The organism is Streptomyces sp. NPDC048604, assembly GCF_043199435.1.
In the GTDB taxonomy this organism is placed as follows: Bacteria; Actinomycetota; Actinomycetes; order Streptomycetales; family Streptomycetaceae; genus Streptomyces.
This window is the reverse complement of sequence record NZ_JBICVX010000002.1, coordinates 230,459-285,845: the sequence shown is the minus strand read 5'-3', so window position 1 is coordinate 285,845 and position 55,387 is coordinate 230,459. Positions and strand designations below refer to the sequence as shown.

Sequence of the window (55,387 nt, the reverse complement as noted above, 5' to 3'; positions counted from 1 at the left end):
CCGCCAGCGCCTTGCCCACTTCCGTCCCGTACGCCGCGGGGTTCTCGTGCAGGAAGAAGTGGCCTCCGTCGACGAGCTCCAGGGTGAACGGGCCGGTCGTCTCGTGCCGCCAGGCCGCCGCGTCGGACTCGGTGACGTGGCGGTCCTTCGCGCCCGTCAGGGCGGTGACGGGACAGGCGAGGCGCGGGGCGGGGCGGTGGACGTAGGTCCGGACGGCGTTGAAGTCGGCGCGCAGCGACGGCAGGGCCAGCCGGAGGACCTCGGGGTGGTCCAGGGCGCTCGTGCCGGGGCCGTCCAGGCGGCGGACCAGGGCGAGGATCGCGTCGTCGTCCAGCGGCTCGTCGCGAGACGGCCGCGGGACCGAGGGGCCCTGGCGGCCGGAGACGATCAGGCCGGCCGGCGCGAGGCGGCGGGCCGCCTCGTACGCGACCAGGGCGCCCATGCTGTGGCCGAGGAGCACCAGGGGCGTCTCGGGGGCCTCGTACGCGGCCAGCTCCTGTACGACGGCGTCCGCGAGCGCCTCGATCGTCGGCAGCGGGGGTTCGCGGTGCCGGTCCTGGCGGCCGGGGTACTGGACGGCCAGCACCTCCACGTCCGCCGCCTCCGGCGGAAGCTCCCTGGTCATGAGCCGGAACGCGGCCGCCGAGCCGCCCGCGTAGGGGAAGCAGACCAGCCGCACGCCCGGGGCCTGTGCCGCGGGGGCGTGGAAGACGCGTAACCAGTCCGTGCTCATGTTCACTCGACGCTCCTCACTCGGCTCGCTCCCGGCTGCGATCACCCTAGGTGGAGCGTCATGCGCTTCGCTTGCGCGGAGTCGTCTTCTTCGCCGTGGTCTGCTTTGCAGTGGTCTTCTTTGCCGTCGTCTTCTTCGCCGACGTCGTCTTCTTCGCTGTCGCCTTCTTCGCCGACGTCGTCTTCCTCGCCGACGTCGACTTCTTCGACTCGGCCGCCTTCTTCGCGCCCGCTGTCGCCGTGGACTTCTTCGCGCCCGTCTCCTTCGGCGTGCTCCGCGACGACGACGCCGTGCGCTTGCGGGCCGACAGGTCCGTGACCGACGCCGGCGCCTCGCCCCGGGCCTCCTTCGCCGCGCGGACGCTGCTCTCCAGCGCCGCCATCAGGTCGATGACCCGGCCGCCGCCCTCCTCCTCCGGCGCCGACGGCGCCACCGCCTCGCCGCCCGCCGCCTTCGTGGCGATCATCTCCTCGACCGCCTCGCGGTAGTCGTCGTGCAGCGAGGTGATGTCGACCTCGCCCAGCGTCGCCATCAGCGCGTCCGCCAGGTCGAGTTCGGCCTCCCGCACCGTCACCTGGGTCTCCGGCGCCACGCCCTCCGGTTCGCGGATCTCGTCCGGCCAGAGCAGGCCGTGCATGGCGATCACGTCGTCGACGACCCGCAGCATGCCCAGCCGCTCCCGCCCCCGCAGCGCGTACTTCGCCACGGCGACCTTCTCGCTGCGCTTCAGCGCCTCGCGCAGCAGCGTGTACGGCTTCGCGGCCGGCACCCCGTTGGCGGACAGGTAGTACGCCGCGTCCATCTGGAGCGGGTCGATCTCGCCGGCCGGCACGAACGCCACGATCTCGATCGTCTTCGCGGTGGGCAGCGGCAGCGAGGCCAGGTCCTCGTCCGTGATCGGGATCATGGAGCCGTCGGCGTCCTCGTACGCCTTGCCGATGTCCGCCGTCGCGATCTCCTCGCCGTCCAGCTCGCAGACCTTCCGGTAGCGGATCCGGCCGCCGTCCTCCGTGTGGATCTGCCGGAACGAGACGGACCGGCTCTCGGTCGCGTTCACGAGCTTGATCGGGATGCTGACCAGCCCGAACGAGATGGCACCGTTCCAAATGGATCGCACGTTCATCCCTTTCGACGGCATAGGTCCGGTCTACTGACAGATTCGTGGGATTCTCATCGTATGTCGCCTCTCACAGAGGTGGAGGGGCGCCGACTGGCCCTGAGCAATCTGGACAAGGTCCTCCACCCCGCCACCGGCACCACCAAGGGCGAGCTGCTGCACTACTACGCCGTCACGGCCGCCGCGATGCTCCCCCATCTGCGGGACCGTCCGGTCTCCTTCCTGCGCTATCCCGACGGTCCCGAGGGCCAGCAGTTCTTCACCAAGAACCCGCCGCCCGGCACGCCCGCATGGGTGACGACCGCGCCCGTGCCCCGCTCCGAGGACCCCCGGGCGCGGCAGCCGGTGATCCAGGACCTGCCGTCGCTCGTCTGGGCGGCGAACCTCGTCGTGGAGTTCCACACCCATCAGTGGCGGATGGAGACCCCGGCCGTCGCCGACCGGCTCGTCTTCGACCTCGACCCCGGGCCGCCCGCCACCGTCGTGCAGTGCTGCGCCGTCGCGCTGCGGCTGCGGGAGCGGCTGGCGGCGGACGGCCTGGAGGCGTTCGCCAAGACCTCCGGCGCGAAGGGGCTGCATCTGCTGGTGCCGCTCGTCCCGACGCCGTCGCAGCAGGTCTCGGCGTACGCGCGACAGCTCGCCGTCGAGGCGGAGGCGGAGGCTCCGAAGCAGGTCGTGCACCGGATGGCGAAGGCGCTGCGACCCGGCAAGGTCTTCGTCGACCACAGCCAGAACGCCGCCGCGAAGACCACTGCCACGCCGTACACCCTGCGCGCCCGGACCCTGCCGACCGTCTCCGCGCCGGTCACCTGGGACGAGGTGGAGGGCTGCCGGGATCCGGAGCGGCTGGTGTTCCTGATGGACGACATCGCGCCACGTCTGGAGCGGTACGGGGAGCTGCTCGCGCCGCTGAACGAGGCGGGGCGGGGCGGGAGGCTGCCGTGACGGCGGACGAGGCGGGCGGCGCTGCCGACGTTCCCGACGGTCTCGCCCCGCCCGTCCGGGTCGCGCTCGCGCGCTCCGTGGACCGGATGCCGCGCGGCTCCGGGCTCGCGTACGAGCCGAAGTTCGACGGGCACCGGCTGGTGATCCTGCGGTACCCCGGCGAGAAGGTGCTGCTCCAGGCCCGTTCCGGGCGGATCGTCACCGCCGCGTTCCCCGACCTCGCCGAGGCGGCGCGGCGCCTGCCGGCCGGGACGGTGCTCGACGGCGAGGTCGTCGTGTGGCACGAGGGCCGGACCGACTTCGCCGCCGTCCAGACGCGCGCGATGGCCACGCCCGCGCGGGCCCCCGCCCTCGCGCGCCGGCTCCCCGCCTCGTACGCCGCCTTCGACCTGCTCGCGGAGGGCGGCGCGGACCTGCGCGGGAAGCGGTACGCGGTACGGCGCGAACGGCTCGTCGCGGTCCTCGGGCCGCTGGGGCCGCCGCTCCAGCCGGTGCCGATGACGACCGACCCGGAGGAGGCGGCGACCTGGTACGAGACCCTGCCCGCGGCCGGGGTCGAGGGGCTGGTCGTGAAGCGGCTCGACCACACGTACCGGGGCGGGGCCCGGCAGTGGGAGAAGCTGCGGCACACCGACACCCGGGACGCGGTCGTCGTCGGGTTCACCGGGCCGCCCCAACGGCCGTCCGCGCTGGTCGTCGTGGTGCCGGACGACGACACGCCCGTCCTGTCCAACCCGCTCTCGCCGGCGCTGCGGGTGACGGCGGGGCGGGCGATCGGCGACGTCACGGCCGGGGACGCCGGGGAAGAGGGGGTGGTCGCCGCCGTGGGAGTGGGCGACGTCCGCTATACGCGCCTGCCGCCGGAACTGTCGGCGGCGCTGGCCGCCGAGGTGTCCCGCGGCACCACCCGGCTCCATCACCTCATCACCGTCCTGCGGCTGCGCGTCGCCGAGTGACCGACGGGGCGGCGCCCGTCGGCGCGCGGTCCGTCCGACCCCGACCCGAACGCCCCCCTGCGACACACCGTCACGCGCCCCCCGCGCGCTCCCCGTGTGGCGCAAAGCGAGCGGCCCGCGGGCCCGCCGGGAACCGCGGCCTGTCGTCGGGTCCTCCTTGCCGTTCGGGTGGTGCACACTTGCCCCCTAGCACAGCGCGCTCATGGGGAGGTGGGGGCATGTTGGCCGGGATCGATGAGGTCGACTGGGCCTCGTTGGGACATGCGTACGGCCCTGCCGACGACGTGCCGGCGCTGCTGCGCGGACTCACCTCGGCCGACTCCGAGGTGCGCGAGACCGCGCTCGACGGCCTCTACGGAGCGGTGCACCACCAGGGGGACGTGTACGACTCCACGCTCGCCTGCATCCCCTTCCTGCTGGAACTGGTCGCGGACCCGGCGGTCCAGGACCGCGGCGGCATCGTCGAGTTACTCACCAGCATCGGCGGGATCGACCTCGACGGCGACGACGAACTGGACGAACTCGGCCTGGACGCCGAGGAGTTCGAGGACGCGGCGAACTACGCGATGGCGGCCGCGGGAGTCGCCGCCGGCGCGGAGGTGTTCTTCGGCCTGGTCTTCGATCCCGACCCGGAGGTGCGGCTCGCAGCGCCGTGCGCCCTCGCCTCGCTGCACCCCGAGCCGGCCCGGGTGCTGACGCTGCTGCGGGAACGGCTCACCGTGGAGACGGACACGCAGGTGCGGCTCGCGCTGGTGGAGGCGGTCGGGCGCATCGCGCTGAGACACGAATCGCTGCACGAGGAGACGGTGGACTGGCTGGCCCTCGTCGCGCAGGCGGCCCGCGCGCCCGGGCTGCGGCTCGCCGCGCTGGCGCAGCTCGCCCGCTGCGCGCCGGACCGGCTGCCGCCGGACGTGGTGGTGACGGTGACCGGACTCCTGGAGGAGGTCCGGCAGGAGGGACGCGCCGAGGCGGCGCGGGCGACGCGAAGCGATGAGGGTCCCCCCGGACGAAGTCCGGGGGAGGATAGGGCGCGGTTCGGGGCGTACGGGGAGCTGCCGGAGACGTACGTCGGGTACGACGGTCGCGAGGGGTACGACGGGTACGACGGTCGCGAGGGGTACGACGGGTACGACGGTCGCGAGGGGTACGACGGGTACGACGGTCGCGACAGGCACGCCGACGGGTACGGCAGCGACTTCGACGACCTGGCCGAGCTGCCCGACGCCGACACCGGCGTCCAGATCGACGTCGACGTCGACGCAGACCTGGACGCGGACCTCGACGCCGACCTGGGCGTCCTGGACGTCGACGCCGCCGGGCACCCCGCTCTCCTCGGCTACCTGCGCGCCCTCGACGGCGAGCGGCGCGACGGCCACGTCACCCCCTGGACCGACGAGCTGCTCCGCACCCTGCACACCGCCCTGGACGACCGGGTCGACGACCGCATCGCGCTGGTCGTCGCCCAACTGCGCAGCCCCGACTGGGGGCAGCGGGCCGACGCGATCTGGATGTGCGGCGGGCTGATACGGGTGTGGCGCGGGCGGTACGAGGAGGTGGTCCGGCTCGTCGGCGAGCAGTTGGGCGACCCGGAGCCGCGCGTGCGGGAGGCCGCGGCGCAGTGGCTGGAGGAGCTGTTCGAGCTGGCCTGTCCGGCGGGCGACGCGCTGGCGGCGCGGGTCGCGGCGGAGGACCGGCCGTGGGTGCGGGAGCGGCCGGGCGGGCGGATCGGGCTGGGCAGCGCGCTGCTGGCGCTGGCCCGGTCGGGCGACGCGCGGGCCGTGCCGGCGGTCGCCCGGGCGCTGGAGCGGCCGGACGTACGCGACCAGCTCCTCTACACGGTGCCGCTGCTCGGCCCGGCCGCCGCGCCGCTCGCGCCGCTGCTGCGGCGCCGGCTGGGCGAGGTGGTGCTTGACGACGCGCTGTACGACCACGCGGCGCCCTTGCTGTACGCGCTGACCGCGCTGCGGGCCGGGCAGGCCGCGCCGGAGGTGCTGCGGGTGCTGCGGGGCGCGCCGGCGTACCGGCGGGACTGGGTGCAGGAGTCGGCGCTGCGGGCGCTGGCAGCGTTCGGACCGGCGGCCCGGGAGGCGGTGCCGGACCTGCGGCGGCTGCTGGAGAGCCGTACGGCTCCGGTGGCGACCGAGGCGGCGCGGGCGCTGTGGTCGGTGACGGGTGAGGCGGCGGCGGTGCTGCCGGTCCTGGTGGGGTGGCTGGCGCCGGACCGCGACTGTGCGGACCGGCGGGCGGCGGCCGCGGTGCTGGGAGCCGTGGGCCCGGCGGCGGCCGGGGCCGCGGCGGCGCTGCGCAGGTGTCTGACGGCGCGGGACCTGTGGCTGCGGGTGGACGGCGCGGCGGCGCTGTGGCGCGTCGCGGGCGATGCGCAGGCCGCACTCCCTGTGCTGCTCGCGGCCTGGGAGCAGAACCGTCACACCCGCGTGACGGTGGCCGAATGCCTGGCGGAGATGGGCCCGGCGGCGGCCGCGGCGGCGCCCACAATCCGGGCCGAACTGGCCCGCCGGCGCCGGCACAACGTGGTGGCGGGCGGCACGGGCAGCCACGACGTCCACGAGGACGAGAAGCTCCTCACCTTCTGCCGGGCCGCCCTCGCCCGCATGGAGCGCGCGGCGGGGGGATGAGGCCGGGGACAAGGCCCGCGGCCAGGTCCGGGGCGGGCGCCTGACGGCACACCGTCACGCAAAAGGGACATAACGCCTACCGGTTGCTACGTTGCCGACCATGACCGCAACGACGTCGCCGCCCCGGACCCCGCCCGGCGTGCACGTCCCGAAGCGGCGCGGCGTGGAACTCTCGCTCCTGATCGGGGCGGTGCTCCTGTCCGTCTTCGGCTATCTGGAGGTCGGCCTGGCGCACGACGGCACCGTGCCGCCCGACGCCGCACGGTACGGCGCAGGGCTCGGGCTGCTCGCGCTGCTCGCGCACCTCGCCGTACGGTTCCGCGCGCCCTTCGCCGATCCGCTGCTGCTGCCGATCGCGGTCCTGCTCAACGGCCTCGGCCTGGTGCTCATCTACCGGCTCGACCTGGAGACGCCACGCGACCAGGCCGCGCCGACCCAGCTGGTCTGGTCGACGCTCGGCGTCGGCCTGTTCATCGTGGTCGTCGTGCTGCTGCGGGACCACCGGACGCTGCAACGGTACGCGTACCTCTCCGTCGCCGCCGCGCTCGCGCTCATGATCGTGCCGATCTTCTTCCCCGCGGTGAACGGGGCGAAGATCTGGATCCGGCTCGGCGGACTCTCCTTCCAGCCGGGCGAGTTCGCGAAGATCCTGCTGGCGGTCTTCTTCGCCGCATACCTCGCGGCGAACCGCAACGCGCTGGCGTACACCGGCCGCCGCATCTGGCGGCGGCTGCAGTGGCTGCAGCTGCCGCCGGGGCGGGTGCTCGGGCCGATCGTGGCGATCTGGCTGCTGAGCGTCGGGGTGCTGATCCTGGAACGCGACCTCGGGACGTCCCTGCTCTTCTTCGGGCTCTTCGTGGTCATGCTGTACGTCGCGACGGGGCGGACCGGCTGGATCGCGGTGGGCATGCTGCTCGCCGGACTCGGGGCGTTCGCGGTCGGCTCGCTCGAACCGCACGTCCACACCCGGGTGGAGGACTGGCTCAACCCCTTCGCCTCCATCGAGGCCGGCGACGGGCCGGGGCAGCTCGCCCAGTCGCTGTTCGCGTTCGCCGCGGGCGGGATGCTCGGCACCGGCCTCGGGCTCGGGAACTCGGTGCTCATCGGCTTCGCCGCCAAGTCGGACTTCGTCCTCGCGACGGCCGGCGAGGAGCTGGGCCTGGTGGGGCTGACCGCACTGTTCCTGCTGTACGCGCTGCTCGTCGCGCGCGGCTACCGGGCCGGGCTCGCGCTGCGGGACCCGTTCGGCCGGCTGCTCGCGATCGGGCTCGCGTCGATCCTGGCGCTCCAGGTGTTCGTGATCGCGGGCGGGGTGACCGGGCTGATCCCGCTGACCGGCATGGCGATGCCGTTCCTGGCGCAGGGCGGTTCGTCGGTGGTGACCAACTGGGTGATCGTGGCGCTGCTGATCCGGCTCAGCGACTCGGCCCGCATGCCGCGCCCGGAGACCGCCGAACCGGGCGTCGTCGCGCCGGTGGACGGGGGCGTGCGATGAGCGGGGAGAAGGAGGGGGTACGCGGGCGGGCGCGCGACCCCCGCGGCGGGCGCTCCATGGTGGCGTACATCCGCCGCGCCGCCGCCCTGCTCCTCGTCCTGCTCGCCGCGCTGCTGGTCAACGCGGCGCGCGTGCAGGTCCTGGACGCCGGCGCGCTGGACGACAACCCGGGCAACAAGCGCGCGGCGATCAGCCGGTACGCCCAGCCGCGCGGGGACATCCTGGTGGACGGCCGGCCCGTGACCGGCTCGCGGGACAGCGGCGAGCAGCTGCGCTACGAGCGCACGTACCCGAAGGGCCCCGTGTACGCGCCGGTGACCGGCTACTCGTCCCAGACGTACGGCACCACGTTCCTGGAGAACGCGGCAGACCCCGTCCTCGACGGCACCGACCCGATGCTCGCGCCGCTGCCGTTCTGGAACGACCTCAGCCGGGACCGCGAGCCGGGCGGCGACGCGGTGACCACGATCCGCGCGGCCGTGCAGGAGGCCGCGTACCGGGGGCTCGGCGGCAAGCGGGGCGCGGTCGCGGCGGTCGAGCCGTCGAGCGGGCGGATCCTCGCCCTTGTGAGCAGTCCGTCGTACGACCCGGGCGTGCTGTCGGGAACGGGGCAGCCGGTACGGGACGCGTGGGCGCGGCTGAACCGCTCGCCGAACCAGCCGATGCTGAACCGGGCGATCCGTCAGACGTACCCGCCCGGCTCGACGTTCAAGATCGTGACCGCCGCGGCGGCGCTGGACGCGGGGGTGGTGACGGACGTCGACGCGCCGACGGACACCCCGGAGCCGTACGTCCTTCCCGGGACCCGGACCGTGCTGCCGAACGCGGCGCGCGGCTGCGAGGACGCCTCGCTCGCGGACGCGATCCGCTGGTCGTGCAACACGGTCATGGCACAACTCGGCGTGGACGTCGGCCTGGACGGGATGGTGGAGGCGACCGAACGGTTCGGCTTCCGTGACCCGGGGCTGCGGATCCCCTCCGGGGTGGCCGCGTCCAACTTCGACCGGGACATGAGCGTCGACCAGCTCGCGCTGTCGTCGATCGGGCAGTTCGACACCCGGGCCACGCCGTTGCAGATGGCGATGGTGGCGGCGGCGGTCGCGAACAACGGCGAGATCGCGTACCCGTACCTGCTGGACCGCGAGACGACCGCGGGCGGCCGGACGGTGGACCGGACCGGCCGGCGCAGCTACCGGCAGGCGATGCGCGCCGGGACGGCGCTGCGGCTGCAGCAGCTGATGGAGGACGTGGTGACGCGGGGCACCGGCACGAACGCGGCGATCCCCGGCGCGCGGGTCGGCGGCAAGACGGGCACGGCCCAGCACGGCGTGGGCAACGCGGGCACGCCGTACGCCTGGTTCATCGCCTTCGCCCAGGCGGACGGCGCGCCACAGCCGGGCGTCGCGGTCGCCGTGGTCGTGGAGGACGCGGAGGCCCGCCGCACGGAGATCAGCGGCAACGGCATCGCGGCGCCGATCGCGAAGGCGGTCATGGAGGAGGCCCTGCGCGCGGAACCACGAGGTCCGTGAGGGGGGGGCGGGCGGGGCCCGGCGCGGGCCGGACGCCCGGTCGGGCAGGCGCCCGCCGCCCGGCCCGGCGACCGCCCGGCCTGCGTCACCCCTGCCCGCGCCGGCTCTGCCCGCGTCAGCGGATCAGCTCGTGTCAGCCGATCGGCTTGCGCATCTCCGCGCGGACCTTCGCCGTGGTCTCGGCGACCGAGGCGAGGTCGACCTTCTTCGGGTCCATCACGGCTGTCTCGGCCGTCACGACGGCGACGAACGAGGCGGTGTTGCCGTCGCCCCAGGCGCACATCGGCAGCGTGGAGGTGACTCCGCCATCCTTGGAGCGCGCGACCTGGCAGCTGATGGTCACGTCGTGACCGGCCGGACGGAAGTCCTTCGGCGGCACGACGAGCGTCGTGTTCGGGTCCTCGACGGCGCCCTCGAGGATCAGGTCGCGGGTGCCGTCCGGGTCGCTGAGGCGGCCGTGGAAGCCGGAGACGACGAGCACGGACGCGTTCTCGCCCTCGTACTGGGCGATCGCGGCCTTGGCGTCCCTGACGGTGGGGTCGATCGTCTCCTCGACCTCCTTGCCCTCGGTGGCGGAGGAGTCGGTGACCAGGTTGTAGTCGCCGAGGAGCGTCTTCGGGACGGTCAGCTTGTACTTGGCCTCGGGGAAGGACGACTCGACGCCGTCGTACAGGGACTTGCTCAGGAACGCGAGGCCTCCGACGATCAGCACGACGACGAGCACGACGCCGCCGACGATGCCGAGGATCAGACCGGTCCGGTTCTTCCTCGGCGGCGGCACCGGCTGCCCGAAGGGCGCCTGTGGCTGTCCCCAGCCGCCCTGCGCGGGGCCCTGCCCCGGGTACTGCGGCGGGACGCCCTGCGGGGCGGCCGCGTGGGGCGGGCCGTACGGGCCCGGCTGCGGGGGCATGGGGCCGCTCGCGTACGGGTTGCCCGGCTGGGGCTGCGGCGGCTGCGGTGGCGTGCTCATGCGGGGAACCGTACGACACCCCACCGACAACGGAACCGGGGGCCCCGGCCCCCGGTCCGGCCCCGTCCGGCGTTCAGGCGCGGCGGCGGTTGACCGACGTGAGGTCGATGTCGATGGGGAACGGGACGGTCAACTTGAGCCGGTCGTGGAAGATGCCGGTGGGGACGTACGACTTGGTCACGGGTTCCAGCTCGAAGACGTAGACGACCGGCAGGCCGTCGTTCTCCTCCACCCGCCAGAAGTGCCGGAAACCCGCCTCGGCGTACTTGCGCGGCTTGACGTCACGGTCTCGCTGCACGGATTCCTCGGAGACGACTTCAACGGCGAGAAGGACGTCCTCGGGCCGCAGGCAGGTGCGCCAGGGCCCGGTGTCGGCTCCCTCATTCACCACGAGCAGGTCCGGTTCGGGCCGGTTTCGCTCGTCGAGCTTGATCGTCATCTCCCGGATGGCCTCCAGGTGCTCTGGGGCATGAGCCCACAACTCGTTCTCCAGGAGACGCAACGTGCGTGAACGGACTCGAGTCTGCGGACTCACGAACACCAGGCTCCCGTCGATCAGCTCCGTATGTGGAGGCAGGTTCGGAAGCCGGTCCAGATCGTCCGCCGTCCAGCCGCCGGCCGGGGGACGAGGCCACTCGTAGTCGTCGTCCAGCCCGTACTCGCGTGCGGGGCCCATGGTTGCTCCCATGGAGCGGAGTCTGCCTGACACAGCCAGGCTACCCAGGGTGAACGCCGAACCGCCCCTCTGACGGGCGAAGAGCCGGTCTCGACATTGACGCAGGAATATGCCCCCTACTCCCCCGCCCCCTCCGCGATCGCCTCCGTCACCTCCGCCACCCGCTCACGCTCCTCCGTCGCGAAGCGTTCGCGGTCCAGGGCTTCGGCTATCTCCTCGTCCTGGGTCATCAGGAGGTCCAGGTTGGAGTCGCCGAGGTCGAAGACGCCCATGTCGAGGTATGCCTTCTGGAGCCGTTCGCCCCACAGGCCGATGTCCTTCACGCAGGGCACGATCCGGCTGAACAGCAGCTTGCGGAACAGGTGCAGGAACTCGTTGTTCTCCGAGTACTCCTCCGCCTCCTTGCGCGGGATGCCGAAGTTCTCCAGCACCTCGATCCCGCGCAGCCGGTCGCGCATCAGGTAGCAGCCCTCGATCACGAACTCCTCGCGTTCGCGCAGTTCGGCGTCCGTGAGCTGCCGGTAGTAGTCCCGCAGCGCCATCCGGCCGAAGGCCACGTGCCGGGCCTCGTCCTGCATCACGTACGCCAGGATCTGTTTCGGCAGCGGCTTGTCGGTGGTGTCGCGGATCATGCCGAAGGCGGCGAGGGCGAGGCCCTCGATGAGCACCTGCATGCCGAGGTACGGCATGTCCCAGCGGGAGTCGCGGAGCGTGTCGCCGAGCAGGGCCTGGAGGTTGTCGTTGATCGGGTAGAGCATGCCGATCTTCTCGTGCAGGAACCGGCCGTAGATCTCGGCGTGCCGGGCCTCGTCCATGGTCTGCGTCGCGGAGTAGAACTTGGCGTCGAGGTCGGGCACCGACTCCACGATGCGGGCGGCGCAGATCATCGCGCCCTGCTCGCCGTGCAGGAACTGGCTGAACTGCCAGGAGGCGTAGTGCCGGCGCAGTTCGCCCTTGTCCTTCTCGGTCATCCTGGCCCAGTGGCGGGTGCCGTGCAGGGTCAGCACGTCGTCGGGGGTGCCGAGCGGGTCGTACGGGTCGACCTCAAGCTCCCAGTCGATGCGCTTCGCGCCGTCCCACTGCTTGTCCTTGCCCTTCTGGTACAGGGCCAACAGCCGCTCGCGGCCGTCTTCGTACTCCCAGGTGAAACGGGCCGAGCCGCCGGCCGGAACCTGCCAGACCTGGTCTCCCGGGGCGTTCGCGTACAGGTCGTGCGTCGACACCGACGCCTCCTCACACCGTTGTACGGGGCGGTCGGGGAGCAGGCTCACACGCGGTAGACGGCGAGTCAACAAGTCGCGCACGGGGGATTGACGCCCGACTTGCTGACGAGCAGTCTCATAAGCGCGGGGCCCGTCCCGGCCCCAACTCCACGGCAAGCACAGCGAGGTGCGCACGGCCATGACGACATCCACGGAACCGGACTTCACGCTGTTGCGCGACGCGCTCGGCCCGCTGCGCGACCGCGAGCAGCTCGCCGAGCGGCTGCTCGAATCGTCGCTCAAGCACTCGTTCGACCCGGAGAAGGAGCTGGACTGGGACGCACCGTTCGAGGACGGCAAGTGGTTCTGGCCGCCGGAGCTGGTCTCCCTCTACGACACTCCGCTGTGGCGGCGGATGGGCGAGGAGCAGCGGCACGACCTGGCCCGCCACGAGGCCGCCTCACTGGCTTCGCTGGGCATCTGGTTCGAGATCATCCTGATGCAGCTGCTCGTCCGGCACATCTACGACAAGTCTCTGACCAGCCATCATGTCCGCTACGCGCTCACCGAGATAGCGGACGAGTGCCGGCACTCGATGATGTTCGCCAAGCTGATCCGCCAGGGCGGCACCCCGGACTACCCGGTGCCGCGGATCTACCACAACCTCGCCCGCGTCCTGAAGACCGTCTCCACCACGCCCGGCTCGTTCGCCTCGACCCTGCTCGGCGAGGAGATCCTCGACTGGATGCAGCGGCTGACCTTCCCGGACGAGCGGGTGCAGACCCTGGTCCGGGGGGTCACCCGCATCCACGTGGTCGAGGAGGCCCGGCACGTCCGGTACGCCCGCGAGGAACTGCGCCGCCAGATGGTGACCGCGCCCCGCTGGGAGCAGGAGTTCACCCGGCTCAGCTGCGGCGAGGCGGCGCGGGTCTTCTCGGTCTGCTTCGTCAACCCGCGGGTCTACGAGAACGTGGGCCTCGACCGCCGCGAGGCCGTCGCCCAGGTGAAGGCGAGCGGGCACCGCCGCGAGGTCATGCAGACCGGCGCGAAGCGCCTGACCGACTTCCTCGACGACATCGGCCTCCTGCGCGGCCCGGGCCGCGCGCTGTGGCGGTCGTCGGGGCTGCTGGCGTAGGGGGAAGCCTCTGCCGCGGAACATCGCCCCGTGACATGGCCTCGTGTTCATACCGGCGGGTTACGCTGCGTGGCATGACCAGTGCCGCCTCGCCCGCGTACCGCAGGCTCAGCGTCGAGGAGCGCCGTACCCAGCTGCTCGGCGCGGCCCTCACGCTCTTCGCGCACCGCAGCCCGGACGAGGTCTCGCTCGACGACGTCGCCGAGACGGCAGGGGTCTCGCGGCCGCTCGTGTACCGGTACTTCCCGGGCGGCAAGCAGCAGCTGTACGAGGCCGCGCTGCGCTCCGCCGCCGACGAGCTGGAGGACTGCTTCGGCGAGCCGACCGACGGGCCGCCGACCGAGCGGCTCGCCCGGGTCCTCGACCGGTACCTCGCCTTCGTCGACCAGCACGACGCCGGTTTCAGCGCGCTGCTGCGCGGCGGCAGCGTCGTCGAGACCTCCCGCACCTCCGCCATCGTCGACGAGGTGCGCCGGTCCGCCGCCGAGCAGATCCAGCGGCATCTGGGCATGAGCCGGCCCGGGCCCCGGCTGCGCATGATGATCCGGACCTGGATCGCCGCCGTCGAGGCCGCCTCGCTCATCTGGCTCGACCAGGACAAGCAGCCGCCCGTCGGGGAGCTGCGCGACTGGCTCGTCGACCACCTCGTCGCCCTCCTCACCGCGACCGCCGCCACCGACCCCGAGACCGCCGGGGCCGTCGAGGCCCTGCTCGCCCAGGAGACCGCCTCCGGCGCGGTCGGGACCCTCGCCCGCCGGGTGATGCCGCTCGTCGGGCACGCCGCCCACCTGCTCTCCGACGACGCCGGGTGACACTGGAACCGTGCGAAGCGAGAACACCCCCTTTCACGGCGGCCCCCTGGACGGCGAGGTCCTGCCGATCCTCCTCGGCCCCACCGGCCACCCGCCGAAGTGGTACGAGGTCCCGGTACCGGACGACGCCGGCGGCCCGCCGACGCTCTTCGCGTACCGCCGCGAGCCGGCCGGGCACACCAAGCGGCTCGGCATCCAGCGCGGCTGGAAGTACGTGTACGCCCCCGAGGGCCGCGAACGCCCCAGGTGGCCCTGGTCGAGGCCGCCGCGGCCGATCGACTGACGGGACTGGATGGAGTGAGGGCGTTGGGCCGTTCCGCCCACCCGTGAGGTGACCCCACCGCCTCCCCCGCATCATCGCGGTGGAGGTGATGACGTGTCAGGAAAGCTGCTGCGCACGGTCTGCACGGGGATGCTCGCCGCGGCCACCGCCCTGGCCCCGACCCCGGCCGCGACCGCCGACGACCCGGCCGACCCGGCGCCGGCGGGTGTGACGGGGACCTCCGCCACCGGCGAGGACGACGAGGACGGCACGGAGACGCCGGTCCTGCCCGGGGACGTACCGGAGGAGGCGTCGGAGGGAGCATCGGAGGAGACGCCGGACGACGGCGTCGACCCTGCCGAGGACGAGTCCGCCGGGACCGACCCGGCCGGTGACCCGAACCTGGACGAGCCGTCCGACGCGCTCGACGACCTCGGTCTTCCCGGCACCGGCGACGCCTCCGAGCTGCCCGACCCCCTCGACCCGTCCCTCTCCCCCGGCGCGCCGTCCTCCCTCTCCCAGCTGCTCACCAGGCTCCGGACGCTCTACCAGGAGGCCGGCGCGGCCACCGAGACCTTCAACGCCACCGCCGAGGAGCTGAAGGTCAGGACCGCCGAGACCAAGGCCGTCACCGCCCGTCTCACCGCCGCCCGGACCGCGCTGGCGCGCAGCCGGGACGACGCGGGGCGGCTGGCACGGGAGCAGTACCAGGGCAGCAGCGAGTTCTCGTCGTATCTGCGGGTACTGCTCGCCCGCAACCCGCAGCAGGCCCTGGACCAGGGGCATCTGATGGAGCGTGCCGCGCGCGGCCGGGCCGCGACGATCGCCCGGCTGGCGGGCGGCGAGAAGCAGGCGGACGCGCTGGCGACCGCCTCCCGCAAGGCGCTGGACCGGCAGCAGGTGCTGACGGCGCGGCAGAAGAAGGCGCGGGACACGGTGGAGACGAAGCTGAAGGAGGTCCAGCGGCTGCTGGCCGGGCTCTCCCCCCAGGAGCTGACCGCGCTGTCCGAGCTGGAGCGCCGGGGCACGGCGGGCGCGCAGCGCGAACTGCTGGGCTCCGGGGTGCTGGACGGTCCGCGCACCCCGTCCCGGGAGGGCGGCGAGGCGCTGCGCTTCGCGGTGGCGCAGATCGGCAAGCCGTACGTGTGGGGCGCGGAGGGGCCGGAGTCGTACGACTGCTCCGGGCTGACCCAGCAGGCGTGGGCGAGCGCCGGGCGGGAGGTCCCGCGCACCAGCCAGGAGCAGTGGCGCACGCTGCCCAAGGTGCCGCTGCGCGAGCTGCGCCCGGGCGACCTGGTGGTCTACTTCCCGGGGGCCATGCATGTGGCGATCTACCTGGGCGAGGGCCTGGTGGTGCAGGCCCCGCGCCCGGGCGGCAAGGTCAAGGTCTCGCCGATCGCGGCGAACCCGCTCCTCGGCGCGGTCCGCCCGGACCCGTCCGGCGCCGCGCTCGCCTCGTACACGCCGCCCGAACTCCCGGAGGGGGCGACGGACGGCGCGGACGAGGGGTTCGACCGGGAGTGACGGGGAGACGCCGTCCTAGGCCGACCGCGGGACACGTGCGGCGTCGGCGGTCGCCGCGTCGCGCCCCAGCGGGAACAGGGCCACGCAGAAGAACAGCGCGCCGAGCGGCAGCAGGTCCAGACCGGCCGCCATCGTCGCCGTACCGAGCAGTACCAGGACGGGACGCCAGACGCTGATGCGGCGCTGGACGGCGAGCTGGGTCACCAGCCACAGCAGGCCGACGTAGAACAGGATCGGGACGACCGTGTACACCGCGGGCTGCACGCCCGGGTGGCTCTGGATCTCTTCGAAGAGCCGGTTCATCCCGGCCCGGTCGTCGGCCTGGAGGCCGACGACGACGTCGATGACGCCCTGGGCGGTGACCGCCGCTGTCCCGAGCAGTCCGAACAGCGTGGCCGCGCGGGCGCTCAGCCGCGCCGCACCGGCCGTCGGCTCCGACATGCGCAGCAGCCCCAGGAAGACCGGCGCGAAGAGCAGCACTCCGGCGATCATGGCGATATGGCTGATCGTCCAGGCCGGCCCGGGGCCATGCTCCGGGTCGGAGAGGCGGATCGCCCCGTAGGCGAGCATGCACAGCGGTGCGGCGATGAAGGCGGTCCGCGTCAGTGCGGTCCGGCTGGTACCCCGAGGTCGCGTCGTCATGCGTCGATCTTGTCGGCGGCGCCGGACCCGGAGATCAGGCATGCCCCTGCACACACCCTGACTCGGCCCTGACAAGTCCTCAGGGTACGGCCCGGGCCCCTGGCATCAGAGGTCCGGGCCGCCCTGGTCCGCGGGACGTCAGGCCTTGGCGACGGACTCCAGGTACGCGCCGGTCTTGTCCGGCTCGTAGAAGAAGTTCTCGAAGTCGGCCGGGTTGTCGAAGCCGTTCGCGAAGCGGTCGGCGACGGGCTGGAGTTGGCCCGCCGCGCCGATCAGGTTCAGGACGTGCTCCGGCGGGACGCCTAGCATCGCGTTCGTCCACTTGGTGACGTGCTGCGCGGTGTCCCAGTACCGGTCGAACGTCGACTGCATCCACTCCTCGTCGAACGGCTTCTCGCCCTGCTCGACGATGGAGGCGAGGTACGAGGCGGCGCACTTGGACGCCGAGTTGGAGCCCTGGCCGGTGATCGGGTCGTTGGCCACGACCACGTCGGCGACGCCGAGGACCAGACCGCCGCCGGGCAGCCGGCCGATCGGGTTGCGGACGGTGGGGGCGTAGCGGCCGGCCAGCGTGCCGTTCGCGTCGGTCAGCTCGACCTTCGTGGCGCGCGCGTACTCCCAGGGCGTGAACTTCTCCATCAGCTCCAGCGTGAGCGACAGGTGCTCCGCCGGGTCCTTGACGCCCTTGAACGCGTCGAGGGGGCCGCCGGGTATGCCCTCCCAGAAGAGTATGTCGGCGCGGCCGGACGTGGTGAGCGTCGGCATGACGAACAGCTCGCCGACGCCGGGCACCAGGTTGCAGCGGACCGCGTCGAACTCGGGGTGCTCGGGGCGCGGGCCGAGGCCGTGCACGTACGCGACGGCCAGCGCGCGCTGCGGCTCGGTGAACGGGGAGCGGTCGGCGTCCCGGCCGAACATGGAGACCAGCTCGCCCTTGCCGGCGGAGACGAGCACCAGGTCGTAGGTGCGGGAGAAGTAGTCCAGGTCGGACACGGCCGCGCCGTGTATGACGAGCTGGCCGCCGCGCTGGGCGAAGGTCTCCATCAAGCCGGCCATCTTCACGCGCTGGTCGACGGACTGGGCGTAGCCGTCGAGCTTCCCGACCCAGTCGATCACGCGCTGGGATTCCGGGCCGGCGACGGAGACGCCGAGGCCCTCGATCCGCGGGGCCTGGGACTCCCAGAAGTTGATGCCGAGGTCGCGCTCGTGCTGGAGCGCGGTGTCGAACATGCACTGCGTGGACATGACCCGGCCGGACCGGATCTCGTCCGCCGTGCGGTTGGACATGAGGGTGACCTCGTACCCCTGCGACTGGAGGCCGAGGGCGAGCTGGAGACCGGACTGGCCGGCTCCGACGATGAGTATCTTCCGCATGGCGGAGCCTCCTAGGCGATGCGTGCGTGGTGTGACGGGGGGCGGCGACGTACTACGGCTGCGACTACGGCTGCAGCTGCGACTACGGCTGTTCGGGGGTGGCTTGCAGCGCCTGCCCGACCATGGCGAGCAGGGTCTCGACGACGCTGTACCGCTTGCGCGCGTCCATGATCACCACAGGCACGTGCGGCGGGACCGTCAGGGCCTCCCTGACGTCCTCGGCCTCGAACACCTCGGTCCCCTCGAAGTGGTTGACCGCGACGATGTACGGCAGTCCGCAGCTCTCGAAGTAGTCGAGCGCCGGGAAGCAGTCCGTGAGCCGGCGGGTGTCGGCGAGCACGACCGCGCCGATCGCGCCGCGCACCAGGTCGTCCCACATGAACCAGAACCGCTGCTGGCCGGGCGTGCCGAACAGGTACAGGACGAGGTCCTCGTCCAGCGTGATGCGGCCGAAGTCCATCGCCACGGTCGTGGTGAGCTTGCCGGGCGTGGCGGAGAGGTCGTCGGTCTCCTCGCTCGCCTGCGTCATCAGCGCCTCGGTCTGCAGCGGAGTGATCTCCGAGACGGACCGGACGAAGGTCGTCTTGCCGACGCCGAAGCCGCCGGCGACGACTATCTTCGTCGCGATCGGCGCGCGGGTGTGATCCAGCTGCCAGTCCCGGGCGCCGTCCTCCGGCTCCGGGAGCGGATCGGAGGACGCTTCGTACGGCGCTTCGGGCTGCGCGGGGATTCCGGCCGCGAGGACCGGTTCGGTGGTGACGTCAGAGACGACGGAGTCCACTCAGCACCCTTTCGAGGAGCGCGCGGTCGGGCTGGCCGGTGCCGTGACCGGTCCCGTACACACGGATCTTTCCCTGGTCGGCCAGGTCGCTGAGCAGCACCCGGACGACACCCAACGGCATCTTGAGGAGGGCCGAGATCTCCGCGACGGTACGCATCCGGCGGCAGAGCTCGACGATGGCGCGCAGTTCCGGCATGAGCCGGGCGCCGATCCCGCCGTTGGTCAGTTGCCTGCGCGGCTCGGGGGCTTCGAGCGCGGCGACGAAGGTCTCCACCAGCAGGACGTGACCGAAGCGGGTGCGGCCGCCGGTCAGCGAGTACGGGCGGACCCGCGCGGGGCGGCGCCCGTCCCCTCGTACCGGCAGCCTGCGGGGGTGCGGGAGGGACGCGGAGGTCACTGGACGCTCTCCATCGATTTGCGCAGCTCGCTGCGGAGTTCGGGGGTGAGGACGTGTCCGGCGCGGCCGACGAAGAGCGCCATGTGGTACGCGACGACGCTCATGTCGCAGTCGGGCTCGGCGTGCACGCCGAGCAGGGAGCCGTCGCTGATGGACATGACGAAGACGCTGCCCTCGTCCATGTTCACCATGGTCTGCTTCACGCCGCCGCCGTCCATCAGCTGCGCGGCGCCGATGGTGAGGCTGCCGATGCCGGAGACGATGGTCGCGAGGTCGGCGCTGGAGCCGCGCGGGCCGCCCCGGTGGGCGGGACCGGCGGGGGCGGCGGCGTTCAGGGCCGGGTCGGAGGAGAGCAGGAGCAGTCCGTCGGACGAGACGACGGCGACGGAACGGAGCCCTGGCACCTCCTCGACGAGGTTGCCCAGGAGCCACTGCAGATTGCGGGCCTCCGTGCTCAGTCCGAATGTTCCGGTCGCAGTCAACTGCGTGCCTCCTCGACTGTCTCCCCCGTCGACTCCTCGGTGGTGCTGCGTGCGTGGTGCGCCTCGGCGTGAGCCTCGGCGGACGCGTGACCGTGCCCGCCGATCTCCGCCGCGACGTCGCGGCGGCCGTCCTTGGCGCCCTGGTGGAAGCCGCCGAGCCGGGCGCGCAGCGCCTCGGCGTCGACACCTCCGGCGGGGCGCGGGGCGGGCACGTCGGCCGGCTTGGTGATCCGGGGGGTGCGCTTGGGCAGCCCCTTGTCCGTCAGCCGGGGCTCGTCCGCCCGCTCGTGGGCGTCCGGACCGATGGCGTAGGGGTTGGGGGCGGGGACGGGAGTTTCGGGGGTGGGGGGGTCCGCGGACTCCGCGGGATGCGCAGCCTCGCGTACGGCCTCGGGCTGGGGCCGGGGCTCGGGGACGGGGATGGTCTGGGGGGCGGCCGCGGCGGGGGCCGAATCCGGGGCGTCGTCGGCGGGTGCGTCGTCGGCCTGGACGTCCTCCGCCGGCTCCTCGACGATCGGGAACCGCACCTGGAGCGTGGTCTCGGCGGGGGACTCCGCGGGGACGACGGGGTGGTCGGGCTCGGCGAGGTCCACCGGTACGGCGTCGGTGTCGGTGTCGGCATCGCGTACGGGCTCGGCGGCGGCGTCCGGCAGGACGTCATCGGCCTCGGCCTCGGGCTCGGCCACAACCTCGGCGTCCGTCAGGGCGCCGGCCGTCTCCGCCTCCGACTCCGCGATGGCCTGCTCCGCCAGCACGATGAGCGGGTCGCGTGGGCGTTCCGGGAGGGTGTTGGAGTTCGCCTCGGCCACCGAGCCGGGGAGGCTCAGGGTGGGCGCCGCGCCTCCGGCGACCGGGACCTTCGGCGGGACGGCGGTCGGCGGGGCGTCCGGGAGCAGGGGCAGCGGCAGGACGACGACCGCCGCCACACCGCCCTGCTTCTGCTCCCGCAGCGTCACACGGACGCCGAGCCGCGCCGCGAGCAGCGCGGTGACGCGGATGCCCAGGCCCTCGCCGTCCAGGTCGGTGCCGCCGTCCTGCTCGGGCTCGGCGAGCCGGGTGTTGAGCTCGGCGAGCCGGCCCTCGGTCATGCCGATGCCCTCGTCCTGGACGGAGAGCATGACCTCGCCGGTCTCCAGGAGCCAGCCGGAGAGCTGGACCTGCGCGTCCGGCGGCGAGAACGAGGCCGCGTTCTCCAGGAGTTCGGCGACCAGGTGGCTGAGGTCGTCGGCCGCGAAGCCGGCGATCTGGGCGTGCGGCGGCAGGGACTGGATGGTGACCCGCTCGTACCGCTCGATCTCGCTGACCGCGGCGCGCAGCACGTCGACCAGCGGCACCGGGCCGGGGTGGCCGTGGATGTGCTCGTGGCCGGCGAGGACGAGGAGGTTCTCGCTGTGCCGCCGCATGACCGTGGCCATGTGGTCGAGCTTGAAGAGCGTGGCGAGCCGGTCCGGGTCCTGCTCGCGCTCCTCCAGCTTCTCGATGACGCCGAGCTGGCGCTCGACGAGCCCGAGGGTGCGCAGCGAGAGGTTGACGAAGGTGTGCCGGACGGTGTGCCGGAGCTGTTCCAGTTCGGCGGTGAGCCGGGCGGTCTGTTCCCGGAGTTCGGCCCGCTGCGCGGTGAACTCCGCGGCGAGCGCCTCCCGGGCGCCGGCGAGGTCGGCACGGTCCTCGTCGAGCGCGGCGACCTGCCCGGCGAGGCCGGCCAGCCGGTGCTGCAGCGTGTTGAGGGACCGTACGACCTGGGCGAACTCGTCGTTACGGCCGGTGAAGCGCACCGGCTCCTCGGTCTGCGGCTGGTCCGCGCCGGCGAGCCGGGCGGCGCCGATGCGCAGTACGGCGAGCGGGCGGGTCAGGGTGCGGGCGACGGCGGCGGAGACGCCGACGGTGAGCAGAAGGCAGCCGCCGAGGTAGCCGATGGCGAGTTCGAGGTCGGTGAACGCGTCGTCCCGGGCGGTCTCGAGGCGTTCGACCTGCGCCGTGGCGAGCGCGGACTCGACGCCGCGCATCTGTTCGATGCGGGCGGAGAGCGCGGCGTCGAGCCGGGCGGGGTCGGTGCGCCGCTCGGCGCGGCTGAGCTCGGGCTCGTCGGTGAGCTTGGCGAGGAGCCCTTCGGCCTGCTTGACCTCGGGGCCGGTGACGGTGGAGGCGAGGGAGTCGCGGGCGTCCGCGGTGGCGGCCTGGTCGAAGTCGGCGAGTGCGGCGAGTTCGCGGACCCGGGCCTGCTGGGCGGCCGCGCTCAGGGCGGTACGGCCGCGCTCGGCGTCGGCGGCCTCCTCGTTCTCGTCGGGGACCATCGTGCCGGTGATGGGGTCGAAGTGGCTGCCGCCGTCCTTCGGCTCGGGCACGGCGAGCGCGCCGAGCAGCAGCGCGCGGGTGGCGGAGGCCTGTTCGACGGCGCGGCCGAGGGCGGCGGGCGCGCGAGAGGCCTCGGCGAGGTCCGGCGGGGTGCGCTCGGCGAGCCGGTCGGCGAGGGCCTGGAGCTGGGTGATGACGTCCGTGTACGCCTTGAAGGTCTCCAGGGCGGTGCCCTCGCCGGTGAGGGCGGCACGGCGCACGGAGGGGACGGTGGCGAGGTCACGGCGGAGCTGGGCGGGGGCGTCGGCGCGGATCTCGTCGATCTGCCGGTCGACGCGGGCGGCCCGGGCCGGGGTGATCTTCCGCTTCTTCTTCGCGGGGCCGCCCTGGTCGTCGCGGCCGGCGGCGACGTAGGCGACGACCTCGTCGCGCTCGTCGGCGAGGGAGTGGGCGAGGGTGACGGCCTGCCGGTCGAGCGCGGCGAGGTCGACGAGCGACTGGGCGTCCTTGAGTTCGGCGGAGGCGCCGAGCACGGCGGGGGCGCCGGCCGCGAGGACGGTCAGCGAGACGAGGGCGACGCCGCCGACGAGGCGGGTGCGTACGCGAACGGGACGCTTCGCCGGCACGGCGTCCGGGGCCGGCGTGGCGCCCGGGTTCTGCGGATCACCGGGGGTCTCCACGCGCGTACCGTTCTTGCTCCCAGGCCGCTTCTTCTGCACCGGTGCTCGCATTCTCGACTCGTCCGCCCATGAAGCAGAGGTGACGACCGGTCACACCGCAGAACGCCCCCACCCCTGGTACGGCTTCCGACCATTCCAGTGCCTATGGGAAGGGAACGCGCATCGGCCACTCCGCCACCCGAACGAGTGAACAACACTCCCAAGCGGCCGAACAACTCCCCGCGTTACGGATCGGAGTCCGTTCCGGAGCGTCGGTTGGATCTTCCGGGCGGCCTTTGGCAAGATGCCCGCCCGCAGCTTCCCAGGCGTTCCGCTTTTGTCCTTCCACCGCTTCTCCGCCATCTGGTTCAGGCCAATTTCGGCTTTCGGGAGACGGTGTGAAGGTGTCATGCAGGCGGAGATGCAGACTGGCGGCATGCGCACCGAACTCGTCTCCGTTCCCGGCAGCCCCGAACGCCCCAATGAGGACTGGGCAGCGGCGGTTGTCCCGGCAGCGGGGGCAGGCGGGGCGGTGGTGGTCCTGGACGGGGTGACTCCGCCGGCCGGTGATGACGGTTGTGTGCACACCGTGCCCTGGTTCACCGCACGACTGGGTGGCGCGCTGACCGAACTGTCCGGTTCGCGGCGGGACATGCCCCTGGCCGACATCCTGTTCTCTGCCATCGAGCGCACCGCAAACGCCCACCGCGACACGTGTGACCTTTCTCACGTCCGTACGCCGCAGGCCACGGTGGCCCTCGCGCGGTGGGACGAGGAGACGGTGGAGCATCTGGTGCTGTCGGACTCGGTACTGCTCCTGGAGTCCCCCGCGGGTGCGGTGACGGCGGTGCGCGACGACCGGCTGGACCGGATCCCCCGCGAGGTCCTGCGCTCCCACGAGGCGACGGACCGACTGCGCAACCGCGAGGGCGGGTTCTTCACCGCCGCGGCGGACCCGGCGGTGGCCGCGCGCGCGGTCGCCGGGACGACGCCACGGGCGGAGGTCCGGGCGCTGGCGGCGCTCACGGACGGGGCGGCCCGCTGGGTGGAGCTGTTCGGGGCCGGCGACTGGGCGGACTGCTGCGCGCTGCTCGCGAAGGAGGGGCCGCGGGGCCTGGTGGAACGGGTGCGGGCGCACGAGTCAGCGGACGCGGCGGCCGGGGGCGTACGGCGCTGGAAGCTGCACGACGACGCGACGGCGGTGTGGGCGGAGCTGTAGGCGCACCCGGCGCGTGGGGCGGGGCGGGTCAGGCCCGCCCTGCGCCGGTTCCGGGTCAGTCGCTCTCCGCGCGGGCGTTGAGCTGGTGCAGCAGCCGGGCCAGTTCGGCGACCTCGCCGCGGTCCCAGTCGGCGAGCTTGCGCACGTACCGCTCGCGCCGGGCGTCGCGGACGCTGCGAAAGCGGCCGCGGCCCTCGTCGGTGATCCGGACGAGCCAGGCGCGGCCGTCGGCCGGGTCGGGGTCGCGGGCGATCAGGCCGAGGTCGTCCAGGGCGCGCAGCTGGCGGCTCATGGTCGCCTTGCCGACGCCGATGTACGCGGCGAGTTCGGTGGCGCGCTGCGGGCCGGCCTCGTCGAGCCGGACGAGCAGTCCGTAGGCGGCGGGCTCCAGTTCGGGGTGGACCTCGCGGGCCATCTCGCCGGAGGAGGCGCGGGCGCGGCGCAGGAAGACGGACAATTCCCGTTCGAGAGCGAGGAATTCCCGGTCCACACCATTCCCGGGCGTGGGGTCGACTTCACTCCCCGTACCGCTTCCGTGCACGTCAGCACCCCTCGCGCGCTTTCCGATCGCTGAAAGTTTCCTTCGGCGGCCGACAACGCCGCAGCTCCTCCAGTATTTCGCAGGCGTAGACCATCGGCAGCACCCGGACCCCCTTCCGTCGGCGGGGTCTACGTGCGTAGCGTCATTTCTGGCATGTCCACACCATGACATGTCGCAGGTCCCCCCACCGAGCCTTTCGGAGGCACGCAATGCCCGTGCACAGATCCGGAATGACCCGAACCCGAACCCGATCCAGAGCCCTCGCCGACCGCCCCACCGTGATCGCCGCCTTATGTGCGGCGCTGGCTCTCCTCCTGTCCCTGCCCGGCGCGGCGAGCGCCGCCCAGGTGCCCGAGCGCGGCACCGCGTACATGGGCATGGGCGTCGTCAAGCACGACGGCCGCGACGGCAAGCCCGGCGGCATCGTGGCCCAGGCGGTCCAGACCGAGGGCGTGGACGTCTCCAGCCACCAGGGGAACGTGGCCTGGCAGACCCTGTGGAACAGCGGCGTCCGCTGGGCGTACGTCAAGGCGACCGAAGGCACGTACTACAAGAACACGTACTTCACGCAGCAGTACAACGGCTCCTACAACGTCGGGATGATCCGCGGCACGTACCACTTCGCGACCCCCGACACGACGTCGGGCGCGGCGCAGGCGGACTACTTCGTGAACAACGGCGGCGGCTGGTCCGCGGACGGCAGGACGCTCCCCGGCGCCCTCGACATCGAGTGGAACCCGTACGGCGCGACCTGCTACGGCAAGACGCAGTCCGGGATGGTCGCGTGGATCCGCGACTTCGTGAACCGGTACAAGGCGCGGACCGGCCGCGACCCGGTGATCTACACGGCGACGAGCTGGTGGAAGCAGTGCACCGGCAACTACGGCGGCTTCGCGTCGACGAACCCGCTGTGGATCGCGCGGTACGCGTCCACGGTCGGCGAACTCCCGGCCGGCTGGCCGTACTACACGATGTGGCAGTACACCTCGACCGGCCCGACGGTCGGCGACCACAACCACTTCAACGGTGACATCACGCGCGTGCGGGCGCTGGCCAACGGCTGATCCCGAACACGGCGGCACATGACGGACGACGGCCCCCCGGGCGTGCGGCGGCACGCCCGGGGGGTTGCCCATTGGTATGGACCAATGCGAAGCTCTGCGGCGGTGTCCCGCAGGAAGCCGCAACTCCTGTGTGGCGCCTGCTCGTTGCTGCTCGTCCGTCCTCCCCCATGTACGAGAGAGAGCCCCGCATGCCGTCCCACACCCCTCTCCCCCACACCCCCCGCCGCCGCGCCTCTCGCGCCCGCACCGCCGCCCTGGCCGGAGCCGCCGCCCTGTCCGCCGCCGTCCTCGTCCCGCTGCTCCCCACCGCGGCGAGCGCGCACGGCGCGGTGTTCAACCCCGTGAGCCGGGTCGCCGCCTGTTACGCGGAGGGCCCGGAGACTCCCAGGTCCCAGGTCTGCAAGGACCTGGTGAACGACTCCGGGACCCAGCCGCTGTACGACTGGAACGAGGTGAACCTCGCGAACGCCGACGGCCGGCACCAGGAGGTGATCCCGGACGGCAAGCTCTGCTCGGCGGGCCGCGACAAGTACCGCGCCCTGGACTGGGCCCGCACCGACTGGCCCTCGACGGCGGTCGCGGCGGGCTCCTTCGACTTCAGGATCCGCGTGACGGCCCCGCACTCGGGCACGATGACGATGTACATCACCAAGCAGGGCTTCGACCCGACGCAGCCCCTGAAGTGGTCCGACCTGGACGCCACTCCGGTCGCCACGTACGCCACCACCCGCACCTCGACGGATGGGTACTACGCCTTCACCGGCAACCTCCCGGCCCGTACCGGCCGGCACATCGTGTACCAGGTCTGGCAGCGCAACGACTCCCCCGAGGCGTTCTACAGCTGCTCGGACGTCACCTTCGGCGGCGCGACCTCGGCGACGGCCCCGACGGAGGCGAAGCTCGCGGCGGGCGCGGACCGCTCCACCGTCAGCCACGCCGGCCACGGCGGCGACGAGCAGCCCCCCGCCCTCTCCGCCGACACGACCGCCGCCGCTGACTCCCCCCTGGTCCCGGCCCTGGCGGCGGCCGGCGCGCTGACCGTCTTCGCCACCGGCAGCCTCCTGCTCGGCCGGCGCCGCAGGACGGCCTGACGGCACGGACAGCGACCGACAGCGGCGGCGGGACGGCTCGGCCTACGGGCGGGCCGTCCCGCCGCCGTCGTCGGTGACGAGCCTGGTCCCCTGTGCCGTACGCCGGTACAGGACGCGCCGTCCGTCACGGATGGGGGTGACGAGGCCCGAGCGGCGCAGGATGCCCAGGTGGTACGAGACGGTCGCCGGACTGAGGAAGCCGCGTACCGCCAGCTCTGAGGTGGTGGCGGGCCGGTCCAGCGCCGTGAGCAGGGCGGCCCGGGTCGAGCCGACGAGGCGGGCGAGTGCGGGGGACGCGGCGTGCTCGCCCGACGACGGAGGCGACAGGGGGTAGACGAGGAGCGGGGGCCAGTCGTCGAGCGGTCCCAGCGGATCGACGGCCACCACGGGGAACTGCACGACCAGTGAGGGCACCAGGACCACCCGGGGCACCTGGAAGCAGCCGGAGAAGCTGCTCTCGACGCGGAGCGCGTCGTCGTCCCAGGTGATACCGGAATGGATCGAGTTGAAGAGGTCGCCCGCGCCGTAGCGGGCGATCATGCCCGCGCACCGGTCCACCTCGGCGTCGAGCAGCGACCTGGCGGTCCTCCAGTGCGGCGCGAAGGCCAGGTGCCAGTAGCGGCGCAACTCGGTGGCGGCCTGCCTCGCGGCATGACGCCCGCCGCGGGCCATGGCCCGGCGCAAGGTCTCCGACGGCTCGCCGCCCTGACCTTCGTACGAGGGCCAGCCACGGCCGGCGCACTCCAGCTCGCTCATGACCCGCTCGGGCTCGGTGGCCGCCACGCGCTCCAGTTCGTCCTTGACGGTCGGCGCGGGGCAGGCCGGATAGGGGCTGAGGAAGTCGGGGAGGTAGCCGGTGCCCTCGAGCGCCAGGGCGGACAGCAGAGGCAGCCCCGCCCGGCGCAACGACCGGCGGGCCTGGGCGAGCCAGGGTCCGACGTCTCCCCGTGGGCTGAGCCCCCACGGCATGAGGGTGCCGGTGACCTGCTGCAGCGGCGAGACGGCGAATCGGGAGCGCGCCAACCCGGCCGCGTCCACGCTGAGTTGCATCATGACCGGTCCCCCTGCCGTGCCATGGATTCGAACCTCCTCGAATCGTCGCATGGAACCTCGGCCTCCGGGCGGCGGCCGAACCACTCTGGTCTCCGCAGGAAACAAACGAAACGACCGAGGGGGATCATGAGAATGCGTCGATTCAAGACGAAGGTGCTCGTCGCCCTGACGGCGAGCCTGGCCGGGCTGACGTTTTCGATGCCGCAGGCCGCCCAGGCACAGCCCCAGGCACAGCCGCTGGGCACCTGCGTCGACGGGCAGAGTCCCGCCGGCCTGTCCGGCACGACGGTGAGGGAGCTCCGGTTCCCCAGCGGGTCCGTCTACCAACTGCGCTACAACGCGGGCACGACCTGCGCCTGGGGCCGGATCGTCATGGGCCGCGTCGGGGACACCCTCTGGGTGGACCGAGCCTGGACGTGGGCGGACACGCAGAACGGCAACTGGCAGCCCTGGCTGGGCTACACCTCGATCAGGTCCGGCGGCAGCGTGTACACCACGGCCTGGGACGACGACCGCCACTACATGCGGGCCTGCGGGGAGTCCCAGGGGCATCTCGCCTGCACCGGCTGGTACTGAGCGAGGGGCGAGGCACCGACAACGGCGGCGGGGCGCCCTCCTGCGGGAGGGCGCCCCGTCCTCGTCGGGCAGGCGTCACGCCGCGACGCCGACGGCCACCTCCGCCGGGGAGAGGGCCAGTTCGAGGACCTGGCGGACGTCCGTCACCGGGTGGACGTCCAGCTTCTCCAGGATCTCCGCCGGGACGTCGTCCAGGTCGGCCTCGTTCCGCTTGGGGATCACGACCGTCGTGATGCCCGCGCGGTGGGCGGCCAGCAGCTTCTGCTTCAGACCGCCGATCGGCAGCACCCGGCCGGTGAGCGAGACCTCGCCGGTCATCGCCACGTCCGTGCGGACCTGGCGGCCGGAGAGCAGCGAGGCCAGCGCCGTCGTCATCGTGATGCCGGCGCTCGGACCGTCCTTCGGCACCGCGCCCGCCGGGAAGTGGATGTGCACGCCCCGGTCCTTAAGACCGGTGACGGGCAGCTCCAGCTCCGCGCCGTGGCTCCTCAGGAAGCTGAGCGCGATCTGCGCGGACTCCTTCATCACGTCGCCCAGCTGACCGGTCAGCGTCAGACCCGCCGCGCCCGTCTCCGGGTCGGCCAGCGACGCCTCGACGAACAGCACGTCGCCGCCCGCGCCGGTCACCGCGAGACCGGTCGCCACGCCGGGCACCGCCGTACGGCGCTCCGCCGGGTCCTGGGCGGACTCGGGCACGTGGTGCGGCCGGCCGATCAGGGCCCGCAGGTCGTCCGGGCCGACCGTGAACGGCAGCTCGCGGTCGCCGAGTTCGTGCTGGGCCGTGACCTTGCGCAGCAGCCGGGCGATCGAGCGCTCCAGGGTGCGGACGCCCGCCTCCCGGGTGTACTCGCCGGCCAGCCTGCGCAGCGCGGCCTCGTCGATGGTGACCTCGCCGGACTGCAGGCCCGCCCGCTCCAGCTGCCTCGGCAGCAGGTGGTCCCGGGCGATGACCACCTTCTCGTCCTCGGTGTAGCCGTCGAGACGCACCAGCTCCATGCGGTCGAGCAGGGCCTCCGGGATGGCCTCCAGGACGTTCGCCGTCGCGAGGAACACGACGTCGCTCAGGTCGAGCTCGACCTCCAGGTAGTGGTCGCGGAAGGTGTGGTTCTGCGCCGGGTCCAGGACTTCGAGCAGCGCCGCCGCCGGGTCGCCGCGGTAGTCGGAGCCGACCTTGTCGATCTCGTCGAGCAGGACCACCGGGTTCATGGACCCGGCCTCCTTGATCGCCCGCACGATCCGGCCGGGCAGCGCGCCGACGTAGGTGCGCCGGTGGCCGCGGATCTCCGCCTCGTCGCGTACGCCGCCGAGCGCGACGCGGACGAACTTGCGTCCCATCGCGTGCGCGACGGACTCGCCGAGCGAGGTCTTGCCGACGCCGGGCGGGCCGACGAGGGCAAGGACCGCGCCGCCGCGGCGCCCGCCGACCACGCCGAGTCCGCGCTCGGCGCGGCGCTTGCGCACGGCCAGGTACTCGGTGATGCGCTCCTTCACGTCCTCCAGGCCCGCGTGCTCGGCGTCGAGGACGGCCTGGGCGCCCGGGATGTCGTAGCGGTCCTCGGTGCGCTCGTTCCAGGGGAGTTCCAGGACGGTGTCGAGCCAGGTGCGGATCCAGGAGCCCTCCGGGGACTGGTCGCTGGACCGCTCCAGCTTCTCGACCTCCTTGAGCGCGGCCTCCCGCACCTTCTCGGGCAGGTCGGCCGCCTCCACGCGGGTGCGGTAGTCGTCGGACTCGTCGGCCTCGGACTCGCCGTTGAGCTCGCGCAGCTCCTTGCGGACCGCCTCCAGCTGACGGCGGAGCAGGAACTCGCGCTGCTGCTTGTCGACGCCCTCCTGGACGTCCTTGGCGATGGTCTCGGCCACGTCCTGCTCGGCCAAGTGCTCGCGCAGCTGCGCGGTGGCAAGCTTCAGCCGGGCGACCGGGTCGGCGGTCTCCAGGAGCTCGACCTTCTGCTCCAGGGTGAGGAACGGGGAGTAGCCGGAGTTGTCGGCGAGCGCGGAGACCCCGTCGATCTGCTGGACGCGGTCCACGACCTGCCAGGCGCCGCGCTTCTTCAGCCAGCTGGTGGCGAGGGCCTTGTACTCCTTGACCAGCTCGGCGACGGAGCCGGGCAGCGGGTCGGGGACCGTTTCCTCGACCATGGCGCCCTCGACCCAGAGCGCGCCCCCGGGACCGGTCGTCCCCGCGCCGATGCGGACGCGGCCGCCGCCGCGGATCAGCGCGCCGGGGTCGCCGTCGGACAGCCGCCCCACCTGCTCGACCGTGCCGAGGACGCCGGTCGCGGCGTACGCGCCGTCGATCCGCGGCACGAGCAGCACCTGCGGCTTGCGGCCCGCCGCTCGGGCAGCGACCTGGGCGGCCTCCACCGCCGCGCGCACGTCCGGGTCGGACAGGTCGAGGGGCACCACCATTCCGGGCAGCACGACCTCGTCGTCGAGCGGCAGCACAGGCAGAGTGAGCGGCACGGACGCCGTGGACTCAGCAGCCATGATCTTCCCTCCGGCATTCAAGTTGAGTTATGCCGACTCAATGCATGTGAGCGGGGGATTGTTCCCCGGTTGCCGTTCGCTGTGAGCGATCGCCCGCGGGGAGCGTCCGGCCGGCGTTCGAACGGATCGGCTGCGCGAAGGAGGAGGGACCGGGCATGCTCGGCGCATGAGACGGCGACGTGGCGTGACGGGTGTCGGCGTGGCGGCGATCGCGGCGGCGGTCGCCCTGACGGCCTGTGGGGAGCAGCCGCCCCTCCCGCCGGACGCGGCCGCCACGCCCACGACGTCCGCCACGCCCAGCACGTCCGCCCCGCCGAAGGCCGAACCGCGCGCCGACGAGGTACTCGTCGAGGTGAACGTGAGCGGCGGTCTCGCCGGCGTCGCGAACCAGCTCCTGGTGTACGGCGACGGCCGCTACACGCTCCGCCAGGGCCTCACCTCTCCGCGGCGGCGCGAGGGCCGCATGAAGCCGGCCGAACTGGCCCAGCTGCGCAAGGCGTTGGAGTCTCCGCAGTACGCGGCGGTGCCCGCACGGGTGGACGGCGGCGTGGTCCACGACGGGTTCCAGTACGTCGTCTCGTACGACCACCGGGTCGTCGTCGCCGGTGACGGCGCCCGACCGAAGGCCCTGGACCGGGTGTTCGCCGCGCTGCCCGAGGGCGGCCCGCCGACGGGTACGTAGATATTCCGGTTCGGCCCCGCCGCCCGGTCCGGCAGGATGGCGGGGCAGCCCGTACCCGAGACACCGTCACGGAGGGACCATGTCCAGCCCCGTCACCCTCGACCGGCGCGAGGGACCGTACGGAGAGGTCGTGCTGCGCCGGCGCGACGAGCACTTCGAGATCATCGCCAACGGCACGTTCCTGATGGACACGTCCGACGGCCGCTCGGAGCGGCTGCTCGTGGACGCGGCGCGCGACGCGCTGCCCGCCGACCGCCCCGCCCCCTCCGTCCTCATCGGCGGCCTCGGCGTCGGCTTCTCCCTCGCCCACGCCGCCGCAGACCCCCGCTGGGGCCGGATCACGGTCGTCGAGCGCGAGGCGGCGATCATCGACTGGCACCGCACCGGCCCGCTCGTCCCGCTCTCCGCCGCCTCGCTGGCCGATCCGCGAAGCGCCGTGCTGCACACCGATCTGGTCGCCCACCTGCACACGAGCGCCGAGACGTACGACGCGCTCTGCCTCGACATCGACAACGGACCGGACTGGACCGTCACCGAGGACAACCTGGGTCTTTACTCTCCGGCCGGTCTTGCCGCCTGCAAGGACCGGTTGAACCCCGGCGGCGTGCTCGCCGTGTGGTCCGCGCAGCCGTCCTCCACTTTCGAGAACTCGTTGCGGAATGCCGGATTCAACGGGGTAAGAACCGAAGAGATCCGCGTTGCCCGAGGCGTTCCCGACGTGGTGCACCTCGGCGTACGACCTGCGTAGCCGGGACGAGGTAACTGCCTTTACGCTGCTGAGCGACAACGTACGGATCACTGCCGCAAACGGACCGGCAGCACGAACCACAGCACACGCGGCAACGCGACAGGGGCGGGCGATGGAGCAGACACACACCACTCACAACGGTGCGGCGGCCACCCCCGGTGCGCAGCGTCGGGTACTCGTCGTCGAGGACGACGCCACGATCCTGGACGCTGTCTCGGCGCGGCTGCGCGCCGAGGGCTTCCTGGTGCAGACCGCGTCGGACGGCCCGGCCGCGGTGGACGCGGCCGAGGCCTGGCAGCCGGACCTGATGGTCCTGGACGTGATGCTGCCGGGCTTCGACGGCCTGGAGGTGTGCCGCCGCGTGCAGTCCCAGCGGCCGGTCCCGGTCCTGATGCTCACGGCACGGGACGACGAGACCGACATGCTGGTCGGCCTCGGGGTCGGCGCGGACGACTACATGACGAAGCCTTTCTCCATGCGGGAGCTGGCCGCCCGGGTGCACGTGCTGCTGCGCCGGGTGGAGCGGGCCGCGCTGGCGGCGGTGACCCCGCGCAGCGGGATCCTGCGACTGGGCGAGCTGGAGATCGACCACGCGCAGCGCCGGGTCCGGGTGCGGGCCGAGGACGTCCACCTGACGCCGACCGAGTTCGACCTGCTGGTCTGCCTGGCGAACACGCCGCGCGCGGTGCTCTCCCGGGAGCAGCTGCTCGCCGAGGTGTGGGACTGGGCTGACGCCTCCGGCACCCGGACGGTCGACAGCCACATCAAGGCGCTGCGCCGGAAGATCGGTGCGGAGCGCATCCGTACCGTGCACGGCGTCGGCTACGCGCTGGAGACCCCGGCGTCATGACCCTGCCGGGCCGTCCCGGCGCGCACGGCGGCCGCCGGATCGTGATCTCGATCAAGACGAAGCTGGGGGCCCTGGTCGTCGGGGCGGTCCTGCTCACCTCCGGTCTGGCCCTGGTGGCCATCCGGACGTCCACCGAGTTCCGGTACATCACGATCTTCGCGATGATCGCCACGCTGCTGATCACGCAGTTCGTGGCGCACGGCCTGACCGCCCCGCTGGACGAGATGACGACGGTGGCGGGCTCGATCTCGCGCGGCGACTTCGGCAGACGGGTGCAGGGCGCGGACCGGCGCGACGAGCTGGGCGGGCTGGCCCGGACGATCAACCGCATGGCGGACGACCTGGAGGCCGAGGACCAGCACCGCAAGGAGCTGGTGGCCAACGTCTCGCACGAGCTGCGCACGCCCATCGCGGCGCTGCGGGCGGTCCTGGAGAACGTGGTCGACGGGGTCTCGGAGGCCGATCCGGAGACCATGCGCACCGCCCTGAAGCAGACCGAGCGGCTCGGCCGGCTGGTGGAGACGCTGCTGGACCTGTCACGGCTCGACAACGGTGTCGTCACGCTCAGGGCACGCCGCTTCGAGGTCTGGCCGTATCTGTCGGGGGTGCTGCGGGAGGCCAATCTGGCGGCCTCGCAGCGCGGGCTCGACTCCACCTCCGGACTGCACAACCGCACCGACGTCCATCTCCACCTGGACGTCTCGCCGCCGGAGCTCACCGCGCACGCGGACGCCGAGCGATTGCACCAGGTGATGGCGAACCTGATCGACAACGCGGTGAAGCACTCCCCGGCGCACGGCCGGGTCACGGTACGGGCCCGGCGCGGGCCGTACGCGGACTCGGTGGAGCTGGAGGTCGAGGACGAGGGCCCCGGCATCCCGGAGTCGGAGCGGCACAAGGTCTTCGAGCGGTTCAACCGGGGCGCGGCCCCGGGTCAGGGCGGCGAGGGCAGCGACGGCGGCACCGGGCTGGGTCTGGCGATCGCCCGCTGGGCGGTGGATCTGCACGGCGGCCGTATCGGAGTGGCCGAATCATCACGCGGCTGCCGTATCCGAGTCACCCTCCCGGGCAGCCTTCCGGCGTGATGTTGACCGCGAGGTTGACGTAGGGTCGAACCGGAAGCACGCGTTCTGCGTGATTGCGTGCGGAGGCTCCTGTTTGATGTGTGAGCAGGAGCTGCACTGTACGTGGCCACGTGATGGCCAGAGTGTGAGCAGGGCTGCGGGCCGGATGCGGGCGCGGCCGCGGTTCTTCGTACCCTCACAGAGGCGGAACCACGGTTGTTTCCCGCCATTCACAGCGCCGAAACACCTCGTCAAGTGTGACTTGCGCGACGTTGGAGCGCCTGGCCTGCACCTCCCGGCCGGGGAGGCGTAGCCTTTATTTCCGCTGTCCATCACCTTGTGAAGCGGAAGAGGGCGGTTACCGCCGTGTCGTCTCAGTCCCCCAGTACCCCGAGTACCTCCACCGACCAAGACGGGCAGGGTCAGAACCCTGCGACCGCCTTCGGCGCCAATGAGTGGCTCGTCGACGAGATCTACCAGCAGTACCTCCAGGACCCGAATTCGGTCGATCGTGCCTGGTGGGACTTCTTCGCCGACTACAAGCCCGGTTCGACGGAGGCTTCCGCCGCGCCGCAGGTGAGCCCCGCACAGGCCACACCTGCCGCCCCCGCCGCGCCTGCCGCTCCGGCCCCGGCCGCCACTCCGGCTCCCGCCGCTGCCGTCCCGGCCGCCAAGCCGGCTCCGGCCGCTCCGGCCGCCCCGGCTCCGGCTCCCGCCCCGGCGAAGCCCGCCGCCGCGCCGGCGAAGCCCGCCGCCGCGCCCTCTGCTGCCGCGAAGGCCGCCCCGGCGACCCCGGCCGCCGACGGCCCGGAGCTGATCACGCTCCGCGGTCCCGCCGCCGCCGTCGCGAAGAACATGAACCTCTCGCTGGAGATGCCGACGGCCACGTCCGTCCGCGCCGTCCCGGTGAAGCTGCTGTTCGACAACCGGATCGTCATCAACAACCACCTGAAGCGCGCCCGGGGCGGGAAGATCTCCTTCACCCACCTCATCGGCTACGCCATGGTGCAGGCGATCAAGGCCATGCCGTCGATGAACTACTCCTTCGCGGAGAAGGACGGCAAGCCGACGCTGGTCAAGCCGGAGCACGTGAACTTCGGTCTGGCCATCGACCTGGTGAAGCCGAACGGCGACCGCCAGCTCGTCGTCGCCGGCATCAAGAAGGCCGAGACGCTGAACTTCTTCGAGTTCTGGCAGGCCTACGAGGACATCGTCAAGCGCGCCCGCGTCGGCAAGCTGACGATGGAGGACTTCACCGGCGTCACGGTCTCCCTGACCAACCCCGGCGGCCTCGGCACCGTCCACTCCGTGCCGCGGCTGATGCCCGGCCAGTCGGTGATCATGGGCGTCGGCTCGATGGACTACCCGGCCGAGTTCCAGGGCACGAGCCAGGACACCCTCAACAAGCTCGGCATCTCGAAGGTCATGACGCTCACGTCGACCTACGACCACCGGGTCATCCAGGGTGCCGCCTCCGGCGAGTTCCTGCGCATCGTCTCGAACCTGCTCCTCGGCGAGGACGGCTTCTACGACGAGGTCTTCAAGGCCCTGCGCATCCCCTACGAGCCGGTCCGCTGGCTCAGGGACATCGACACCTCGCACGACGACGACGTCACCAAGGCCGCGCGGGTCTTCGAGCTGATCCACTCCTACCGGGTCCGCGGCCACGTCATGGCCGACACCGACCCGCTGGAGTACCGCCAGCGCAAGCACCCCGACCTGGACATCACCGAGCACGGCCTCACCCTGTGGGACCTGGAGCGGGAGTTCGCGGTCGGCGGCTTCGCCGGCAAGTCGATGATGAAGCTGCGCGACATCCTCGGCGTGCTGCGCGACTCGTACTGCCGCACCACCGGCGTCGAGTTCATGCACATCCAGGACCCGAAGCAGCGCAAGTGGATCCAGGACCGCGTCGAGCGCGCGCACTCCAAGCCGGAGCGCGAGGAGCAGCTGCGGATCCTGCGCCGGCTCAACGCGGCCGAGGCGTTCGAGACCTTCCTGCAGACCAAGTACGTCGGTCAGAAGCGGTTCTCCCTGGAGGGCGGCGAGTCCGTCATCCCGCTGCTCGACGCGGTGCTCGACTCCGCCGCCGAGGCCCGCCTCGACGAGGTCGTCATCGGCATGGCCCACCGCGGCCGTCTGAACGTCCTGGCGAACATCGTCGGCAAGTCGTACGCGCAGATCTTCCGCGAGTTCGAGGGCAACCTCGACCCGAAGTCGATGCACGGCTCCGGCGACGTGAAGTACCACCTGGGCGCCGAGGGCACCTTCACCGGCCTGGACGGCGAGCAGATCAAGGTCTCGCTGGTCGCCAACCCCTCGCACCTGGAGGCGGTCGACCCGGTCCTGGAGGGCGTCGTCCGCGCCAAGCAGGACGTCATCAACAAGGGCGGCACGGACTTCACCGTCCTGCCGGTCGCCCTGCACGGCGACGCGGCCTTCGCCGGCCAGGGCGTCGTGGCCGAGACGCTGAACATGTCGCAGCTGCGCGGCTACCGCACCGGCGGCACGGTCCACATCGTGATCAACAACCAGGTCGGCTTCACCGCCGCCCCGGAGTCCTCGCGTTCCTCGATGTACGCGACCGACGTGGCCCGCATGATCGAGGCGCCGATCTTCCACGTGAACGGCGACGACCCGGAGGCCGTGGTCCGCGTCGCGCGGCTCGCCTTCGAGTTCCGCCAGGCGTTCAACAAGGACGTCGTGATCGACCTCATCTGCTACCGCCGCCGCGGTCACAACGAGGGCGACAACCCGCAGTTCACCAACCCGCAGATGTACAACCTGATCGACAAGAAGCGTTCGGTGCGCAAGCTGTACACCGAGTCGCTGATCGGTCGCGGCGACATCACCCTCGAAGAGGCGGAGCAGGCGCTCCAGGACTTCCAGGGCCAGCTGGAGAAGGTCTTCGCGGAGGTCCGCGAGGCCACCTCGGCGCCGGCCCCGGTGCTCGTCCCGGACACCCGCGCCGAGTTCCCGGTGGCGGTGAGCACCGCGATCTCCCAGGAGGTCGTGAAGCGGATCGCCGAGTCCCAGGTGAGCATCCCCGAGCGGATCACCGTCCACCCGCGTCTGATGCCGCAGCTGCAGCGCCGCGCGGCCTCGATCGACGACGGCACGATCGACTGGGGCATGGGCGAGACCCTGGCCATCGGTTCGCTGCTGATGGAGGGCACCACGGTCCGGCTCGCCGGCCAGGACTCCCGCCGCGGCACCTTCGGCCAGCGCCACGCGGTCCTGGTCGACCAGGAGACCGGCGAGGACTACACCCCGCTGCTCTACCTGACCGAGGACCAGGCCCGCTACAACGTCTACGACTCGCTGCTCAGCGAGTACGCGGCGATGGGCTTCGAGTACGGCTACTCGCTGGCCCGCCCGGACGCGCTGGTCGTCTGGGAGGCCCAGTTCGGCGACTTCGTCAACGGCGCGCAGACCGTCGTCGACGAGTTCATCTCCTCCGCCGAGCAGAAGTGGGGCCAGACCTCCGGCGTCACGCTGCTGCTGCCGCACGGCTACGAGGGCCAGGGCCCGGACCACTCGTCCGCCCGCCCGGAGCGCTTCCTCCAGATGTGCGCGCAGGACAACATGACGGTCGCGATGCCGACCCTGCCGTCGAACTACTTCCACCTGCTGCGCTGGCAGGTGCACAACCCGCACCACAAGCCGCTGATCGTCTTCACCCCGAAGTCGATGCTGCGTCTGAAGGCGGCGGCGTCGAAGGCGGAGGAGTTCACCACCGGCGGCTTCCGCCCGGTGATCGGCGACGAGTCGGTGAACCCGACCGACGTCCGCAAGGTCGTCTTCTGCGCCGGCAAGGTCTACTACGACCTGGAGGCCGAGCGGCAGAAGCGCGGTGTCACGGACACTGCGATCATCCGCGTGGAGCGCCTGTACCCGCTGCCGGGCAAGGAGCTGCAGGCCGAGATCGCCAAGTACCCGAACGCCGCGAAGTACATCTGGGCGCAGGAGGAGCCGGCGAACCAGGGCGCGTGGCCGTTCATCGCGCTCAACCTGATCGACCACCTGGACCTGGCGGTCGGCGCGGACCTGCCCCCGGCGGAGCGGCTGCGGCGCATCTCGCGTCCGCACGGCTCCTCGCCGGCGGTCGGCTCGGCCAAGCGCCACCAGGCGGAGCAGCAGCAGCTGTGCAACGAGGTCTTCGAGGCGTAAGCCCGGAGGTCACGGCCAGGCCCGGAGGCCCGGTACCCCCGTCGGGGGGACCGGGCCTCCGGCCTATCCTGGTCGCATGTACTTCACGGACCGTGGCATCGAGGAGCTGGAGAAGCGGCGCGGCGAGGAGGAGGTCACCTTCGAGTGGCTCGCCGAGCAGCTCCGGACCTTCGTCGACCTGAACCCCGACTTCGAGGTGCCGGTGGAGCGCCTGGCGACGTGGCTGGCGCGGCTGGACGACGAAGACGACGACGAGTAGGGCCGAGTAGGGGCCCTAGCCGGCATCCGCGGTTCTGAGGCGGTCGTAGGCCAGGCCCAGGAGGCCGTCGGCGACGAGCAGCAGCCCGGCCGCGGTCCAGCCGCCGCTGCGGCGGGCGATCCCCCAGACGGTGAGCGGGAGTCCGGCCGCGATCAGGCCGGCCGCGAGGGCGCGGGCCCTGGGCCCGTGGAGCAGGTACGGGCCGAGGGGTCCGGCCTCGACGACGTCGAGTTCGGTGCGGACCGCCTCCCTCCAGCCCGACCAGGCGAGCTCCTCCGCCCCGACGGCTTCGGCGGCGGCCCGGAGGGCGTCGGCGGAGTCGCCGGGGCCGAGCCCGGGCGGCAGGGCCAGCCCGGCGCGGGCGAGGACCGCGGTGAGGCCGAGGAGCCGGGCGCGGGCGTCGGCGTCCGGGTCGGGCGCGGTGAGGGGCTCCAGGGCCTGGACGTCCAGGACGGGGTCGAGCGCCAGCCGGTTCGCGAAGGTGCGCATCGCCTCGTCCTCGCCCGCCGGGGTGCCGTCGGCGAGCCAGGTGTACCCCACGGGTCGGCGGAAGCCGGAGGCGAGCGTGAAGCCGGCGCGGTCGGCGTCCCACCAGAGCCCGAGGACGGGCCAGGTCGCGCCGACGGCGAGCGCGGTGGCCCAGCCGGTCACGACCCGGTCGACCGGCTCGCCGCCGTCCAGCCAGGGCTTTCCCTCGGGCACGAGGACGCTCCAGTCCGTCCCGGCCTGGGCGAGCAGCAACTGCTCGCGCAGGAGCTGGGCGGGCCCGCGTACGGCGGGCGGTGCGGCACGGCAGAGCAGGAGCGCGTTCACGCACCACACGCTAGGTCAATTTGTCGCGGTATGCGGGCGTATGGGGAGTGACCGCGTGCCGCCGGGCCTTGACGGCAACGGCTCGCGATATATCGTGCTTACGTGAGACGCGATATGTTGCGTCACGCCACGACACGGGAGGTCAGCCGATGACAGAGTGGTCCGTCGCCGAGCCCGGAGAACTCACGCCGGCGGAGCCCGTACGGCATCTGAAGATCCGCATCGTCAACGGCGCGGTCAACGTGGTCGGGACGGACGAGGCGGCCGCCCGCGTCGAGATCGCGGAGCTCGAGGGCCCGCCGCTGATCGTGACGCAGGAGGGCTCGACGCTGACGATCACCTACGCGGACCTGCAGTGGAAGGACCTGCACTGGAAGGGCCTGCTCAACTGGCTGGACCCGAAGGGCCGGCGGCGCCGGGCGGTGGTCTCGGTCGCGGTCCCGGCGGGCGCGGACGTCGAGGTCGGGACGGTCGCCGCGGAGGCGGTGATCTCCGGGATCCGGGGCCGGACGGACGTACGCGGCGTCTCCGGCGACACGACGCTCGTGGGGCTGTCGGGCCCGGTGCGGGCGGAGAGCGTCTCGGGCGGTCTCGAGGCCCAGTCGGTGACGGGCGCGCTGCGCGCCCACTCGGTGTCGGGCGACGTGACGCTGGTCGAGGGCGCGGGCGCGTCCGTGAGCGCGGAGACGGTGAGCGGGGCGCTGGTCATCGACCTGGATCCGCACCGCCTGGACGGCCCGCCCGCGGACATCCGGCTCAGCAGCGTCTCCGGCGAGGTGGCGATCCGGCTCGCGGACCCGGACGCGACGGTGGAGGCGAGCACGTCGGGCGGCTCCGTCGCCAACGCCTTCGAGGACCTGCGCGTCGCGGGCCGGTGGGGCTCGAAGAGCATCACCGGCACGCTGGGCTCGGGCCGCGGCTCGCTGAAGGCCACGACCGTCTCCGGCTCGATCGCGCTGCTGCGCCGCCCGGACGAGACCCCTCACGAAAAGGTGCTGTGACATGCCCCCCGTCTTCGCCCACGGCCGGCTCCGCCTCTACCTGCTGAAGCTCCTCGACGAGGCGCCGCGGCACGGCTACGAGGTGATCCGGCTCCTGGAGGAGCGCTTCCAGGGCCTGTACGCCCCCTCGGCGGGCACGGTCTACCCGCGGCTGGCCAAGCTGGAGGCCGAGGGCCTGGTCACGCATGCCACGGAGGGCGGCCGGAAGGTGTACTCGATCACCGAGGCGGGCCGCGCGGAGCTGGCCGGCCGGGTCGGCGAACTCGCTGACCTGGAGCAGGAGATCCGCGACTCGGTCTCCGAACTCGCCGCGGAGATCCGCGCCGACGTGCGCGGCGCAGCGGGCCGGCTGCGCAGCGAGATGCGCGCGGCGGCCGGCACGCAGACCCGCCAGGCCCGCCGGCAGGCCCAGGAGTTCCAGCGCGTCGCCAAGGAGGTCCAGGACCAGGTCCAGTCCCACTTCATCGCCGGCGACTGGCCCACGGGCGTCCGCGAGGGCCTGACCGAGCTCACCACCCGGCTGTCGGGCCTCCTCGACGCCCCGGGCACGCCGTGGGCGACGCCCCCGGAGACCCCGGCGGCGGACGAACCCGGGACGGCCGGACGGAAGGACACGGCCGAGCGAAGCGAGATGGGGGTCCCCCCGGACGGAGTCTGGGGGAGGAACGACGCGGCCGGGCGATCCGGCGCGAAGGCCCCCGCCGAGCCCGTCTGGGAGCCCGACATGGCCGACAGCGGGGATCCGCTGCGGGACCTGGACCGGCTCCTGGACCGGTTCCGGGACGACGTACGGGACGCGGCCCGGGACCACGGGGTCGACGCCGAGCAGTTCGCCGAGGCGCGGGCGCAGCTGGGCGTCGCCGCCGGGCGGCTGCTCGGGCTGCTGCGGCGGTCAGGCTGAGCGCTGGGCGACGGCCTCCTCCACGGACGCGTACGTCACGCCGTGGTCGGCCAGGGCCTCGGCCACGACTCCCCCGCCCGTGGTGAGCGCCAGGAGGATGTGCTCGTCGCCTATCTCCCGGTCCTTGCGGGCCAGGGCCGCCCGGAGGGACCTCTCCAGGACGGTCTTGGCCCCCTTGGTGAAGGACGGCCGGCCGAACCGTCGGCCGGCGTCCTTGCCGTCGCCGGCCAGCGCGCCCGCGCCGTGGGTCTCCTCGACCCGTGCCACGACCGCGCCGACGTCGATGCCGAGGTCCGCCAGGGCCTCGGCGTCCGCGCGGGACAGGCCCGCCCGCCGCCGGGCGTCGGCGAGGTCGGCCACCAGGGAGGCCCGGCGGTCCGGCGGGCACAGCTCGCCCAGGGCCGCCGCCGCCCGCGTACCGTCCCGGTCCAGCAGGGACAGCAGCAGATGCTCCTCGGTGACGACCGCCGCGCCGTCGAGCTCGGCCCGCTCGACCGCCCCCTTCACCACGGCCCGCGCGGCCTTCGTGAACCGTTCGAACATCACTGCCTCCCGTACTTCTTGTGGACGGCCTGACGGCTGACCCCCAGTTCGGCCGCGATCTCCTGCCACGACCAGCCCTGGTTGCGCGCACTGCGCACCTGGACGGCCTCCAGCTGTTCCAGCAGTCGCCGCAGCGCGGAGACGGCCCGCAGTCCGACCCGGGGGTCGCGGTCGCCCGCCCGCGCGGCGAGCTCGGTCGCATCACTCATGCTGTCAACCTACGTTGACAACACCCGCGCGTCAACCTTGGTTGACACTGACCACCACGCGAGCCCCCGGCACCGCGTACACCCACACCCGCTGCCCCTTCCGGACGGCCGCCGCCCTACCCGTCACCGAGACCTTCCACTCGCCTTCCGGAAGCGCCAGTTCGGTGACGCGGGAGCCGCGACGCCCGGCGGCCTCGTACTCCAGGCGGTAGGCGCGGGCCGCCGGGTCGTACGCGGCGGAGCGCACCCGGCCGGCGACGGCCTCCGCGTACGGCTCGGCGGTCAGCTCCTTGTTCGTACGGAAGGCCCCGGTCGCGTCCACGGCGCAGTAGCCGCCGCCGTAGCACCATTCCCAGCCGGTCCAGCCGGAGCTGTAGCGGCCGAGCGAGGCCATGGCCTCGCGGTAGAAGCGGTTCATGTTCGGCAGGGAGTTGTTGAGCGGCCCCCACTCCCCAACGATCAGGGGCACCTTGTACTCCTTGGCGTACCGGGTGACCGCCGCCTCGTAGTTCTCGATCCAGCGGGCCGAGGGGTCGTAGTCGCCGCCCGCCTCCATGGCGCCGTTGTAGAAGTGCGGGGCATAGACCACCTTCGGGTCGTCGATCCTCCCCAGCCCCGTGGGCACCCCCTCGCCCACGATCGGGGTCGGCTCGACGAAGATCCAGTTGTCCCGGTCGACCTGGCGGATCGCGTCCGCGATCCGGTTGTACATCGGGGTGATCTGGTCCCGTTCGATGCGCCGCGCCGCCGTCGCCAGGTCCTCGCCCTCGCGCATCTCGCCCATCGGCTCGTTGATCGGGTCGTAGCCGAACACGGCCGGGTGGTCCTCGAAGCGGTCGGCGAGCACCCGCCACATGCGGGCCTGGGCGCGCTGCAGGTCCTCGTCCTCGTACAGGTGGGTGAAGGCGCGCTGGACGGCGGGCTCGAAGTACTCGGAGAACCAGTCGTCGGGGTGCTTCTTGAAGGGCAGCCCGTCGGTCCTGGTGGCCCAGGCGGGGATGCCCCGCGACTCGAACGCGGGCCCGAAGATGTCCTGGTGGGCGTCGAGGATGACCTTGACGTCGTGCTTGGCGGCCCAGTCCAGGACCCGTTCGATCTTGCGGAGGTAGGCCTGGCTGTACTGCCCGGGGCGGGGCTCCAGGTCGTCCCAGAAGACCAGGAGCCGGGCCGTGTTGTAGCCCTTGGCCCGCATGTCGCGGAAATGCTTCTCGGTGATGGCGGAGAGGGCGGCGTCGCCGCTGTGCGCCTTGTCCGCGAGGTTCCAGCCGCGGAGGGTGACGACCCGGCCGCGTTCGTCGGTGAGGGCGGGTATCGCATCAACCCCGGTCTCCGCCCTGGCGGCGGTCGGGGCGAGCAGCGAGGCGACGACGAGGGTCGCCGCGAGGGTGGTTCGCAACAAGGAGGACCTCCGGCACGACAAAGTGAGTGATGTTCACGTTTCGCGTGCCGGAGATCCCAGCAGGTCAACTGACCGGTATCAAGGGGTCGTTCACGAGGTCTTCAGAACGATCTTTCCGAACAGGTCGCCGGACTGAAGCTTCTCGAAGCCCTCCCGGGCCCGGTCCAGCGGCAGCACCTCGTCGATCACCGGCCGCAGCCCCGTCGCCGCGCAGAACGACAGCAGGTCCTCCAACTCGTCCTTGGAGCCCATCGTCGAGCCGACGACCTTCAGTTCCAGGAAGAAGATCCGGGTCAGCTCGGCGTGCGCGGGCCGGTCGCCGCTGGTCGCGCCGGAGATCACCAGCGTGCCGCCGGGCCGCAGCGACTTGACCGAGTGCGACCAGGTGGCCGCGCCGACCGTCTCGATGACCGCGTCCACCCGCTTCGGCAGCCGCGCGCCCGGCTCGAACGCCTCGACCGCGCCGAGTTCGAGCGCCCGCTTGCGCTTGGCCTCGTCGCGGCTGGTGGCGTACACCCGCAGGCCGGCGGCCTTGCCGAGGGCGATCGCGGCGGTGGCGACGCCGCCGCCCGCGCCCTGCACCAGGACCGAATCGCCGGGCCGCACGCCCGCGTTGGTGAACAGCATCCGGTACGCGGTCAGCCACGCCGTCGGCAGACAGGCGGCCTCCTCGAAGGAGAGCTCCTTCGGCTTGGGCAGCACGTTCCAGCGCGGCACGGTCACCCGCTCGGCGAAGGTGCCCTGGTAGTGCTCGGTGAGGATGGAGCGCGGCTCGTCCGGCCCGACGCCGTGGCCGCTCTGGCCGATGACGGAGTGCAGGACGACCTCGTTGCCGTCCTCGTCGATGCCCGCGGCGTCGCAGCCGAGGATCATCGGCAGCTTCTCCTCGGGCAGGCCCACACCGCGCAGCGACCACAGGTCGTGGTGGTTGAGCGAGGCGGCCTTGACGGTGACGGTGGTCCAGCCGGGACGCACCTCGGGTTCCGGGCGTTCGCCCAGCTCAAGGCCGTTCAACGGCTGATCGCGGTCGATTCGGGCGGCGTAGGCAGCGAACATGGCCCGAGCCTAGGGCGACGCCGGTGGGCGAAGGAACCGCGCACCGGTGTGACGCACGTCCCCCCGTACGCCAGAAGAGCCCGACGTACGCCCGAGGGGCCCCGACCTGATCCAGGTCGGGGCCCCTCGGGTGCGACGGACAGCCGGGTCAGCGGCGGGCGACGCCCTCCGCGCGCGCGGCGGCGGCGACCGCGGCCGCGACGGCCGGGGCGACCCGCTCGTCGAACGGCGACGGGATCACACAGTCGGCGGCGAGCTGCTCGCCCACCACGTCCGCGATCGCGTTCGCCGCGGCGATCTTCATGCCCTCGGTGATCCGGGAGGCCCGGACCTGGAGGGCGCCCGCGAAGATGCCGGGGAAGGCGAGCACGTTGTTGATCTGGTTCGGGTAGTCCGAACGGCCGGTCGCGACGACCGCGGCGTACTTGTGCGCCACGTCCGGGTGGACCTCGGGGTTCGGGTTGGCCATGGCGAACACGAAGGAGTTCGGCGCCATGGACGCGACCGCGGCCTCGGGGACCGTGCCGCCGGAGACGCCGATGAAGACGTCCGCGCCGGCCAGAGCGGTCTCCAGGGAGCCGGAGAGGCCCGCCTTGTTGGTGAGCTCGGCGATCTCGCGCTTGACGTCGGTGAGGTCCTCGCGGTCCGCGCTGACGACGCCCTTGCGGTCGGCGACGGCGACGTCGCCGATGCCGGCCTCCAGCAGGAACTTGGCGATGGCCACACCGGCCGCGCCGGCGCCGGAGATGACCGCGCGCAGATCGCCCAGCGTCCGGCCGGTCAGCTTCGCGGCGTTGCGGAGCGCGGCGAGGGTGACGATGGCGGTGCCGTGCTGGTCGTCGTGGAAGACGGGGATGTCGAGGCGCTCCTGGAGCTTGCGCTCGATCTCGAAGCACCGCGGCGCGGAGATGTCCTCCAGGTTCACCCCACCGAAGGACGGGGCGAGCCGGACGACGGTCTCCACGATCTCGTCGGTGTCCGTGGTCGCGAGCGCGATCGGCACCGCGTCGACGCCGCCGAACTGCTTGAACAGGATCGCCTTGCCCTCCATGACGGGGAGCGAGGCCTCCGGGCCGATGTCGCCGAGTCCGAGCACCGCCGTACCGTCCGTCACGACGGCCACGACCTGGGACTTCCAGGTGTAGTCGTTGACGAGCTCGGGCTGCTCTGCGATAGCGCTGCACACCTTGGCGACGCCGGGTGTGTACGCGAGGGACAGGTCGTCCTTGTCGCGCAGGGGCACGGTGGCCTGAATGGCCATCTTGCCGCCGCGGTGCAGGGCGAAGGCCGGATCGAAGGGCTCCTCCTGAGTCCCTTCCGTGTCCGTGCCGCTCGCACTGCGAGGGTTGACGATCTCCGCTGCCATTGGGTTGACCCCTTAAGTCTTCTTCATTTGAGGGTGGCCACTCCTGGTTGAGGAGGGGTGGGCGGGTCCCGCGGCCGCCGTGTCTGGCAGCCGCGCGGGCGCGCCGCACAACGCGCCCTGAGCCCCGGATGAGGGGTGTAAGGATCCTTCTTACCGGACGAACAGCACCGCAGACGAGTCCATTCCGGCTCGGTGACGAGGCTCATAGACGCGCGACACGGTCACTCGGAGGGCCGACTGGTCACCGAATGTCCGGACAGATGCCTGAGCAAACCGAATTACGCACTTCGAGACGTCCGAATGGCGAGATCAACGGGAGATTTTCCGGCCTGATGGAGCAATCCCCGGAGAAGGTCCGGCCTTGTCAGGTGGGGTGGCCGAGGTTCGGGGGTCGCCCGTTATCCGATTTTGACATTTGTGCCCCCCTGAATCGGGCAGTCCGAATGGCAAGATGCGGTAATCACACGAGGTCGCGACACTCGAAGGTGCGTGCGCGGCCTAGGCAACTCCCGAACACGCCGGAGGAACCCGACCATGACCGCAAGCACCACGCGCAGCACGACCGCCGCGAAGACCCGGACGTCCCGGATTGCCGCGGTCGCCGCCATCGCGGTCGCCGGCTCCATGCTGCTGACCGCCTGTGGCGACCAGACCGAGGGCGCGAACACGCCGGCGGACGGCACGAAGTCCGCGGCCGGCTCCTCCGCGCCGCTGTTCTCCAAGCTGCCCGCCGACATCCAGAAGGCCGGCGTCATCAAGGTCGGCACGGACGCCACCTACGCCCCCATGGAGTTCAAGCAGGGCGAGAAGATCGTCGGCGTCGACCCGGACATCGCGGCCGCGCTCAGCAAGCAGCTCGGCGTGGACTTCACGTTCGAGAGCGGCACGTTCGACACCCTGCTCACCGCGCTGCCGACCGGCCGCACCGACATCGTCATGTCCTCGATGACGGACACCAAGGCCCGCCAGGAGGGCCTGGACGACAAGGGCAACAAGACCGGCACCGGCGTCGACTTCGTCGACTACTTCACCGCCTCCACCGGCATCCTGGTGAAGAAGGGCAACCCGGAGAACATCAAGTCGCTCGACGACCTGTGCGGCAAGAAGCTCGCCGTCCAGCGCGGCACCACGTACGAGCAGGCCGCCAAGGACCAGGCCGAGAAGTGCAAGAAGGACGGCAAGCCCGCCCTGACCTTCGAGTCCTTCCCGACCGACGCCGAGGCCCAGACCCGCGTCAAGGCCGGCGGCGCCGTCGCCGACCTGAACGACTCCCCGGTCGCCGCGTACATCGCGCAGACCGCGGGCGGCGGCAACGACTTCGAGGCCATCGCCAACAAGTCGGACGCCGGCTTCTTCGGCATCGCCGTCGACAAGAAGAACACCCAGCTGCGTGACGCGCTGAAGGAAGCGCTGGACGCGATCATCAAGGACGGCACGTACAAGACTGCCCTCGACAAGTGGAACGCCGGTTCCGGCGCCATCCCCGCGGCCAAGATCAACGGCGGTTCCTGATCACTCCCCCGCGTCACTGAAGGGCAGTCGTTGTGACTGACAAGCTCGACAAGGTCCCGGACGGGGCGGGCTCCGCCCCGTCCGGGCTCCCCCCGGAGGCCATCAAGGCCATCCCGGTCCGCCACTACGGACGCTGGATCGCCGGCGTCGTGGTGGTCGCCTTCCTCGCACTGGTGGTCTACGCCTTCGCGCAGGGCGACGTCCGCTGGGCGACGGTGCCGGAGAAGCTGTTCGACCCCAGCATCCTGACCGGCCTCTGGCACACCATCCTCATCAGCGTCCTCTCGATGGCGCTCGGCCTGGTGCTCGGCGTGCTGTTCGCCGTCATGCGCCTGTCGAAGAACCCGGTGACCAGCACGGTCGCCTGGCTGTACATCTGGATCTTCCGCGGCACGCCGGTGTACGTGCAGCTGCTGATCTGGTTCAACCTCGCCCTGATCTTCCCGATCTTCAACATCGGGTTCTACAAGGACGAGATGACGGACGTCATGACCCCGTTCCTGGCCGCCCTCCTGGGCCTCGGCCTGAACGAGGGCGCGTACATGGCGGAGATCGTCCGGGCCGGCATCCAGTCGGTCGACGAGGGCCAGACCGAGGCCTCGCACGCGCTCGGCATGACCCAGGGCAAGACCATGCGCCGGGTCGTGCTCCCCCAGTCCATGCGGGTGATCATCCCGCCGACGGGGAACGAGTTCATCAACATGCTGAAGACGTCGTCGCTGGTCGTCGCCGTCCAGTACCAGGACCTGTTGCGCAGTGCCCAGGACATCGCCTCGACCTCGTTCGCGGTGATGGAGATGTTCTTCGTCGCCTCGATCTGGTACCTGGCCCTGACCTCGGTGTTCAGCGTCGGCCAGTACTACCTGGAGCGGCGCTACGCACGCGGTTCGCTGCGCTCCCTGCCGCCCACGCCCTGGCAGAAGGTGAAGGCGAACCTGCTGTCCCTGAGGTCCGAATCGCGCGGAGGTGCGGCATGACCCCCATGGTGAAGGCCGAGGGCGTCCACAAGTCCTACGGCCCCGCGCACATCCTCAAGGGCATCGACCTCGAGGTGAACAACGGCGAGGTGTTCTGCCTGATCGGCCCGTCCGGTTCCGGCAAGTCCACCTTCCTGCGGTGCATCAACCACCTGGAGAAGATCAACGCCGGCCGGCTCTACGTCGACGGCGATCTGGTGGGCTACCGCCAGAAGGGCGACAAGCTCTACGAGCTGAAGGACAGCGAGGTCGCGGCGCAGCGCCGGGACATCGGCATGGTCTTCCAGCGCTTCAACCTGTTCCCGCACATGACGGCGCTCGAGAACGTCATGGAGGCGCCGATCCAGGTCAAGGGCGAGGCGAAGGCCGTGGCGCGCGAGCGGGCGGCGGCGCTGCTCGACCGGGTGGGCCTGGCCGACAAGGCCGGGAACTACCCCACGCAGCTCTCCGGCGGCCAGCAGCAGCGCGTCGCCATCGCCCGTGCGCTGGCGATGGAGCCGAAGCTGATGCTGTTCGACGAGCCGACCTCGGCGCTCGACCCGGAGCTGGTCGGCGACGTCCTGGACGTCATGCGGGACCTGGCCGAGTCGGGCATGACGATGGTCGTCGTCACGCACGAGATGGGCTTCGCCCGTGAGGTCGGCGACTCGCTGGTCTTCATGGACGACGGCGTGGTGGTCGAGTCCGGCCACCCCCGCGAGGTCCTGACGAACCCGCAGCACGACCGGACGAAGGCGTTCCTGTCGAAGGTGCTGTAAGACGCGCATGAAGGGGCGGTACGGGCATGGCGCCCGTACCGCCCCTTCGCACGTACCGCCCCTTCGCGCGCGTACCGCGCTACTTCACGGCCAGCAGCAGCGTGTCCGACGGGGAGCACCAGACCGGGCGGGCCTCGGCGAAGCCGGCGGCGCGCAGGGTGTCGGCGTGCCATCGGGCGGAGGGCATGTCGCCGTCGGCGTGCTCGCCGTAGATCTCGTAGCGGCGGGCGGTGGGTTCGGCGAGGACCGGGTCCTTGGCGGCGAGGGCCCACCAGTCGGCCCAGTCGAGGACCCCGGCGGCCTTCTCCTCGTCCATGCGGGCGTGCCGCTGGGCGCGCTCGGCGGCGTTGATGCGCGGGGTGGTCTCGTCGATCATGTGGTCGGCGTTCATGAAGACGCCGCCCTCCCGGACGAGCCCGGCGAGCTGCCCGTACAGCGCGGTGAGGGGCTTCTCGTGGAGCCAGTGGAGGGCCGTGGCGGTGAGCACGGCGTCGTACGGGCCGGACGGCAGCGCCTCGGTCCAGGCAGGGTCCTTGAGGTCCGCGGTCACGAACGTGACCCGCTGTCCCCCAGCTACCGCTGGGAGGTGCCCCCAGCCGGCGAAGGAGCCGCGGGCGATGGCGAGGAGCGCCGGGTCGAGGTCCACGCCGACGCTCGTCGCTCCCGGGAACCTCTTCAGGAGCCGGTTCGTGATACTTCCCGTACCGCACGCGAGGTCGAGGATCCGGGGCTCCGGCCCCACCAGGGCCTCGACCATGTCCAGCATCACGCGGAACCGCTCCTCGCGGTCCGGCATGTACCACTCCTGCTGGCGGTCCCAGCTGTCCTGCCAGGCCTGCCAGTCGGTTCCGGTCACGGCTGCGTCCGTCATGACTTCTGCTCCCTAGAACCTCGACGTTCGTAATACCCTCGAAGGGCAAGCGTCTCTTACCCCTCGCGTCACCGACCCTAGACCGTCGCAGTAAGGACTACAAGTGGAACTGGCCTATTACTCGGATTACGCCGTGCGTCTGGTCAACACCGAGGAGCCGGCCCGCAACAAGGACTCCCTGACCACGGTGGAGGCGGTCCGGGAACTGTTCGGCGCGGCCTCGCAGATGGCCCGCCGGGCGACCGACGCGGACGTCACCCGCTTCCGCTCGGTCCGCTCCCGGTTGCGCGCGGTGTTCACGGCCGCGGACGAGGGCGACCAGACCACGGCGGTGGACCTGCTGAACTCACTGCTCCTGGAGTTCCCGGTCAGCCCGCAGATCTCCGGCCACGACTACCTCGACGAGGAGGGCCGGCCGCGGTGGCACATGCACCTTGCGGACCACCCTTCGAACGCGACTGCGGGCTACGCGGCCATCGCGGCGATGGGGCTCGCCTTCCACCTGACGGAGTTCGGCGCGGACCGCCTCGGGCTGTGCCAGGCCCCGCCGTGCCGCAACGCGTACCTCGACACGTCCACCAACCGCTCGCGCCGCTACTGCTCCGACCGCTGCGCGACGCGCGCCAACGTGGCCGCGTACCGGGCCAGGAAGCGCCAGGAGGCGCAGGAGGCTCAGGCGGCCCGTGAGCGGCCCGAGAGCACCGGCCTGACGGCCGAGAAGAGCCAGGAGAGCAGCACGCCCGCCGACCGCTGACGCCCGGGCGTGACGGGCCGGTACCGGAGCCGTACACGCCCGAGCACCATTTCCGCGGGAACGACGCCGAACACCCGGCTGTCCCCCTCCGCGCCCGGGTTGTCGCCGAGCACCCACCAGCCGGCGCCCCGCCGCTCGGACAGCCGCTTGACGATGAGCAGGTCCTGCCGCAGCGGATGGCGCATCACCGCCACGTCACCGGGCCTCAGCGCACTTCCGTAGTGCACCAGCACCTGGTCGCCGTGGAGCAGCGTGGGCACCATCGAAGGCCCCGTCACCTCGGCGATCCCGAACGGCGTCAACGACTCCCGCCCCCAGCCCGTCATCCGGTACCTCCCGGTCCGATCGTCCACGAGTCCCATGCCGACCCTGGACTTTTGTCCTAAGCACCCGGGCCCCCTCGCGAAAAGAACCTTCTCACCGAGTAATCTCCCACTTGAGAAGACGATCACGAGGAAGGACAGCTGCATGCTTTCCCGCCTGTTCGCCCCCAAGGTGAAGGTCAGCGCCCACTGCGACCTGCCCTGCGGTGTGTACGACCCGGCCCAGGCCCGCATCGAGGCGGAGTCCGTCAAGGCCGTCCAGGAGAAGTACCAGGCCAACGAGGACGCGGACTTCCGCGCCCGCGCCATTGTCATCAAGGAGCAGCGCGCGGAGCTCGCCAAGCACCACGTCTCGGTGCTGTGGAGCGACTACTTCAAGCCGCCGCACTTCGAGAAGTACCCCCAGCTGCACCAGCTGGTGAACGACACCCTGAAGGCCCTCTCGGCCGCCAAGGCGTCCAACGACCCGAAGACCGGCGAGAAGGCTCTCGAGCTCATCGCCGAGATCGACCGCATCTTCTGGGAGACGAAGAAGGCCTGACCTTCCGAGATCTCCCCGCCTGCCCCGCAGGCAAGAACGGCCCGCCCGGATGCCCCCGGCCGGGCCGTTCGGCGTCTCCGGTTCACGCTGTCGGCGTAGGCCCTTGGCCCCGTCGGGGTCGGTGTGCGTGACTGGGACGGGATCGTATCCGCGTGACGTTCAGTGGGAGGCGGGCAATGGGGGAATCGCACGGGAGCAGCCTGTACGAGGCTGTCGGGGGGCGTGACGGGCTGCGGCGGCTGGCGGACGGGTTCTACGAGCGGGTGCTCGCGGATCCGCTGCTGGCGCCGGTGTTCGCGGACTTCACGGCCGCGCATGTGGAGCACGTCGCCGTGTGGCTCGGGGAGGTGTTCTCCGGGCCGGCGGACTTCACCGCGGAACTGGGCGGTCATCAGGCCCTGTTGCGCGCGCATCTGGGTCTCGGGATCACCGAGGAGCAGCGGGTGCGCTGGATGGAGCTGATGACCGCGACGGTCGAGAAGGAACTGCCGGACGACGCGCTGCTGCGCCGCCGGGTGATCGAGTACTTCGACTGGGGGACCCGGATCGCCAAGGACGTGTCCGCCTCCCCGCCCGGTACGGACCTCGGCGAGCCCGGACCCACGCCCCGGTGGGGGTGGGACGGTCTCGCCTGATCACCCGGGGGTGCCTAGACGGAGGCCGCCGTTCGGCCGGCGAACTCCGTGCCCGGGGGCAGCTGGCCGCGGAGGCGGTTCAGGGCCTCGTCGAAGTCGGCCCCGGCGAGGCCGGATTCGAAGGCCGCGCCGCCGTAGTGCAGGGTGAGGCCGAGGTCGGTGCGCTCATTGAGCGTCAGCAGGCAGCTCAGCGTGGCCTGTTGCACGGTTCCGTCGCTCACGACCAGAAGCGGCAGGTCCCACTCCAGTACGCAGCCGGTCAGCTCCTCCCCGGCGCCCCCGTCCGCGCGCAGCGAGGCGAAGCTCGTGCCCGCGTACTCGACTCCCCTGATGCGGGCGCCCACTTGGCCCCCGCCGACCGTGATGACGACCGCTTCCGCTCCACGGCGGTCCCGGTACCAGCCGGTCCATACTTCCGTCGACTCCGATGACATGCGCGGACTGTAGCGGGATCTCCGGTTCCGCGGCGCGGCCGGTCACCCCCCGGCCGGACTTCTCCCGGTCTCGTCCGTTGTGCCTGGTGAGGGCTGGGGGGCGGGAGCCTCGTCCGCCTGGGGTGCCGGAGCCTCGTGCGCCTCGCCGAGGTGCCCCTCCGTGCGCCGCTCGAACAGCTCGCACTCGGGGTTGCGGCACGGCTGCGCCACCCAGACCGGGACCCAGGCGCCCATGATCTTGTGCCGCTCCACGGCCGTGCCGACGGGCCGCCCGCAGGAGGGGCAGACCGTGTCGGACTCGGCGCCGGGGAGCGTACGGCGTCCTTCGCTGGCCATACCTACAGGGTAGGCGGGCCCCGGGGTCACCGCTTCCTGGTGTACGTACGGACGACCACGCCGTTCCCGAAGGTGCGGACCTCGTCCAGGACGAAGTCGCGCGGCTCGAAGGCCGCGCCGCCGAACATCGGCATCCCCGAGCCGTAGATCTGCGGGTACGACTTGATCACCAGCTCGTCGACCTCTTCGATCAGCTCGCCGGCCACCGTCGCGCCGCCGCAGAGCCAGATGCCCATGTCGCCCTCCTCGGCCTTCAGGGCGCGGACGCGGCCGACCAGGTCGTCGGCGATCAGTTCGACGTCGGGGCTCGGCGACTCCTTCAGCGAGCGGGTCGCCACGTACTGGCGCAGGTGCGCGTACGGGCTGGGGTTGCCCTCGTCCAGGGCGAGCCGGTACGAGCCCAGGCCCTGGATCACCGTGTCGAAGCGCTTGTTGGGTGCGTCGATGCCGAGCTGGTTCCGCGCCAGGGTCGGGACCGTCTCGGGGTATTCGGCGTTCATGAACGCCAGGTACTCCGCGTCGATGAACGCGAACATCGACGTGGCGTCGCCCTTCGGATCGCCGATGAAGCCGTCGAGCGAGCAGGCGACGTAGTAGGTCAGCTTGCGCAAACCGGGTCCTCTTTCGTTTCGGGACGGGCCGCTTCCCCGCGACCACGACAGCTATAGTGCTTCAGGTGTAGTGGTTATGCAAGGGATATTGTCCGCGAAGAAGTGGAACCAGGAGGTCCGGGTGGCTAGGAATCCCGAACGTCGAGCCGCGCTGCTCGACGCGGCGATCGAGGTGATGGCGGACGAAGGCGCCCGCGGGCTGACCTTCCGGGCGGTCGACGCCCGGGCGGCCGTGCCCACGGGCACCGCGTCCAACTACTTCACCGACCGGGACCAGCTGCTCTCCCAGGTCGCGGAGCGCATCTTCGTCCGGCTCACCCCGGACGAGGGCGCCGTCGACACCGCCATGGCGCCCGAGCCCTCACGCGAACTGGTCGTCGAGCTCATGCAGTGGCTCGTCCGGCGGATGACGGCGCAGCGCTCCTGCTACCTCGGGCTCTTCGAGCTCCGCCTTGAGGCCACCCGCCGCCCCGATCTGCGCGCGCGGCTCACCGAGGTGCTCCGCTCCGACCTCGAGGAGAACATCCGGCTGCACCTCACCGCCCACATGCCGGGCGACGCCGACACGGTCCGGCTGCTCTACTTCGCCCTCACCGGACTGCTCGTCGACCACCTCACGGTCCCGGGCATGCACGACGAGCGCGCGCTCGACACGCTCGTCGAGATGGTGGTGCACCGGGTCGTACCGGACGGGCCCTAGGCGGCCCGTCCTCAGCGGGTGCGCCGCGTCACGAACTCCGCGAGCGACAGCAGGTCCCCCGCCGCCTCCAGGTCCGGGACGGCCAGGGACAGCTGGTGCACCGCTCGGGCCATCCGGTCGGCCGCCTCGGCCTGCGCCCAGTCACGGCCGCCGGCCCGCTCGACCGCGTCCGCCGCCGCCCGTACGCCGGCCGCGTCCAGGGCCGGCTGCGCGTACAGGCCGGCCAGCTCCGCGCCGGCGGCCGTGCCCGAGGCGAGCGCGGCGACCACCGGCAGCGATTTCTTGTGGGCGGCCAGGTCCGCGCCGGCGGGCTTGCCGGTACGGTCCGGGTCGCCCCAGATGCCGATGAGGTCGTCGATCAGCTGGAAGGCGAGCCCGGCCTCCCGGCCGAACGCGTCCATCGCCGCGGCCTCGCGCTCCCCCGCGCCCGCGTAGAGCGCGCCGAGCGCGCAGGCGCAGCCGAGCAGCGCGCCCGTCTTGGCCGTGGCCATCGTCAGGCACTCGTCGAGGGTCACGTCCTGCGGCGGGCGCTGCTCGAAGGCGCAGTCCGCCTGCTGTCCGCCGCACAGTTCGATGACACAGGCGGCGAGCCGGGCCGAGGCCGCGGCGGAGGCCGGATGGCCGTCCTCAGCGAGCATCCGCAGCGCGAGCGCGAGCATGGCGTCGCCGGCGATCAGCGCGTCGGGGATGCCGAACACGGTCCAGGCGGTGGGACGGTGACGGCGCGTCGGGTCCTCGTCCACGATGTCGTCGTGGAGCAGCGTGAAGTTGTGCGCCAGCTCCACCGCGGCCGCCGCGCGCACCGCCGGGGCGGGATCGCCGCCGAGGGCCCGGGCCGCGGCCAGCACCAGGGCGGGGCGGATGGCCTTGCCGGCCTGCCCGGCGGCCGGGGTGCCGTCGGCGTGCTCCCAGCCGAAGTGGTACATCGCGACCCTCCGTATGGGCCCGGGCAGGGTCTCGACGGTGGAGCGGAGCTGGGGGTTGACGACGGTCCGGGTCTGGTCCAGAAGGGCCACGGCCGCCTGACCGTCGGTCGTGGCATGGGCGTGGGTCATGGTCACGGTCGTTTCCCTCACGACGGTCCGGCAGTGCGGGTGGGCGGCGCGGGCCGGCGGGGGGGGGGGGCACCCCGGCCCCCCCCCCCCCCCCCCCCCACCCCCCCCCGCGGGCCACGACGGTTGACCCCCCCCCCCGCGCGGCCCGGGCGCGGCCGGCCCCCCC

The 55,387-nt window shown here is 72.1% G+C and carries 54 protein-coding genes (1 of these 54 only partly in view); 28 read left to right on the top strand and 26 right to left on the bottom strand.

Annotated elements, in window-relative coordinates; genetic code table 11:
• Positions 1-733, bottom strand: the 5' portion of a protein-coding gene (locus tag ACGFMM_RS05170; RefSeq protein WP_393643757.1) for a thioesterase II family protein. 11 nt of this gene lie to the left of the window's left edge; the window shows 733 of its 744 coding nt (coding positions 1-733); its start codon is at positions 731-733; the stop codon falls past the left edge of the window.
• Positions 734-791: 58 nt separating this feature from the next.
• Positions 792-1,850, bottom strand: coding sequence for a Ku protein (locus ACGFMM_RS05165; RefSeq protein WP_393643267.1), 1,059 nt, complete (start codon positions 1,848-1,850; stop codon positions 792-794).
• Positions 1,851-1,910: 60 nt separating this feature from the next.
• Here ACGFMM_RS05165 and ligD point away from each other — a divergent pair, with 60 nt between their 5' ends.
• The 5 genes from ligD to ACGFMM_RS05140 all read left to right on the top strand — a co-directional run bounded on the left by ligD (position 1,911) and on the right by ACGFMM_RS05140 (position 9,411).
• Positions 1,911-2,795 (top strand): non-homologous end-joining DNA ligase, encoded by an 885-nt coding sequence (gene ligD / locus ACGFMM_RS05160; RefSeq protein ID WP_393643265.1) that lies wholly within the window; start codon positions 1,911-1,913, stop codon positions 2,793-2,795.
• 86 nt (positions 2,796-2,881) lie between these two features.
• Positions 2,882-3,751, top strand: a complete 870-nt coding sequence (locus ACGFMM_RS05155; RefSeq protein ID WP_393643755.1) for an ATP-dependent DNA ligase — start codon at positions 2,882-2,884, stop codon at positions 3,749-3,751.
• Positions 3,752-3,969: 218 nt separating this feature from the next.
• Positions 3,970-6,387: a PBS lyase gene (locus ACGFMM_RS05150; protein ID WP_393643263.1), complete on the top strand. Its 2,418-nt coding sequence runs from the start codon at positions 3,970-3,972 to the stop codon at positions 6,385-6,387.
• A gap of 100 nt (positions 6,388-6,487) precedes the next feature.
• On the top strand, positions 6,488-7,882 hold the full coding sequence (locus tag ACGFMM_RS05145; protein ID WP_393643261.1) for an FtsW/RodA/SpoVE family cell cycle protein: 1,395 nt from the start codon (positions 6,488-6,490) through the stop codon (positions 7,880-7,882).
• A gap of 56 nt (positions 7,883-7,938) precedes the next feature.
• Positions 7,939-9,411: a penicillin-binding transpeptidase domain-containing protein gene (locus tag ACGFMM_RS05140; RefSeq protein WP_393643753.1), complete on the top strand. Its 1,473-nt coding sequence runs from the start codon at positions 7,939-7,941 to the stop codon at positions 9,409-9,411.
• 133 nt (positions 9,412-9,544) lie between these two features.
• Here the strand turns inward: ACGFMM_RS05140 and ACGFMM_RS05135 are convergent, their stop codons facing one another.
• The 3 genes from ACGFMM_RS05135 to ACGFMM_RS05125 form a co-directional block, all read right to left on the bottom strand.
• Positions 9,545-10,381 (bottom strand): hypothetical protein, encoded by an 837-nt coding sequence (locus tag ACGFMM_RS05135; protein ID WP_393643259.1) that lies wholly within the window; start codon positions 10,379-10,381, stop codon positions 9,545-9,547.
• Between the two features lie 73 nt (positions 10,382-10,454).
• A complete protein-coding gene (locus ACGFMM_RS05130) occupies positions 10,455-11,057 on the bottom strand; it encodes a Uma2 family endonuclease (RefSeq protein ID WP_393643752.1) in 603 nt (200 codons plus the stop codon).
• 116 nt (positions 11,058-11,173) lie between these two features.
• Positions 11,174-12,280, bottom strand: coding sequence for a ferritin-like domain-containing protein (locus ACGFMM_RS05125; RefSeq protein ID WP_393643257.1), 1,107 nt, complete (start codon positions 12,278-12,280; stop codon positions 11,174-11,176).
• Positions 12,281-12,458: 178 nt separating this feature from the next.
• Between ACGFMM_RS05125 and ACGFMM_RS05120 the strand changes: the two genes are divergently transcribed.
• From ACGFMM_RS05120 to ACGFMM_RS05105, 4 genes are all read left to right on the top strand, one after another.
• On the top strand, positions 12,459-13,394 hold the full coding sequence (locus ACGFMM_RS05120) for a diiron oxygenase (protein WP_393643255.1): 936 nt from the start codon (positions 12,459-12,461) through the stop codon (positions 13,392-13,394).
• Between the two features lie 74 nt (positions 13,395-13,468).
• Positions 13,469-14,206: a TetR/AcrR family transcriptional regulator gene (locus tag ACGFMM_RS05115; protein ID WP_393643253.1), complete on the top strand. Its 738-nt coding sequence runs from the start codon at positions 13,469-13,471 to the stop codon at positions 14,204-14,206.
• 10 nt (positions 14,207-14,216) lie between these two features.
• Positions 14,217-14,489: a hypothetical protein gene (locus ACGFMM_RS05110; RefSeq protein WP_393643252.1), complete on the top strand. Its 273-nt coding sequence runs from the start codon at positions 14,217-14,219 to the stop codon at positions 14,487-14,489.
• A 93-nt stretch (positions 14,490-14,582) separates the two neighbouring features.
• The gene (locus ACGFMM_RS05105; RefSeq protein WP_393643250.1) at positions 14,583-15,992 is read left to right on the top strand and encodes an NlpC/P60 family protein; all 1,410 of its coding nucleotides are present in this window, start codon (positions 14,583-14,585) and stop codon (positions 15,990-15,992) included.
• A 15-nt stretch (positions 15,993-16,007) separates the two neighbouring features.
• Here the strand turns inward: ACGFMM_RS05105 and ACGFMM_RS05100 are convergent, their stop codons facing one another.
• From ACGFMM_RS05100 to ACGFMM_RS05075, 6 genes are all read right to left on the bottom strand, one after another.
• Entirely contained in the window at positions 16,008-16,634 is a 627-nt protein-coding gene (locus ACGFMM_RS05100; RefSeq protein WP_393643248.1) for a hypothetical protein, read from the bottom strand.
• Between the two features lie 138 nt (positions 16,635-16,772).
• Entirely contained in the window at positions 16,773-18,008 is a 1,236-nt protein-coding gene (locus tag ACGFMM_RS05095) for a styrene monooxygenase/indole monooxygenase family protein (RefSeq protein ID WP_393643246.1), read from the bottom strand.
• A gap of 82 nt (positions 18,009-18,090) precedes the next feature.
• The gene (locus ACGFMM_RS05090) at positions 18,091-18,789 is read right to left on the bottom strand and encodes an ATP/GTP-binding protein (protein WP_393643245.1); all 699 of its coding nucleotides are present in this window, start codon (positions 18,787-18,789) and stop codon (positions 18,091-18,093) included.
• The gene (locus tag ACGFMM_RS05085; protein WP_393643244.1) at positions 18,770-19,186 is read right to left on the bottom strand and encodes a DUF742 domain-containing protein; all 417 of its coding nucleotides are present in this window, start codon (positions 19,184-19,186) and stop codon (positions 18,770-18,772) included. Before ACGFMM_RS05085 ends, ACGFMM_RS05090 begins: the two co-directional genes overlap by 20 nt.
• A complete protein-coding gene (locus ACGFMM_RS05080; RefSeq protein WP_393643242.1) occupies positions 19,183-19,668 on the bottom strand; it encodes a roadblock/LC7 domain-containing protein in 486 nt (161 codons plus the stop codon). The genes ACGFMM_RS05085 and ACGFMM_RS05080 overlap by 4 nt, the downstream gene beginning before the upstream one ends.
• Entirely contained in the window at positions 19,665-22,682 is a 3,018-nt protein-coding gene (locus ACGFMM_RS05075; RefSeq protein WP_393643750.1) for a nitrate- and nitrite sensing domain-containing protein, read from the bottom strand. Before ACGFMM_RS05075 ends, ACGFMM_RS05080 begins: the two co-directional genes overlap by 4 nt.
• 376 nt (positions 22,683-23,058) lie before the next feature.
• Here ACGFMM_RS05075 and ACGFMM_RS05070 point away from each other — a divergent pair, with 376 nt between their 5' ends.
• A complete protein-coding gene (locus ACGFMM_RS05070) occupies positions 23,059-23,841 on the top strand; it encodes a hypothetical protein (protein WP_393643240.1) in 783 nt (260 codons plus the stop codon).
• 55 nt (positions 23,842-23,896) lie between these two features.
• Here ACGFMM_RS05070 and ACGFMM_RS05065 read toward each other — a convergent pair whose 3' ends face one another.
• On the bottom strand, positions 23,897-24,382 hold the full coding sequence (locus ACGFMM_RS05065) for a MarR family winged helix-turn-helix transcriptional regulator (RefSeq protein ID WP_393643238.1): 486 nt from the start codon (positions 24,380-24,382) through the stop codon (positions 23,897-23,899).
• A 209-nt stretch (positions 24,383-24,591) separates the two neighbouring features.
• Here ACGFMM_RS05065 and ACGFMM_RS05060 point away from each other — a divergent pair, with 209 nt between their 5' ends.
• Entirely contained in the window at positions 24,592-25,446 is an 855-nt protein-coding gene (locus tag ACGFMM_RS05060) for a lysozyme (protein ID WP_393643236.1), read from the top strand.
• 188 nt (positions 25,447-25,634) lie between these two features.
• Positions 25,635-26,537, top strand: coding sequence for a lytic polysaccharide monooxygenase (locus ACGFMM_RS05055; RefSeq protein WP_393643234.1), 903 nt, complete (start codon positions 25,635-25,637; stop codon positions 26,535-26,537).
• Positions 26,538-26,579: 42 nt separating this feature from the next.
• Here ACGFMM_RS05055 and ACGFMM_RS05050 read toward each other — a convergent pair whose 3' ends face one another.
• Positions 26,580-27,590 (bottom strand): helix-turn-helix domain-containing protein, encoded by a 1,011-nt coding sequence (locus ACGFMM_RS05050; RefSeq protein ID WP_393643232.1) that lies wholly within the window; start codon positions 27,588-27,590, stop codon positions 26,580-26,582.
• A gap of 132 nt (positions 27,591-27,722) precedes the next feature.
• On the opposite strand from ACGFMM_RS05050, the gene ACGFMM_RS05045 reads away from it, so the two are divergent.
• On the top strand, positions 27,723-28,166 hold the full coding sequence (locus tag ACGFMM_RS05045; protein WP_393643231.1) for a DUF2690 domain-containing protein: 444 nt from the start codon (positions 27,723-27,725) through the stop codon (positions 28,164-28,166).
• A 75-nt stretch (positions 28,167-28,241) separates the two neighbouring features.
• On the opposite strand, the gene lon is transcribed toward ACGFMM_RS05045, so the two are convergent.
• Complete coding sequence (gene lon / locus ACGFMM_RS05040) at positions 28,242-30,653, bottom strand: endopeptidase La (RefSeq protein ID WP_393643229.1); 2,412 nt, start codon at positions 30,651-30,653, stop codon at positions 28,242-28,244.
• A 166-nt stretch (positions 30,654-30,819) separates the two neighbouring features.
• On the opposite strand from lon, the gene ACGFMM_RS05035 reads away from it, so the two are divergent.
• The 6 genes from ACGFMM_RS05035 to ACGFMM_RS05010 all read left to right on the top strand — a co-directional run bounded on the left by ACGFMM_RS05035 (position 30,820) and on the right by ACGFMM_RS05010 (position 38,426).
• Positions 30,820-31,335, top strand: a complete 516-nt coding sequence (locus ACGFMM_RS05035; RefSeq protein WP_393643227.1) for a hypothetical protein — start codon at positions 30,820-30,822, stop codon at positions 31,333-31,335.
• A gap of 79 nt (positions 31,336-31,414) precedes the next feature.
• Positions 31,415-32,083, top strand: coding sequence for a spermidine synthase (locus ACGFMM_RS05030; protein ID WP_393643225.1), 669 nt, complete (start codon positions 31,415-31,417; stop codon positions 32,081-32,083).
• A 112-nt stretch (positions 32,084-32,195) separates the two neighbouring features.
• Entirely contained in the window at positions 32,196-32,933 is a 738-nt protein-coding gene (locus ACGFMM_RS05025; RefSeq protein WP_393643223.1) for a response regulator transcription factor, read from the top strand.
• On the top strand, positions 32,930-34,018 hold the full coding sequence (locus ACGFMM_RS05020; RefSeq protein ID WP_393643221.1) for an ATP-binding protein: 1,089 nt from the start codon (positions 32,930-32,932) through the stop codon (positions 34,016-34,018). The genes ACGFMM_RS05025 and ACGFMM_RS05020 overlap by 4 nt, the downstream gene beginning before the upstream one ends.
• 345 nt (positions 34,019-34,363) lie before the next feature.
• Positions 34,364-38,167 (top strand): multifunctional oxoglutarate decarboxylase/oxoglutarate dehydrogenase thiamine pyrophosphate-binding subunit/dihydrolipoyllysine-residue succinyltransferase subunit, encoded by a 3,804-nt coding sequence (locus tag ACGFMM_RS05015; RefSeq protein ID WP_393643219.1) that lies wholly within the window; start codon positions 34,364-34,366, stop codon positions 38,165-38,167.
• A gap of 76 nt (positions 38,168-38,243) precedes the next feature.
• Positions 38,244-38,426: a DUF6104 family protein gene (locus ACGFMM_RS05010; RefSeq protein ID WP_019075209.1), complete on the top strand. Its 183-nt coding sequence runs from the start codon at positions 38,244-38,246 to the stop codon at positions 38,424-38,426.
• Between the two features lie 15 nt (positions 38,427-38,441).
• On the opposite strand, the gene ACGFMM_RS05005 is transcribed toward ACGFMM_RS05010, so the two are convergent.
• Positions 38,442-39,239: a hypothetical protein gene (locus ACGFMM_RS05005; RefSeq protein ID WP_393643217.1), complete on the bottom strand. Its 798-nt coding sequence runs from the start codon at positions 39,237-39,239 to the stop codon at positions 38,442-38,444.
• A gap of 149 nt (positions 39,240-39,388) precedes the next feature.
• Between ACGFMM_RS05005 and ACGFMM_RS05000 the strand changes: the two genes are divergently transcribed.
• On the top strand, positions 39,389-40,240 hold the full coding sequence (locus ACGFMM_RS05000) for a DUF4097 domain-containing protein (protein WP_393643215.1): 852 nt from the start codon (positions 39,389-39,391) through the stop codon (positions 40,238-40,240).
• Position 40,241: 1 nt separating this feature from the next.
• Positions 40,242-41,141: a PadR family transcriptional regulator gene (locus tag ACGFMM_RS04995; RefSeq protein ID WP_393643213.1), complete on the top strand. Its 900-nt coding sequence runs from the start codon at positions 40,242-40,244 to the stop codon at positions 41,139-41,141.
• Here ACGFMM_RS04995 and ACGFMM_RS04990 read toward each other — a convergent pair.
• The 5 genes from ACGFMM_RS04990 to ACGFMM_RS04970 form a co-directional block, all read right to left on the bottom strand.
• Positions 41,133-41,684: a Clp protease N-terminal domain-containing protein gene (locus ACGFMM_RS04990; protein WP_393643211.1), complete on the bottom strand. Its 552-nt coding sequence runs from the start codon at positions 41,682-41,684 to the stop codon at positions 41,133-41,135. The two genes, ACGFMM_RS04995 and ACGFMM_RS04990, sit on opposite strands and share 9 nt — an antisense overlap.
• Positions 41,684-41,893 (bottom strand): helix-turn-helix domain-containing protein, encoded by a 210-nt coding sequence (locus tag ACGFMM_RS04985; RefSeq protein WP_393643210.1) that lies wholly within the window; start codon positions 41,891-41,893, stop codon positions 41,684-41,686. Before ACGFMM_RS04985 ends, ACGFMM_RS04990 begins: the two co-directional genes overlap by 1 nt.
• 31 nt (positions 41,894-41,924) lie before the next feature.
• Entirely contained in the window at positions 41,925-43,292 is a 1,368-nt protein-coding gene (locus ACGFMM_RS04980; protein ID WP_393643208.1) for a cellulase family glycosylhydrolase, read from the bottom strand.
• Positions 43,293-43,382: 90 nt separating this feature from the next.
• Positions 43,383-44,348 carry a zinc-binding dehydrogenase gene (locus ACGFMM_RS04975; RefSeq protein WP_393643206.1) on the bottom strand — a complete coding sequence of 322 codons (966 nt, stop codon included), beginning with the start codon at positions 44,346-44,348 and terminating at the stop codon, positions 43,383-43,385.
• 148 nt (positions 44,349-44,496) lie between these two features.
• Entirely contained in the window at positions 44,497-45,714 is a 1,218-nt protein-coding gene (locus ACGFMM_RS04970; protein WP_393643205.1) for an NADP-dependent malic enzyme, read from the bottom strand.
• A gap of 534 nt (positions 45,715-46,248) precedes the next feature.
• On the opposite strand from ACGFMM_RS04970, the gene ACGFMM_RS04965 reads away from it, so the two are divergent.
• The 3 genes from ACGFMM_RS04965 to ACGFMM_RS04955 are packed head-to-tail and all read left to right on the top strand — an operon-like array spanning position 46,249 to position 48,961.
• Positions 46,249-47,226, top strand: coding sequence for an ABC transporter substrate-binding protein (locus ACGFMM_RS04965; protein ID WP_393643203.1), 978 nt, complete (start codon positions 46,249-46,251; stop codon positions 47,224-47,226).
• A 32-nt stretch (positions 47,227-47,258) separates the two neighbouring features.
• On the top strand, positions 47,259-48,203 hold the full coding sequence (locus ACGFMM_RS04960) for an amino acid ABC transporter permease (RefSeq protein ID WP_393643202.1): 945 nt from the start codon (positions 47,259-47,261) through the stop codon (positions 48,201-48,203).
• Complete coding sequence (locus tag ACGFMM_RS04955) at positions 48,200-48,961, top strand: amino acid ABC transporter ATP-binding protein (RefSeq protein ID WP_393643200.1); 762 nt, start codon at positions 48,200-48,202, stop codon at positions 48,959-48,961. The genes ACGFMM_RS04960 and ACGFMM_RS04955 overlap by 4 nt, the downstream gene beginning before the upstream one ends.
• A 79-nt stretch (positions 48,962-49,040) precedes the next feature.
• On the opposite strand, the gene ACGFMM_RS04950 is transcribed toward ACGFMM_RS04955, so the two are convergent.
• Entirely contained in the window at positions 49,041-49,832 is a 792-nt protein-coding gene (locus tag ACGFMM_RS04950; RefSeq protein WP_393643198.1) for a class I SAM-dependent methyltransferase, read from the bottom strand.
• A 103-nt stretch (positions 49,833-49,935) separates the two neighbouring features.
• On the opposite strand from ACGFMM_RS04950, the gene ACGFMM_RS04945 reads away from it, so the two are divergent.
• Positions 49,936-50,586, top strand: coding sequence for a CGNR zinc finger domain-containing protein (locus ACGFMM_RS04945; RefSeq protein ID WP_393643196.1), 651 nt, complete (start codon positions 49,936-49,938; stop codon positions 50,584-50,586).
• On the opposite strand, the gene sodX is transcribed toward ACGFMM_RS04945, so the two are convergent.
• Entirely contained in the window at positions 50,505-50,912 is a 408-nt protein-coding gene (gene sodX, locus ACGFMM_RS04940) for a nickel-type superoxide dismutase maturation protease (RefSeq protein ID WP_393643194.1), read from the bottom strand. The two genes, ACGFMM_RS04945 and sodX, sit on opposite strands and share 82 nt — an antisense overlap.
• Before the next feature lie 142 nt (positions 50,913-51,054).
• Here sodX and sodN point away from each other — a divergent pair, with 142 nt between their 5' ends.
• Both sodN and ACGFMM_RS04930 read left to right on the top strand, forming a co-directional pair.
• On the top strand, positions 51,055-51,450 hold the full coding sequence (gene sodN / locus ACGFMM_RS04935; protein ID WP_393643192.1) for a superoxide dismutase, Ni: 396 nt from the start codon (positions 51,055-51,057) through the stop codon (positions 51,448-51,450).
• 176 nt (positions 51,451-51,626) lie between these two features.
• A complete protein-coding gene (locus ACGFMM_RS04930) occupies positions 51,627-52,085 on the top strand; it encodes a group II truncated hemoglobin (protein ID WP_393643191.1) in 459 nt (152 codons plus the stop codon).
• Positions 52,086-52,099: 14 nt separating this feature from the next.
• On the opposite strand, the gene ACGFMM_RS04925 is transcribed toward ACGFMM_RS04930, so the two are convergent.
• From ACGFMM_RS04925 to ACGFMM_RS04915, 3 genes are read right to left on the bottom strand one after another with little or no spacing between them, the layout of a single operon-like run.
• Positions 52,100-52,519 (bottom strand): DUF6304 family protein, encoded by a 420-nt coding sequence (locus ACGFMM_RS04925; RefSeq protein WP_393643189.1) that lies wholly within the window; start codon positions 52,517-52,519, stop codon positions 52,100-52,102.
• Positions 52,520-52,561: 42 nt separating this feature from the next.
• Positions 52,562-52,855, bottom strand: a complete 294-nt coding sequence (locus ACGFMM_RS04920) for a hypothetical protein (protein ID WP_393643187.1) — start codon at positions 52,853-52,855, stop codon at positions 52,562-52,564.
• 26 nt (positions 52,856-52,881) lie between these two features.
• Entirely contained in the window at positions 52,882-53,466 is a 585-nt protein-coding gene (locus tag ACGFMM_RS04915; protein ID WP_393643185.1) for a dihydrofolate reductase family protein, read from the bottom strand.
• 121 nt (positions 53,467-53,587) lie between these two features.
• Between ACGFMM_RS04915 and ACGFMM_RS04910 the strand changes: the two genes are divergently transcribed.
• On the top strand, positions 53,588-54,166 hold the full coding sequence (locus ACGFMM_RS04910; RefSeq protein ID WP_393643183.1) for a TetR/AcrR family transcriptional regulator: 579 nt from the start codon (positions 53,588-53,590) through the stop codon (positions 54,164-54,166).
• A gap of 11 nt (positions 54,167-54,177) precedes the next feature.
• On the opposite strand, the gene ACGFMM_RS04905 is transcribed toward ACGFMM_RS04910, so the two are convergent.
• The gene (locus tag ACGFMM_RS04905; protein WP_393643748.1) at positions 54,178-55,221 is read right to left on the bottom strand and encodes a family 2 encapsulin nanocompartment cargo protein polyprenyl transferase; all 1,044 of its coding nucleotides are present in this window, start codon (positions 55,219-55,221) and stop codon (positions 54,178-54,180) included.
• Positions 55,222-55,387 lie beyond the last annotated feature (166 nt).

What these genes read in the sequence shown, in the direction of transcription:
- ligD (WP_393643265.1), top strand. Translation starts at nt 1,911, where the DNA reads ATGTCGCCTCTCACAGAGGTGGAGGGGCGCCGACTGGCCCTGAGCAAT.
- ACGFMM_RS05155 (WP_393643755.1), top strand. Translation starts at nt 2,882, where the DNA reads ATGCCGCGCGGCTCCGGGCTCGCGTACGAGCCGAAGTTCGACGGGCAC.
- ACGFMM_RS05150 (WP_393643263.1), top strand. Translation starts at nt 3,970, where the DNA reads ATGTTGGCCGGGATCGATGAGGTCGACTGGGCCTCGTTGGGACATGCG.
- ACGFMM_RS05145 (WP_393643261.1), top strand. Translation starts at nt 6,488, where the DNA reads ATGACCGCAACGACGTCGCCGCCCCGGACCCCGCCCGGCGTGCACGTC.
- ACGFMM_RS05140 (WP_393643753.1), top strand. Translation starts at nt 7,939, where the DNA reads ATGGTGGCGTACATCCGCCGCGCCGCCGCCCTGCTCCTCGTCCTGCTC.
- ACGFMM_RS05135 (WP_393643259.1), bottom strand. Translation starts at nt 10,381, where the DNA reads ATGAGCACGCCACCGCAGCCGCCGCAGCCCCAGCCGGGCAACCCGTAC.
- ACGFMM_RS05130 (WP_393643752.1), bottom strand. Translation starts at nt 11,057, where the DNA reads ATGGGCCCCGCACGCGAGTACGGGCTGGACGACGACTACGAGTGGCCT.
- ACGFMM_RS05120 (WP_393643255.1), top strand. Translation starts at nt 12,459, where the DNA reads ATGACGACATCCACGGAACCGGACTTCACGCTGTTGCGCGACGCGCTC.
- ACGFMM_RS05115 (WP_393643253.1), top strand. Translation starts at nt 13,469, where the DNA reads ATGACCAGTGCCGCCTCGCCCGCGTACCGCAGGCTCAGCGTCGAGGAG.
- ACGFMM_RS05100 (WP_393643248.1), bottom strand. Translation starts at nt 16,634, where the DNA reads ATGACGACGCGACCTCGGGGTACCAGCCGGACCGCACTGACGCGGACC.
- ACGFMM_RS05095 (WP_393643246.1), bottom strand. Translation starts at nt 18,008, where the DNA reads ATGCGGAAGATACTCATCGTCGGAGCCGGCCAGTCCGGTCTCCAGCTC.
- ACGFMM_RS05070 (WP_393643240.1), top strand. Translation starts at nt 23,059, where the DNA reads ATGCGCACCGAACTCGTCTCCGTTCCCGGCAGCCCCGAACGCCCCAAT.
- ACGFMM_RS05060 (WP_393643236.1), top strand. Translation starts at nt 24,592, where the DNA reads ATGCCCGTGCACAGATCCGGAATGACCCGAACCCGAACCCGATCCAGA.
- ACGFMM_RS05055 (WP_393643234.1), top strand. Translation starts at nt 25,635, where the DNA reads ATGCCGTCCCACACCCCTCTCCCCCACACCCCCCGCCGCCGCGCCTCT.
- ACGFMM_RS05050 (WP_393643232.1), bottom strand. Translation starts at nt 27,590, where the DNA reads ATGATGCAACTCAGCGTGGACGCGGCCGGGTTGGCGCGCTCCCGATTC.
- ACGFMM_RS05045 (WP_393643231.1), top strand. Translation starts at nt 27,723, where the DNA reads ATGCGTCGATTCAAGACGAAGGTGCTCGTCGCCCTGACGGCGAGCCTG.
- lon (WP_393643229.1), bottom strand. Translation starts at nt 30,653, where the DNA reads ATGGCTGCTGAGTCCACGGCGTCCGTGCCGCTCACTCTGCCTGTGCTG.
- ACGFMM_RS05035 (WP_393643227.1), top strand. Translation starts at nt 30,820, where the DNA reads ATGAGACGGCGACGTGGCGTGACGGGTGTCGGCGTGGCGGCGATCGCG.
- ACGFMM_RS05030 (WP_393643225.1), top strand. Translation starts at nt 31,415, where the DNA reads ATGTCCAGCCCCGTCACCCTCGACCGGCGCGAGGGACCGTACGGAGAG.
- ACGFMM_RS05025 (WP_393643223.1), top strand. Translation starts at nt 32,196, where the DNA reads ATGGAGCAGACACACACCACTCACAACGGTGCGGCGGCCACCCCCGGT.
- ACGFMM_RS05020 (WP_393643221.1), top strand. Translation starts at nt 32,930, where the DNA reads ATGACCCTGCCGGGCCGTCCCGGCGCGCACGGCGGCCGCCGGATCGTG.
- ACGFMM_RS05010 (WP_019075209.1), top strand. Translation starts at nt 38,244, where the DNA reads ATGTACTTCACGGACCGTGGCATCGAGGAGCTGGAGAAGCGGCGCGGC.
- ACGFMM_RS05000 (WP_393643215.1), top strand. Translation starts at nt 39,389, where the DNA reads ATGACAGAGTGGTCCGTCGCCGAGCCCGGAGAACTCACGCCGGCGGAG.
- ACGFMM_RS04995 (WP_393643213.1), top strand. Translation starts at nt 40,242, where the DNA reads ATGCCCCCCGTCTTCGCCCACGGCCGGCTCCGCCTCTACCTGCTGAAG.
- ACGFMM_RS04990 (WP_393643211.1), bottom strand. Translation starts at nt 41,684, where the DNA reads ATGTTCGAACGGTTCACGAAGGCCGCGCGGGCCGTGGTGAAGGGGGCG.
- ACGFMM_RS04985 (WP_393643210.1), bottom strand. Translation starts at nt 41,893, where the DNA reads ATGAGTGATGCGACCGAGCTCGCCGCGCGGGCGGGCGACCGCGACCCC.
- ACGFMM_RS04975 (WP_393643206.1), bottom strand. Translation starts at nt 44,348, where the DNA reads ATGTTCGCTGCCTACGCCGCCCGAATCGACCGCGATCAGCCGTTGAAC.
- ACGFMM_RS04970 (WP_393643205.1), bottom strand. Translation starts at nt 45,714, where the DNA reads ATGGCAGCGGAGATCGTCAACCCTCGCAGTGCGAGCGGCACGGACACG.
- ACGFMM_RS04965 (WP_393643203.1), top strand. Translation starts at nt 46,249, where the DNA reads ATGACCGCAAGCACCACGCGCAGCACGACCGCCGCGAAGACCCGGACG.
- ACGFMM_RS04955 (WP_393643200.1), top strand. Translation starts at nt 48,200, where the DNA reads ATGACCCCCATGGTGAAGGCCGAGGGCGTCCACAAGTCCTACGGCCCC.
- ACGFMM_RS04950 (WP_393643198.1), bottom strand. Translation starts at nt 49,832, where the DNA reads ATGACGGACGCAGCCGTGACCGGAACCGACTGGCAGGCCTGGCAGGAC.
- sodX (WP_393643194.1), bottom strand. Translation starts at nt 50,912, where the DNA reads ATGACGGGCTGGGGGCGGGAGTCGTTGACGCCGTTCGGGATCGCCGAG.
- sodN (WP_393643192.1), top strand. Translation starts at nt 51,055, where the DNA reads ATGCTTTCCCGCCTGTTCGCCCCCAAGGTGAAGGTCAGCGCCCACTGC.
- ACGFMM_RS04930 (WP_393643191.1), top strand. Translation starts at nt 51,627, where the DNA reads ATGGGGGAATCGCACGGGAGCAGCCTGTACGAGGCTGTCGGGGGGCGT.
- ACGFMM_RS04925 (WP_393643189.1), bottom strand. Translation starts at nt 52,519, where the DNA reads ATGTCATCGGAGTCGACGGAAGTATGGACCGGCTGGTACCGGGACCGC.
- ACGFMM_RS04920 (WP_393643187.1), bottom strand. Translation starts at nt 52,855, where the DNA reads ATGGCCAGCGAAGGACGCCGTACGCTCCCCGGCGCCGAGTCCGACACG.
- ACGFMM_RS04905 (WP_393643748.1), bottom strand. Translation starts at nt 55,221, where the DNA reads ATGACCCACGCCCATGCCACGACCGACGGTCAGGCGGCCGTGGCCCTT.